Origin of the sequence: Bartonella sp. TS82HLJMH, from assembly GCF_042193495.1 — a bacterium.
Taxonomy (GTDB): Bacteria; Pseudomonadota; Alphaproteobacteria; order Rhizobiales; family Rhizobiaceae; genus Bartonella; species Bartonella grahamii.
In genome coordinates this window covers 1-42,489 of sequence record NZ_JBHILU010000004.1, presented here as the reverse complement: position 1 = coordinate 42,489, position 42,489 = coordinate 1, and the positions used below count along the sequence as shown (strand labels likewise).

Genomic DNA, 42,489 nt, shown 5'->3' with positions numbered 1-42,489 from the left:
CTGTTGTAATCAGCAAGCTAGCAATTGAAGCCGCATTCTGGAGAGCAGAACGCACAACTTTCACTGGATCAACAATTCCCAAAGCAATCAAATCACCAAATTCACCGGTTGCGGTATTGTAACCATAAGTGTCAGCATTATTTTCCAGCACTTTGCCCACAATAATAGCGGCTTCTTCACCAGCATTGGTTGCGATTTGACGTGCTGGCGCCTGGAGAGCACGGCGAACGATATGAATACCAGCTTCTTGGTCAGGATTACTTCCCTTAACAGTCAACGCATTTGCTGCACGCAACAATGCGGTACCACCACCAGCAACAATACCTTCTTCAACAGCAGCACGTGTTGCATTCAAAGCATCATCAACACGGTCTTTCTTTTCTTTCACTTCAACTTCTGTTGCACCACCCACGCGGATAACAGCTACACCACCAGCGAGTTTAGCAAGTCTTTCTTGCAATTTCTCACGGTCATAGTCAGAAGTTGTTTCTTCGATCTGAGCCTTGATTTGATTGACGCGAGCAGTAATTTCAGACTTTTGTCCAGCACCATCAATAATGGTGGTATTTTCTTTAGAAATATTCACTTTCTTCGCACGACCAAGCATATCCAAAGTGACATTTTCAAGTTTAATGCCCACATCTTCAGAAATAACCTGTCCGGATGTCAAGATTGCGATATCCTCTAACATTGCTTTACGGCGATCACCAAATCCAGGTGCTTTTACAGCAGCAATTTTCAAACCACCACGCAACTTGTTGACCACGAGCGTTGCCAAAGCTTCACCTTCGACATCTTCAGCGATAATGAGAAGTGGTTTTCCAGATTGCACAACAGCTTCAAGCACAGGAAGAAGAGATTGCAAATTAGACAATTTCTTTTCGTGAATGAGAATGTAAGGATCATCAAGATCAGCGACCATTTTCTCAGCATTTGTGACAAAATAAGGGGAAAGATATCCACGGTCAAATTGCATTCCCTCAACGACTTCTAATTCCGTTTCAGCGGTTTTAGCCTCTTCCACGGTAATGACGCCTTCATTGCCCACTTTTTCCATAGCATCAGCGATCATTTTACCGATTTCAGCAGCGCCATTAGCAGAAATGGTTCCTACTTGTGCAATTTCTGCTGATGTTTGGATTTTTTTTGCTTTTTTGAAGAGGTTTGCCACCACTTCATCCACAGCAGCATCAATCCCACGTTTAAGATCCATCGGGTTCATGCCCGCAGCAACAGCTTTAACACCTTCTTGCACAATAGCTTGTCCTAAAACAGTTGCTGTTGTTGTTCCATCACCAGCGATATCATTGGTTTTAGAAGCAACTTCGCGCAACATTTGTGCACCCATATTTTCGAACTTATCTTCAAGTTCAATTTCCTTTGCAACGGATACACCATCTTTTGTGATGCGAGGCGCACCGAATGATTTATCAATCACCACATTACGACCTTTAGGGCCGAGTGTCACCTTAACAGCATTAGCAAGGATGTCGACACCGCGCAACAGACGCTCACGCGCTTCACGGCCAAATTTGACTTCTTTAGCAGCCATTTAATTTCTCCTTGGAGTTTTTTCAAAATAGTACACAATGAAAAATTAAGCGCTTTAATTAGCCCATAATTCCCATAATGTCAGACTCTTTCATGATGAGGAGGTCTTCCCCATTGATCTTGACTTCAGTTCCAGACCATTTTCCAAACAGGATACGGTCTCCTGTTTTGACTTCTAAAGGCACACGCTTTCCGTTATCATCGAGAGCGCCATTGCCAACAGCAATCACTTCGCCTTCTTGAGGTTTTTCTTTTGCTGTATCAGGAATGATAATCCCACCAGCCGTTTTATTTTCAGATTCAACCCGACGGACAACGACACGGTCGTGAAGTGGGCGGAATTGTATATTAGCCATGTTTTAAATCCTTAAAACTGAACATAATTGCATTAATCTTAAAAGTTCTTGCTAGCACTCTCAAGCTATGAGTGCTAGTATGAGTTAGATATAAAATCGGCATCTCTTAATGTCAAGAATAGCCATAAAATAATTTTTCTAAATGAAGCTTCAAAGTCTTGCCTCTTATTGCACTTTCGCGTTATTTAGCTTTTTTAAGAACCCGTGAACAAAAAAGGATCTTATCATGGTTGAAACACGTCAGGAAACGGATAGCTTTGGAACGATTTCGGTACGTCAAGATCGTTATTGGGGCGCACAAACTGAACGTTCTCTGCATAATTTTAATATTGGTAGTGAAAAGCAGCCTCTTGCCATCATCTATGCCTTAGTCCTTATCAAAAAAGCTGCAGCTGTTGTAAATATGGATAAAGGAAAACTACCAGAAAATATTGGAAAAGCAATTATTGCCGCCGCCGATGAAGTGCTTGCCGGCGACTTTGATACGCATTTCCCGCTCTCCGTCTGGCAAACAGGTTCTGGCACACAAAGCAATATGAATGTCAATGAAGTCATTGCTAATCGTGCTAGTAAGATTTTGGGAGGAAAACTTGGAAGCAAAAAACCAGTTCATCCCAATGACCATGTCAATATGAGTCAATCATCGAACGATTCCTTTCCCACAGCGCTTCACATTGCCACCACGTTGCAAACACGCCAACACTTACTGCCAATCCTTGAAGCTCTTATTGCTACATTAAAACAAAAAGAGCAAGAATTTGCAGACATCATTAAAATCGGCCGCACCCATACCCAAGATGCAACGCCTTTAACCTTAGGGCAAGAATTTTCAGGCTATCGTGCCGCATTAGAAGCCAGTCTTCAGCGCATTGAAAATGCTCTAGCCGATGTCCACATGCTTGCTCAAGGTGGCACGGCTGTTGGTACAGGACTAAATGCGCCAAAAGGTTTTGACATTGCTTTTGCGCAAACAGTGAGCGCTTTTACAGGAATAACGTTTCAAACTGCCAGCAATAAATTTGAAGCACTTGCCCATCATGGAGCCCTTGCGCATTTCCACGGAAGCTTGAATGCTCTCGCTGCTGATCTGTTTAAAATTGCTAATGACATTCGGTTTTTAGGCTCAGGACCACGTTCAGGTTTAGGGGAACTCAGTCTTCCCGAAAATGAACCCGGATCTTCTATTATGCCCGGAAAAGTCAACCCCACGCAATGTGAAGCCTTAACCATGGTCGCATGCCAAGTTTTTGGCAACCATACCAGTGTAACATTTGCCGCAAGCCAAGGACATTTCGAACTCAACGTTTATAAACCTGTTATTGGTTATAATGTTTTACAATCAATTACACTTCTTGGTGATTGTATGCGTTCTTTTGATATGCATTGCATTCAAGGATTACGAGCCAATCGCGTTCACATTCACTCTCTCATGGAACGCTCTCTTATGTTAGTGACAGCTCTTGCACCAGAAATTGGCTATGAAAAAGCTGCTGAAATTGCCAAAGCAGCGCATAAAAATGATACAACTTTGCGCGCAGAAGCATTAAAAGCTGGCGTTTCTGGAGCTGATTATGACCGGCTGGTTGATCCCAAAAAGATGATTGCTCCCCAATAAACAACCCACTAAAAAAGATGCAAACGTCTTAAAACAAATCTTTCTGTCAAAAGATCGGGGTGTAAGCACCCCGATGATGACCGATAACGATAGCCCACGGCGTTCATTTTAGGATCTGGTCCACATTTCTACTCTTGTCTCAATGAGATAATGTGTTTATTTATAATGATAATCTAGTATTATCCATATTGAATGAGAATCCTGAATATCGTAAGATTTTCTCATTTTAAGCCTGTCCCATATTGAATCAATAAAAATTACTTACTTGCACATCACAAGCGGGATGAATGTGTGGCGATATGAATGTGTGAATAGAAATTGTATAAGATAAGAAAGGACTAAAAACGCCTCTAATGAACCGCCTCAACTGCCAAGGGGCTGTCACAACTGCCAAGGGGCTGTCACAACTGCCAAGGGGCTGTCACAACATCCACGAGCTGGCAAATATAATGATGCTGCCTGCCGGCTTGCTCCTTTATGAAGCGTAAAGATAGGGTAGCTCAATGACTTTATCGTTATACCATTCACGAGCCACCGTCGTGAAATGGGTTTGGGAGCATTAAGAGATGTCTCTTTTATAAAGCGTGAAGATAGAAGTGCTCAATGGAGAAACAGCTGTTGAAAAACTCAATGCACCGAAAGGTTTTGGCCTTTACTGAAACAATCAGCTCTCTGACGGAGATATCCTTGACAGCTCGCAAGAAATTTGAGGCATTTACCCATCATGGCACCCTCACCCATTTCCACAAAAATCTGGGTGCACGCGCTAATCTCTTTAAAATTGCCAACGACATTCAGTTTTTAGGCTCTCATCCACGTTCCGGCTTTAAGCGAACGAAAAGGAGAATTTATCGTTTTACGTAGTGCATGAGAAACCTCATGAAACTTTAAATTCTCGCACTTTGCTCCTTCTTATTCTTCGTATGCCATTCAATCAATCAAAACTATTCGCTTGGATTGTCATAAGCAAAAGTGGCATATAGATAAAAAAAGAAATAAAGAAATAAAGTCGCTCATCCTCTCAAGTGCTCAAAAGGCTATCGCAATACAAAGCTACGCAATATCAGAAACGAGCAAAGAATGTGATAGTACCAATATGTATTTTTTTAAATATCAATTGAATATTAAGCACAATGATATCAATCATTATAGACAATATATTTAACACTAAAAAACAAATAGTATTTTTTTATATACACAAAACAGTGTTTTTTAAACAAATCAAAATCTTATTTATTATACTATAGTTTTTTCTAAAACACAGAGAACACTGAAAGAGTATATTAAAAATCCTGAAAAATTAAGACAAACACGAAATAATAGCACGAAAACAAATTTGAAAACGCTTAAATATGGGTAATTATAGATTTTATGCGTATTTTGGTTTTCATAATGATATTAACTATAGATTTCTTTAACCAATTTATGTATAATACGCTTTGTGTCTGAAATAAATTGGGGACGTTTTTTATGAAAACAAAATGTTTAATTACACTATCTATTTTCACTTTCATTACCGCTTCAACAGCGCAAGCAGCAGATACGGTAATCTTTGAGCAATCAAAGCCGAAAGTTTCGTTGCAAAGTGATTCATCATCACATATCTCACCGGTTACTGTTTCTGCGCCTTTTTCTTGGTCTGGTTTTTATATTGGAGGACAAATTGGATATTTTTCCAGTAAAAATACTCTAAATTACGCACAAGAAGCCAAGGAGGGAAAGTGGGCTTGGGTTGATAGAAATTTATCACCGAAACCATCAGGATTGAGAGCAAGTTTGTATGCAGGTTCTAATATTGATCTGGGAGAAAACCTCGTTTTTGGTTTTGATACAGACATAGTCTGGTCTGGGAGGGAAAGCACCCAAACAGACAATGGAAAGAAAATTCTAGATGAATTAGACTCTATTAACATTGCCTTTAAAGAAGCTGGGATCCCCATCATAAAACCTGCAGCTCAGGATGAAACGATACCCAACTATGGTGACATTGTTGTCAGCAGTGTAACATTGAAAGAAAAATGGTCTGGTGCTGCGCGTGCGCGTATTGGTTTTGCCTCCCATCGTCTTATGCCTTATATTGCAGGGGGTGTAGCCTATACACAAATGCAATATATCATGTCACTTTTATCAAAATCGCAAGAAGATTCGACAGTTTTTGCTTCTGGCAATGTGTTAGATAAGACAGAAACAATGTTTGGTTACACTGTTGGTGGTGGTTTTGATCTTGCAATGACAGATCATATCATCATGCGTACAGAATATCGTTATTCAGATTTTTTGAAAAAGAAATTTGCAAACGATGACCTTAAAATCTCTTCTCAAACGCATGATTTTCGCTTTGGTATCGCTTATAAATTCTAAGTTCTGTAAGAAAAGTTGAACTATTAAAAGCCCTGTTAAAAACGGGGTTTTTTAACGCCCCTTTCCCCCTAAAAAGACGTAGATTCTAAAAACCAAGACTAAACTGTAAATAAATAATCATGAAACAATAAAGCCTCTCCCTCTTTTAAAGCAAGCTCCTATCCTCTCTCCCCCTTTCATGTAATACATTTGGAATATAAAAGCTTTACCATCATACCACTGGGCGCCATCGTAAAATACGCCATCGTAAAATAAATGAGAGCAGTTATTAAGAGATATTTCTTTAAAATAACTATGGATATTGTGCATCAATTGCAGTTTTATAGGATGATGTTGACTTGTCCTCCCCACTCTCGAAGAATCAAGATTCTAAAAACCTATTTCTAAAATCATGTCCGTTTGTAAGAACACAACGACTCTTGAGGGCTCTTGGGGCGGGCTCCTCCTCTTGGTGCCTCCCCATGAAATGCCCTTAAACCTAAAGCAAAATAAACACTCTTAAGAATATCCAACACACACTGAAAAAAATACTGTAACGTTTCAAAGAAGTTTAAAGACCCTATATGACCACACTTCAAATGACAGTGTTTACAGCTATTGTATACCAGAGTAGAGAGAGGATATTGCGGTTCTCTGTTTGTGTAATTTCTGTAACGGGGAGACAGCTTCATTTGGAGAGAATATGAAATTGTCAAGGTAAAAAACCAATTTCCAACCTTATCATTTCCTTTTACTTCGGTTTTTACGACTTTCAAAAGCCTCTAAAGCTCTATCTTTTAAAAAAAGGAGATTACGCATTGCCTCATGCTGGTGTTTCTCACGGATCTTTTTGGGATCACGCCCCTCATGTCATACGACAGCGCTCCAAACCAAACACACTCAAATCCCAAACACTCTCAAATCCCAAACACTCTCAAATCCAAGACACTTGGGTTACCAATTCACATGCGTGTTTTAAAGAAACATCTCTCAAAATCCTCAAGCCCATTTTGCAACAACGCCCACAAGAATATAAAATCTATAGAGCACCATCTTTACACTTCATAAAAGTGAAAACTGGCACACCGTCCACCATAGACTTTACCCTCAATGATGCCCTTGAAACCGTTCATAAGAGGCATTTTTATTCATTTTTTGTAAAATTTCATTCCACGCGAGCTCATCCAACTTGCAATGTACAAGAGACATGATTTTGGTTAATTTACTATAAATAAACTTAAAATAAACAGACTTAAAATGAGAGAGTCCTACGGTATTAAATGTTTTTCATTCAACATGCAAAACATTGAACGCTGTTTTACCAATCCCACATGTCTTATAAATCGACGTGATGCGCCATAACAGGATAAAGGAAAATATTAGAAATGGTGCGGGTGGTCGGACTCGAACCGACACTCCTCTCGGAACCAGATTTTGAGTCTGGCGCGTCTACCAGTTCCACCACACCCGCACATTGCTACAAAAGACAGGACTTAAAATACAGACTTGTCGATTATTCCTTTGCACTATATGAAGAAGCACAGATTCGTCAACAGCAGACTTCTCATTTTTTAAGAATTCATATCATTTTCTTATCTGTTTTATGAAATATTTTCTTTATTGGATTTCTCTACCGGATTTATAACAATCTCATTTGTAAAGTCTTTACCTCTTAAATTTATAGAAAGCTTCATGATATTAAACAAATTAAAGCTTTGGACGATTTCTTTAGCAAATCGGCGTACAGCACCACACTGGCTTGGTTTCATTGCCTTTATTGAAAGTTCTGTTTTTCCAATTCCCATAGATGTTTTATATATTCCGATGCTGCTTATCCATCAAAAGCGGGTTTATCGCTATGCTTTGATTGCGACTACCTGTTCTGTATTAGGAGGCATTGCCGGTTGGTTTATCGGACATTTTGCCTATGATACTCTTGCCAAACCCATTTTAGAAATTTATGGTAAGGTTGAAAGTTTTGAATCTCTGAAAAATAGTGCAACCCTGCAATTTCTAGTCATTTTACTGATAACATCAGGTTTTTTTCATCTTCCCCCCATCAAGATTGTCACAATTTTGGCCGGTGTAATGAGTGTACGTCTTGAACTTTTCATTCTTATTTGTATTTTTTCTAGAGGCGCTCGTTTTTATCTTCTCGCATGGCTGATTAAACATTTTGGGCAAAAAGCAATGAATTTTCTAGTACAGAATTTCAAATGGATTATTCTCATTGGTTGTGTTAGCCTCGTTTTAATTTATGGGATTTTCATAGTTTTTTTAAACAAAAAGCTTTTATAAGGAACAGACTTAATGGCATGCGTTTTGTCTTATCACCCACTTTTATACAAGCACCTTCATCTTGAACCCAGCAGAAAAGAACAAAGTTTATGGGCTTTTTTTCTCGCTTTTTGCTTGTCCGCTACAATAGGTCTTGCCCTTGGTTTTGAATATTTTGGAGGGTATCTTCCTTGCGATTTATGCCTCATAGAGCGTTTTCCCTATTATGGTGCCATACCATTTTTGCTCTTAGCAGGTTTTGGGGCATGGTTTTTTCGCATGTCTGCTTGGATACAACTTTTATTTTTGTGTGTTTTTGTCTTAATGTGTATAAGCCTTGTTTTAGCCATTTATCATGCAGGTGTTGAATATGGCTTTTGGACAGCTCCCCTCAGTTGTGGTTTAAGCGCAGTGAGAAAAACCTCAGACATTAACCAGCTTCTTAACCAATTAAACAACATTCATCCCCCTTCTTGTTCTGAAGCATCCGCACGCTTTCTTTTTCTTTCATTTGCCGGTTGGAATGTCGTTGCTAGCCTATTTTACATGCTTATCAGTTTTTATGTTGCCTCAAAAGGGCTCCTTTCAAGCAATAAAAAACTCTAACCATAAAATAGAAACGAGACCGCGTGCACTCGTTCTCTCCAATCGCGTCCCCCTATAACCAACAACCCACCTATCACCAATCATCCCCCAAAACCACCCACCGCCAAACCAACCCACCAACACCAACTAGTCACCAACATCCCTCCTCTAGCGTTGTACGCAAAAGACAAAAATAAGCAGATATATCCATTTTATGGTTTCACCTCTCTGTACTTATGAACAACATTTTGATAAAAACTCGTGATAGAAAAGCCGTAAAATAATTAAGTGAAAGGACCGATAAATATAAATGGTCTGCTATGGCTGAAGATAAGAACACAGCGCCTTCTACCCTATCACCTATTTCCTTAGATATAACCAAACTTGAAGAACCATGTGTTATGATGAAACATGATTATAATGCATGGCGCGAGCATATAAGAGAAAGAGATTTAAATGCTCCTTACAAAAAACCACCTCATATAAAACCACGAATCAAATCGGCACCACGCATCAGGCAAGTTTTTTGGTGCGATTTTCCTCATGATTCGATACTCCCTGAATTTTGGGAAAAAGCGGCCTGTTTTAGTGCTTTCTAAGAATGCAAAATTAGAAATGTGACAGTTTTACCTTTTTAACGAAATCACAACCCAATAATCCCGCTGCGTATCCAATACAATCTCCCATAGAGAATAAAAAAGCATGGATTATCTGCAATTATGTCACAACAGTTTCTGTAAGTCGTTTAAGTTGCTCACGTACTGTTCCAAGATTATCCAGCGAAGATTTTCATAAAGTTGTAGCTCTAATGCTCAAACATTTACCGCATTTACACTATTGATTTTTGAGAAAAAAAATAAGCGTATATGTATCACCATATACGGCATCAGTAATGGTGGCCGCTTCCCCGAAAGGAGAGATAGGAACGAAGGAGTGGGCAACCGCTCCTTTCGTCATTGTTGGTATTTTTTTAAAAACTTTTTAGCCATTTTTTACAACCTTCCCTAGAACATATCCAACATTCATTCTCCACCGTTGTTGTTTTGAAATATCTGCGATTTGGGGTAAGCGGAAGACACTATCCGTACTGTTGATCCGGTAAAGTTTCCCATGGAGATTACCGAGATGTTGTACATACTTATCATTTCATTGCACAAAAAATCGTGCTGCCGTTGCTTAAACTTTATATGATTTGCCGCAATGGGAATATCTTTCCAAGATTGAAAAAATTTTTTCATAATTTGGCATAACAAATAATCCCCTGTTCTTCACGCTATTGAAGTGTTCAATCGCTCAATTTACCAAAAGATATTCGACCTCTCACAACTTGTTTATTTACGTCCCTCAATACGGATGAAAAAGCCAGCATATTTGAAAAGAAAAAATAGTAAAGAGCATTTAATGATTCAAGCGCTTTAAGACTAAACAGAATACTCCATTCATCTTTGAACGCATCAATTTTTGTAAAGAGAGCTAACAATGCTTACGTAATCTGAATAATATTAGTTTACTTACCATATGATAACCGATTGGTAACTATAACGCTGAACACAGAACTTATATCACCACACCGCAAAATAGTGTTTTTACGAGATAACATAAAACGATTACTTCACACCGCAATATATCTTAAAAATTGCATCAAAATTTATACAGAACATATGTCATTTACACCACAAAAAACTACATTTTGTTTATTTAAAATATCTCCTTTAATAATATAGAATTGCGTTTACGACTTACCAAAACAGATGATACAATAAATATAATAAAAACAATAATATAATTTAAATTTATTTCTAAATTAACAAAAAAATTATAGTTTATAATTTAAGTTAAAAACCAAAATTGAAAAGTTGACAGAATCAATAAACTATGGAAATTACCCAAATATAATACAAAATGTGTAATTAAACACTTTGTATTAACAGCACATTAAAAACATAATGAAATTATGCATCGCGGGATGCCATGGTGCTTTTTTTGTTTTGTTTAGAAAGTGTAATGAAAAAACTTTTTTGATTAAATATTTTAAATTGGGATCATTATAATGAAAATATTTCAAAAAATCGCGTTATATATTGTTACAATAGCCTTTTTCTTTTCACAGATTCTGGAAGCTAATGCTTACTATTTGAATAGTCATTCTCAAGATTCTAGTTTTTCTTCTACAGTGTCAAAAGAAAATAAATTTTTTAAAGCTATTGATATGGTTATGGATCATATTTCAACACAAAGCACTGAACAAGATGTTAAAGAAGGTGTTATAAAGGTAGGAATGTCGATGGGATTTGCAGCAGCACTTTGGGGTCTTATTGCGTATTTTTCATGGTTATTTTCTAAAAAGCGGCCTCCCTATCGTACACCGGGTCAAAAAGCATTTGATGCTCTTGCGGACAGTGCGTGGATGCTCGTTTAAACAACGTTTCACTTAAATACAGTTTAAACAGTAAGCTTATTTAATACTTAAAAACATAAACTGTAATTCAGATTACAGTTTATGTTTTTTTATATTCAATTAATACTGTTAACTTTTCCCCACTCCACATGATAAATAAAATTTGATCAGCTATATTCACACAAATGCAATGCAATAAATTGAACACTGTTTGATATGATAATATCTCTCTCTCATTTATGTACTTCCACCCTTAAACCTGCCCCTGAAATTACAGTACTAAAGATAATTCGTTACACGCTAACAAATCCACCTAAATGCAAAAGCTGTAACAACTCTAAATGCACGTAAATATCATAAGAATACTGGCTTACACCTCCACAAGCGCGATGAGTGGCGCAACACTGGGAGCTAAGGTGTATGATGATGCTGGCTTGCTCTTTTATGAAGCGTAAAGATTAAGAAGACCCAATGGAATTTATATTATTTCATGGAAATTTTGTCGCTCTACCCTTTTATACTCTTCACGGGCCCCCCTCGCGAAATGGGCTTTTGTCCCTTGAAAAAGGTCTCTTTTAAAGAATTCAAATTCCAAGAACTGTTACAGTATTTTGAACGCATCAAATGAATGACGGTGCCAACTTATTCCTTTCCCCACATTCTCTAGCACAATACATTGAAACACTTCATTGAAACGCCCCTTTAGCAAAATAAAGCACATTGTCTCTTAATTTTTTCACGCAATCATTTCTTTCATGTGACCATTATTCTTGATAAATCTCCTTTGCTTTCTTGATTTCTCAGCACTCTTTTTTCTCAGTGCAACCTTTTTGTAATTTGTCAGTTTTTAACTTTTAGATTGACTTTCGATTTATTTTTCTTATGTTTTAGAATTATTCTAAAGTGCAGAGGAACAGAAAATGTTGAAATTGTTTTTTTCATTTGTACAACGTAAAGCTCTGTTCTTTCGTTCAGCACAAAAGATGATACTTCAAGCGCTCAAAGTAAAAGAGCAACATGCAGCGCTCTATTTAAAATATGCAAAAGCTCTAGAACCTTATTCCTCTAAGGAAGCTGCAATTTTTACCGCCATGAGCATCCACGAGCTTAAAAATTATAAGGAACTTTTGTGCCTTACTTGCCATAATCGTGCAAACACTATCGGTTCATTATGTGACCGAACATCTCTTGTAAAAAGCAAAAGCAGCCATCCTTCCCCAAAAACAACAGCAGCAAATAACACCGTAAAAAAACCTTCGAAAGCGCAAAGACAAACGCTTTTGACTTGGATTCAACCAGGTCTTGCAGGGTTAATGGATGGCTCTGTCTCTACCCTTGCCCCCATTTTTGCGGCAGCTTTTGCCACGGGAGACACGCATCAAACTTTTTTGATAGGGCTCTCAGCTTCAATTGGTGCGGGACTTTCAATGGGTTTCACAGAAGCAGCCCACGATGACGGCAAATTATCAGGGCGCGGTTCACCGTTAAAAAGAGGTCTTGCCAGCGGCATTATGACAACATTAGGAGGATTAGGTCATACTCTTCCCTATTTGATCAATTCTTTTTATGTAGCGACAGTTATTGCTTTTATCATTGTTTTTTTCGAACTAGGCGCAATCGTCTGGATCCAAAACAAATTCATGTCAACGCCCTTTTGGCGCGCCTCTTTACAGGTTATCATTGGTGGTGCTTTGGTTTTTGCCACGGGTATTCTTATCGGTAGTATCTAGAAATCTTATCTGTGAACATAATTTAGATCTCAAATAAGCGCATGTTCCTAGGTATAAGCCATCAATAATGATGCCATTAATGGTGTTAGATGGTGCTTTGGAATATTCTAGATCAGCAAGCTCTGGAGACAATCTGTATCAACAAACCTTTATCGACTTGGTTTTATGGATATCTTTTGTTAAAGTATCATTTCTTTCTAGACCTCATATTTTGGAAATACCTTGATCATGTCGCACACTGAAACCAACGCTCCTCTAAACAACCACCCTGTCTCTTCTCAATCTTCACATCCCGTGACTTTATTTGTTCAGCGTCTTGCACACGGACAAGGCTTAGAACTTCCTCATTACGCAACGGCTGGTTCTGCGGGTCTTGATCTACGTGCAGCAATTGGAGAAGAAGAAATGCTTGTTCTTGCCCCTGGGCAGCGAGCACTTATTCCAACAGGTCTCATTTTTCATTTATCACGTGGGTTTGAAGCACAAATACGTCCACGCTCTGGTTTAGCCTTAAAACACGGCATCACATGCCTCAACACTCCAGGAACAATTGATAGTGATTACCGTGGTGAAGTCAAAGTCCTTCTTATCAATTTAGGACAAGAAGATTTTTCCATCCAACGGGGAATGCGCATTGCCCAAACAGTCATCGCCCCCGTATCCCAAGTCAATGTTTGCGCCATTGAATCAGAGCAAAATACTCAAAACCATGTCGAAAGCCGTGGAACAGGAGGTTTTGGTTCAACGGGGCATACTTAAGAAGCTCTGAAAAAATCGCTCTTCTCAAAATATAATACTCGCTTATTCTAACGACTCTTTCACGGAAACTCCTTCGAGCTTTTCAAAGTGCAGGATGGGTGCGCATTTGTTTTCAAAGTTTTTTACTAAACACACCTCTAAACAATCATCTCTCAATTACGTTTCTTGCGCTATACAAAACTTCGTTATCACCGTACACCCCTCCCCCATAACAAAAACATTGGCATTAACCATTGGGAGCCCACACACCGCTTGTAATGTCTACAATCTATACATCATTTTGATTTATAATAATTAATTGTCTTGCAACTTAAATGAGAAAACTCAATACTGTAAGATTCTTTCATTGCAAATCTATTTATATTACATCAATCAAAAGCATTTCTCTCACATTCCAAACGTAGCTAGCATGTAGATAAAAACTGAAAAAATACCTATAATGAATACTTGTACTAAGTACTGTCATAACATTGGGGGAAAGTATAAATACTATAAGGGTGCTCGCTTGCTCTTTTATTAAGCATAACGATAATGAGGTTCAATAGATTTTTTATTATTTTACGGAAGCTTTACCGTTATACTATTTATGAACACCGTCGCAAAAAGGGCTTTAAGATGTATTAAGACACATAACAACCGCCCCTGCTGTTTTTCTTAATCGCACCTCTTGAGGCAAGATGAGTAGAGCTTAATCCTAAAAACCGATTCAATATATGAACCCCATGCGTATTTGGTTTAATAAATCGATGACAGTACCATAATCAATTTCACTCTACGACTTTGAGTAATATAGCTTTGCTTCCTGCAACAAAGGCTGTTTTTTATCACTGGTCAGAAGCAACTCCTGAAATATTAGCGTTTACCGCAGTGCCGGTTTTTATGACATCCACATGCCCCACAATGTTACCACCCACTCCATCGACAGTAGCATCCGCTACCCCTGTGGTTTTATTATTGATCACACCTCTTGAGGTAAGATTGGTAGAGCTTTGCAATCCTACAAGACCGATTTTATTATATCCAGCCATGCGTATTTGATTTAATAAATCGATGACAGTACCATAATCAATTTCACTATCAGCTTTGATTAAAATTTTTGTCTCTAAATTTTGCGTAGTTTCTCTCAACAAAGCTTCTCTCAAAGCTACCTGTTCTACAAGATGATCACCAATGTAAAGAGAACGATCTTTTTGCAAAGTAACATAAAGAGGTTCATCAGACTGAACCACTGAAGGTCCTTGAGTTATAGAAGGAAGCTGAACGGGAATGACAGATGTTGCCAAAGGTGCAGCAACCATAAAAACAATAAGCAACACCAATACAACATCAATAAAAGGGGTCACATTGATTTCGCTTTGCAACCCACTCTCGTCTGTATCCCAATCATTATTAAGGCTTGCTTTCATTTTTTATGACTTTTCTGTTGTCTTTGTTTATCAAGTTCACGGCTCAAGAGCCTTTCAAGAGCCGCAGCGATATCGCCTAAATCATTGCGATAACCATTCAAAGCACGCATAAGGCTATTATACATAACAACGGCGGGAATAGCTACAAAAAGCCCAATAGCCGTTGCGAATAAAGCTTCAGCAATCCCGGGAGCAACCACATCAAGTCGCGTTGTTTGAGACTGAGCAATCCCAATAAAAGAATTCATAATGCCCCAAACAGTTGCAAAAAGACCAACAAAGGGAGCAATTGCACCAATGGTTGCAAGAACAGCGCTTCCACATGCAACACGGCGTGTAGCAGCCAACAAGCAGCGTGACAAAAGCGAATGAACCCTTTCTTTTAAACCTTCATGAACATCGCGAGCCTTAGCATCGCGAACATCACGGGAAACATCTTCATATTGATTACTCTTCTCATAAAAGAGAATGTCTTCAAGCGTTTGTGCACTTTCCCTTGTACTGGTTCTTTCCTCAGAGCTTTTATTTATTCCTTCAGGAGCAGAAAAATGAACCTGTTGTGTAGAAAGATACACCTCTTTAAGGACTTCTTTGAGAAAAAACACACCAGCCCCTTTGCTTTCTTTCAAGCTAGCTGCCAAACGTGTAAGAGTCTGAGCATTAAGAACCAATTGAAGTTCATGACGCACTCTTCGTTTTGCCAAAGTGATCTCAATAATTTTCACAAAAGCAATTGTCCAAGATATAAGAGAAGCAAGTAATAAAATAATGATAACGGCTTTCACCACCCAATCAGCAGCCATAAACATAGAAAAAGGAGAAAAATCATGCGCTGTCAATACAGCAGACATATTATCTAAAGGTACTGTTTCAGATTCCATTTCTATCTCACATTCTTGTGGTCTTATCTTTTTTATGAGCTGGATCGTCATCCCGCATAGCATCACTGTTCCACAATGCTACTACCCTTTTAACGTCATTTTCGCATTCCTCTTAAGAAAGCAAACTTGATAAATCAAGTATAGTTTTATTCCACAAGCTCTCTCTTATTCTAAAGAAATCACTCAAGAAATTTTTCTCTAACAATTCAACAAGTTGATCTTAAACAATCAATTTATTGCATAAATTTGGCAAAATGATAGACTCGCAAGAAGTATTGCATATAATATTTTAATTTATAAGAATAATTTATCATCGTTTCTGTTGAATGAATCCCTCATATCGCAAAGCTTCTCTCATTTCAGCGGCTCTTTTAAACCCAACAAAATATTTACTTGCATAGGATAAACAGCAAAAATATCATAAAACTCTTGAAGAAAAGGATATGCACATCTCTAACAACCAGTGCACTGAAGTACCTCCTATCCCAAAATAAAATTATACCTTACATTTAAAAAAAATAATTATCGCAATATCTTAAACTTATCAAAAATATAAAGTATAATGGGAGTGCTCGTTTATCCGCCAAATATATAGAGAGTAAAGAACAGCAATATTATTTTCTTTTTCTTCTGCAAAAGCATAAAAATGACATTACTTCTGCCGCAAAGCACAACAACTATGTTTTTATCTGTCACAAACCTAAAAAACAAGCCTCAACACGCTTTCAAAAAACTATTATAAAAAACTGCGCCACAAGAAACTGAAGAATGGTGTTAAATTCCTGAAAAAGCATAAAACAATTTTCAACGGATGCGATCCTTTACGGGTATTGCCTATCGTATAGGAAAGATTTGTTTTATCAAAAACAATCTTAAATTCGACAAAATAAAAGGAACCAAAAAAAACTTTTGGCGTTACTCAAGCAGTGAAAATTTTCACTCCAATGCAAATGATCACTATGAACACACCAATACAAATATAATGAATCAAGAGAGGGAAAAAATATCATGGCCCAGAACAAAACAACACAACATAATAAAACAGTCGTAGAAAAAGACCTACAAGGACAATTAGAAAAGTTACGCACTGAAATTTCAGGGATTACCTCAACCCTGACAGATCTTGGTGCAAACAAATTTAACGCCGCCAAAGACAAAGCGGAAAAACTATATCACTCCGCGAAAGAAAGTGGTGAAGACATGATATCTCAAGCAAAAGACAAAATCAGTGATCTTGAACAAACCATAAATCAATGCGTTCGTAAAAATCCTGGCAAAAGTGTTTTGTTTGCCGCAGGGGTTGGTTTTATTCTTTCTCAACTACTGCGTCGTTAAGCAATGCATAAGTTTATCACTCCTCTTTTAAACCATCTTGTCGGTGGAGGGCTTAAAAGCACTGTCAAGCAAGTACGCCTTCAAGCAATTTGCTGTGGATTTATTGGCATTTCATTCTTCATGTCTTTGCTTTTTTTATGTATCACCGTTTTTATTGCGTTATGTTCTGTTATGAATCCTCTTGCCGCCGCTAGTATCATGTTTTTAATTTGTCTTTCTCTTGCAGGATTAGGTCTTATTATCAGTCGTGTTCTCAAGGCTTACCAACGCTATGACCAACAAAAAAAGACAGAAGAACAACGCCAAAAAATAATGACAGATGCGACCGTTTCCAGCCTTGCAGCTCTCAGTCAACATTTCCCTTTTGCCAAATTGAGAGTTCCCATTCTCGGACTTGTAACTTATTTTCTGTGGAAAAAAGATAAAAAGGACCGCTTTTCAGAGTAGAATATGTAAAGCTGTCGCTCTAATCCCCCCGATGTGCTTTCTTTTATAGCAAAAGAAAGCACATTTTTTCTCATAGTCTCTTTAGCTTCTTCAAGTGCCTGAAAAGAAATCTCCTTTATTTTCGCTAAAAATTCCATGGATCAGATTAAATCTCTTTCAGATTGCAATCCATGTTTCATGAACATAGCAACATGAGGCAAAGCTTGCGTTAAAAATTCTAGTTTGATTGGAAGAAATGCAGTGTATTTTGAAGAAAATGATGATTGGGTTTTGCTTTTCTCTATTTTTTCATAAGCCTTTTTTCATGACCGAAGGTCATGTTAGTATTTTGAGTTGTGTTCAGATTTTTCTGAATACTCATTTTTGTTACAATTACAATCATAGTTAGGGATTGTATTATGTAATTGCATAACATTTTTGTTATTTGTGCATAACATTTTTGTAAAAAATAAACGATCTAAGAGCCGATTAAAAAGCTTAATAGCTTTTTCCAATTTAAAGGTAGACGCTTTAAAAGGGGACCCAAGAACAGATTTAATTTTATTCATACGATTTAAAAACATTGAAGCAATAGATGTAAATTTTATCTCTTCGATACGAAGCTGCAATCGACGACAAACACCACAAAAGGTCCTAACAACCATATCATGATGTTTCTTTTCTTCTTTAATCGTTAAAATAGAGTGCTTAAGTTCATGGTAACGCGCGATTAAAATGCTAAGGTCAATACCACAAGCAATTGGTACATAATTAGCAGAATTAAAACTATAGCGTTTAAAGTTACCAGAATCCCGCATCACAATAAGACCTTTATCAAAAAGGCGTGAAAGTAATCTACTTACATGAACAGACGTACAACCAATTTCCAGACCAATTTGATGGTTGCTTTTAAAAACTATTGGAAGTTTACCTTTTTCAAAATGCGCAACGGGTACAGTATTCAAAAGTTTAGCTAATAAATGGGCTTCTGTTCCTTTGATAAGATCAGTTACTGGTAAGTCTTGTACAAGAAAAAGAAGTTGGCTTCTACTAATGTGTCCAATATCAGTATTATCAGCAATTTTTATATATTCCCAGTACTTTGAAGTTAATTTTCTGCCAGATATTTTGTTAACCATAATTGTTTTAACCTCATAACAGAGGCAAAAAAAATGTTAAAAATACCCTTTTTCCACAAAATTTCTCTTGCAGAATGCATCACGATAAATCAAACTGAGAATATTTTATGATTATTGGTATTAATTTACCGTACAGGTATTTAGAAACCCTTCTTTTGACGCAGTTGAGTTTTTATTTTTTTGCCATTATACTTCCCTCTATTTGAAACGACTCATAGCTCGAAAAAAGCGTGTCAAGATCAAAGCGATGCAAAAATATTCAACACGATAAAACGAGGGTTTGCAATCTTCTTTCTAGTTTTTTCGATTAACACCTATGATACCTATAAACTGCTATTTATACCCCTTATAAGTTTTCTCTTTAATCATGATTTTAAAGCTGCATGAAAAGGACAAGACAAGCCTTTTGGCTATTGGTCAAGGGCACGTGCGCCTCATGATGTACTTTTACAAAGTTCCCTTGCCTCTCCCCCAAAGGCTTGATAGTCCTCTGATAAACGCAGATCTGATGTCATGATTGGGGTGCGATTATTAATAGTTTGAGAGGCAGAAAGCCTTTCATTTAAAAAGCAAAACGAAATAACATATCGCCAAGGGAACGCGCTCTTACATAGCGCTGTAGTGAACAACTTATATGAGTAAGCAAGTTTTAAACACAACAATTTTTACTGAAGAGAGTTGTCCACCAAATCCTGTGTGGATTATGATTAACTTTTTTCTGATAAAGTTCGTAGTGGAATATTGTCTTGATTTTTAAATAGTGCTTGAGAGAACGCTTTATCAATAATGGTCAATGGGATTATAACTGCCATTGTCTCTTCGCCAATCTTCTGGTTGTTGAAATTTGCTCGACCATAAGCCATTTTGTGCTTTTTGAGCAGCAGATTGTAGAGTTTTATAGTCTGCTGGAGATGGGAAATTATGCTGATCTTTTGTCAACACCATCAACCCTTCTGCAAGCCCCAAACGTGCCAGATCAACCCCATCCACAAAACATTGTGCATAATGAACCTGTTGAATGACACGTGCTTGCCGACAAGTAACCTTTTTATCGATTGTTTTTGAAACAAGCCAAGCAGTAACAAAAGCACCGCATGGCCACTTAACGCCGTTGCGTGAGGCAAATTGCCTCATTTCACAGCTTTCCACACCATATAATCGAATATCACGAATGATCTTTTTTCTCCATCCATCATCCACAAGCGTAATCATTTTAAAGGTCACACCACTTGTTACCTGTATAGCACCTGAATAGACCGGCACATTTTCTTCATAAAATTGTGATGCGAATGGTTTTGGATACAACACAACATTTTGTTGGTTTGCATAATCTATCAATTGTGACTTCGGATTTTGAACAGGGTTTTCTATTGTCTTTTCTGGCACTTTAAAAAAATAATTTTGCATAATTTTTTCAGTATGTTGACTGAAATAAAAGTATCCCAAAATAATAATATAAATTAAGACAATATATTTAGACGCTGTTCTAAGATATTTTAAAAGTATCATTTTGAATATTAGTATATTTTTGTTTATTAATTAATAAAAGATTAAATATTGTTAATTTATCGATAGAAAAATTTATTTTTTTCATTTATATGATTCCTGATTAATATTTTGAATATTAATTTTATGATCAACTTAAACATAAAGCGGGGGAATTTTCATGAAAAACATGAATAATTCGTTCATTAATGAACATACCTTACCAAAAACTACTCTATCCAACACACAAAAGAAATGGTTAACAGCAGCATTGATGCTGTTTATTGCCTTCATCGCACTGAGTGAACCAGCATTTGCAGCAGGCGACTTTGGAAAAGTTGACGATGCGCTTAAAAAAATAATTGAAGCTTTAACAGGAAACATTGCAAAATCGATTGCGACGATTGCGGTTGCTGGTATTGGGCTTGCATGGATTGCTGGTTATGTTGAAATGCGTAAAGCTTTTTTTGTTTGTGTTGGCATCGGCATTGTTATGGGTGCATCGCAAATCGTATCAATGCTTTCCTAATTAAACTTTGTCTTTCAAAGCCATGAAAGAGCACGATAAGCTAACAGAAGATACGTTATTTCTTGCTTGCACGCGCCCTGCAATGATTGCAGGCGTGACGGTGGAAGCTATGGGATTAAATGGGATAGGAACGATGATATTGTTCATTATGGCAGGCAATATTTTTCTTCTAACCTTTGGTGTGATGCTGCATTTCATATTCAAGGAAATCCTAAAGCATGACCATAACAAATTTCGTATTCTTCTGACATGGCAAAAGACATCTATTTTTGCCAGAAATTCGAGTCTATGGGGTGGGGGAAGTATTTCTCCATTACGATTAATTCGTAATTATGAGGAATTATAATGAATAGAACAGAGCGCAAACGTGAAAAGCAGCCAGAGGCGATCATTCCTTACGTGCGCCATGTCAATAAACACATCATTGCGCTGGATTCACGCGCTCTCATGTCCGTTATTAAACTTGAAGGCATTAACTTTGAGACAGCGGATATTATTGATCTGAATGTGCTTCACGAACAGCTCAACAATCTGTTTAAAAACATAGCGGATGAACGGATAGCGCTTTATAGCCATATTATCAGAAAGCGTGAAACTGTTTATCCGGATGGGACTTTCAGATCGGCATTTGCCAAGCAATTAGATGATAAATATCGCGAGCGGATGGTTTCACAGGAGCTTTATCGCAATGATCTTTATCTTTCAATTTTGTGGAATCCACACGTTGATCAAACGGATAAATTAGTGGAGTTTTTCAAACGTTTAGGCAAAGCCAAGCAAGAAAAGACAGAAGTTGATGCAGAATCCATTCGCAAGCTTGAAGATATTACAACAGATCTTATTCAAAATTTAGAGCGCTATGGTGCAAAAAGACTGAGCCTTTATGAACATGAAGGTAATATTTATTCGCAGCAAAGTGAGTTTATCCACCAATTGGTGGGAGGTCGTCGTGAACGTATCCCTCTCACATGGGGGACGATAGCTTCAACTGTTTATTCAGACCGTCTCATTTTTGGGAAAGAGATCATAGAAATACGCACCGAGGCAGGACAGCGGTTTGCGGGCATGTTTGGTTGGAAAGAATATCCAGCAAAAACCAGGGTAGGCATGGCGGATGGTTTGCTCACGCTTCCCTTTGAGTTTATTTTCACCCAATCTTTTGTTTTCAAGAGCAAAAACATTGCCAAGCAGATTATGGGGCGCAAACAAAACCAAATGGTCAATGCAGGAGACCGTGCGGGCTCACAAATTATGGAGCTGGATGATGCGCTTGATGATCTTGAATCCAATCGTTTTGTTTTAGGGGAACATCATTTATCATTGGCAGTTTTTGCTGATACGCCGCAAGAATTAGCGGATAATCTTGCCAAAGCGCGTTCTCGTCTTACAGATGGTGGGGCTGTGATTGCGCGGGAAGATTTAGGGTTAGCGGCGGCTTGGTGGGCACAATTGCCTGGCAATTATGCTTATCGCACCCGCTCTGGTGCAATAACAAGCCGCAATTATGCAGCGCTTTCTCCTTTTCATTCTTTTCCGGTTGGAAAAATAGATGGCAATGTGTGGGGACCAGCGGTAGCCTTGATGAAAACCTCTGCTGGTTCACCGTTTTATTTTAACTTTCACTTTGGTGATTTAGGCAATACATTTGTTTGTGGTCCCTCTGGTTCTGGGAAAACGGTTATTGTCAATTTTCTTTTAGCACAACTTCAAAAGCATGATCCCAATATGGTCTTTTTTGACAAAGATCGGGGTGCAGAACTTTTTGTCAGAGCGGGTGGCGGCACTTATATGCCCTTGAAGAATGGTAGACCGACAGGCATAGCACCGCTAAAAGGCTTAGACTATAACAATCCAGCAGATAGAGTTTTTTTACGCCAATGGATTATAAAGCTTGTTTCGTCTGAAGATCAAAAGATCAGTGAATCAGAAAGACAAGATATCACGGCGGCTGTTGACCAGCTTGCCTTGTTACCAAAAGAACAACGGACGATCTCTGCCTTACAAATGTTTTTTGATACCACGCATAGAGAGGGGATATCGGGTCGTTTAGAAAGATGGTGTAAAGGCAATGCCTTAGGGTGGGTTTTTGACAATCCTGATGACGACATTGGCATTGATGCAAAATTTATTGGTTATGACATGACGGATTTTTTAGACAATGATGAAATTCGTCCACCTTTAATGATGTATCTTTTTCATAGGATTTTGTCTCTGATTGATGGACGTCGTATTATCATTGTCATTGATGAGTTTTGGAAAGCCTTAGAGGATGATTCCTTTAAAGCCTTTGCGCAAGACAGGCTGAAAACTATTCGTAAACAAAATGGTTTGATGTTGTTTGCGACACAATCTCCCAAAGATGCGATTAATTCGACCATTGCTCACACCATTATAGAGCAATGCCCCACACAGATTTATTTTCCCAATCAAAAGGGCAATCATGGGGATTATGTAGAAGGTTTTAAATTATCGGACAGAGAGTTTAACCTGATACAATCAGAATTAAGCCGTGAGTCACGGCGTTTTCTCATCAAACAAGGACAAAGTTCAGTTGTAGCAGAACTGAATTTACGGGGCTTTGATGATGAAATAGCCATTTTAAGTGGCACCACCAAGAATATTGAACTCCTAGAGACCATTATGGATGAAGTTGGACAATCTCCAGAAAAATGGCTTCCTATTTTTCAAGAAAGGTCAAAACAATGAAAAAACTTTTATTGGCAACAGCCGTCTGTGCAGCTTCATTTGGCTTTCAAACAAATGCCTTTGCTATCATGGTATATGATCCCGCGGCTGTTGGACAAATAATGAAACAAGTCCAGCAAGGCACACAACAACTTAACAAATTGCAAGAACAAATTCAACAAGGCAAACAACAGCTTGACCAATTAAAGAGCCAACTCGATCAAGCGAAACAATTATATAACTCCTTAAATGTCAAGCCTGACATTTCGGGATTGAAAGACATGTTTAACAAGCAAGGGAACAGTGGCGCCCTCCCTTTTGATTTTAACCACTTTCAACAATCGATGGGCGGCGGCGGCGGTGGTGGCGGTGGCGGTGGCGGCAGCAAAAACACGCAAAAATGGCAAGAAGAGCTTAAATACAAAGAGCCCGCGGGGGGCGCAGACTCAAAAGAGGCAGTAGATGCTTTTTACGCACAAGAAGTGAAAAAAGCCGAACAGCGCGTAGTAGGACAAGCAGCCAAAGGACAAGACGTCTACGAAGAAGCCAGTGAAACACAAAAAAACATTACCAAGCTCCTTGACGAACTTGGAAGTACTGAAGATGCGGGTAAAATTCAAGGCATTCAAGCACAATTAGCAGCGGTACAAGCAGACCTCCAAACAAAAATACTCCAAATGCAAGCCGCCATGATGATTCAACAAGCAGAAGAAAAAGCGGCAGAAAGACGTGAAATAGAAGAATTTAAAGCACGAACCAAAGCTTTAGCCCAAAAAATGCGTGGTCAATAAAGAGTAAAAAAGAGGGGCTTGAATATGAACAAGATCATCATAACAACATTGCTACTTTGCACAGGGCTGATCACGGCTGGTTGTGAAAAAACCTACAGCGTAGAAGAACTTAAAAAAAATAAAAAACTGATGGAAGAAGTATTAGTGAAATGTTTGACGTCAGGGGATTTGAATTCGAAAAATTGTAAAAATGCAGAGCAAGCTGAATTTGAAACCCGTAAAAATTGGAGAGGCTTTGGCTCGACAAATGACGATAAACAAGAATCTGAAAAGAAACAGGACAATAAATAATGAATAAAGTTCTCATAACAACATTGCTACTTTGCACAGGGCTCATCACAGCTGGATGTGAAAAAACTTACAGCGTCGCAGAATTTAAAAAAGATAAAAATTTGATGGAAGAATGGGGAGCAAGATGTGGATGGTCAGGAACTTCAAAAAATTGTGAAAACCTAAGAGTAGCAGCTTTAGAACTTGAAAAGGAACGCCGGAAAAAAGCTGAAGAACATAATCGCAAACTAGATGAAGAATTTAAAGCTAAACAAAAAGCTTGGATTGAAAAAATGAGAGCTGAGAATGAAAAATTCCGAGCTGAACAAAAAGCAAAAGAACAAGCCGAACGAGAAGCAGAAGAGCGCGCTAAACAACAACAGGACAGTCATTAATCATGAATAAAGTTCTCATAACAACATTGCTGCTTTGCACAGGGCTCATCACAGCTGGATGTGAAAAAACCTATAGCGTCGCTGAATTTAAAAAAGATGAAAAATTACGCTTAGAGTGGGATGCTAAATGTGGATTTGCAGGAACTTCAAAAAATTGTGAAAACCTAAGATTAGCACAACTTGAACTTGAAAAGGAATATGAAGCAAAAGCTGAAGAAAGAGCGCGTGAACGCGAAGAAGAAGATCGTAAAGCGATGGAAAGATTTCGAGCCAAAATGGAAGCTAGACATAAAAGAATGCAAGCTGAACTAGAAAAAACCGAAGCTGAAATGGAAAAAAGAAGAGCTGAAGAAAAAGCAAAAGAACAAGCCAAGAGAGAAGCAGAAGAGCGCGCTAAAGCTAAACAACAACAGGACACCCATTAATCATGAATAAAGTTCTCATAACAACATTGCTGCTTGGCACTGGAATTATCGCTGCTGGATGTGAAAAAACCTATAGCGTTGCAGAATTTAAAAAAGATGAAAAATTACGCCTAGAGTGGGATGCGAAATGTGGATTTGCAGGAACTTCAAAAAATTGTGAAAACATGCGGTTAGCATTTTTAGAACTTGAAAAAGAATATGAAGCCAAAGCTGAAGAAAGAAGCCGGAAAGCGGCAGAGCGCTTCAACAAAGCGATGGATGAACTTATGGACAAACAAAAAGCTGAACATGAAAAATGGAAAGCCGAAAAAGAAGCAAAAGAACGAGCTAAAGCCGAACAAGAAGCAAAAGAACGAGCTGAACAACAACAGGACAGTCATTAATCATGAATAAAGTTCTCATAACAACATTGCTACTTTGCACAGGGCTCATCACAGCTGGATGTGAAAAGACCTATAGCGTCGCAGAATTTAAAAAAGATGAAAAATTACGCCTAGAGTGGGATGCGAAATGTGGATTTGCAGGAACTTCAAAAAATTGTGAAAACATGCGGTTAGCATTTTTAGAACTTCAGAAAGAATATGAAGCAAAAGCAGCAGAAAGAAGTCGTAAAATTGACGAAGAAAATCGCAAATCAATGGAAAAATTGAAAGCTGAAATGAGAGCCAGAATTAAAAAAATGAGAGAAGAGAATCAAAAATTCCTTGCTGAACAAAGAGCAAAAGAGCGTGCTGAGGAAGAACGAAGAGCGAAAGAGCGCGCGGCAGAAGAACAAAATAACAATTAAATTATAAAAATATACAATGAAGAGTGGAGCATCTAAATGGCAATAATAACCAAAGGCATATTTTCTTATATCGACAATATGTTGATGGAGCCCATTACAAAAACAATGGATAACATCTATTGCGCTTTAGCTGCTCAACTTAAAGAACCTTACAGACTATACAATAGATTTATGGCAAGATTATGTCGCTGCCCTAGATTTATCATCACTGGTTATAAAAAACCGATAACACAAGCATAATTTAAAGATTGTGCTCAAACCTTGTAAAACTGAAAGAAAGAAGGGGAAATATTGATGAATAAAGTTCTCATAACAACATTGCTACTTGGCACTGGAATTATCGCTGCTGGCTGTGAAAAAACCTATAGCGTCGCAGAATTTAAAAAAGATAAAAATTTACGCTTCGAGTGGGATGCCAGATGTGGATTTGCAGGAACTTCAAAAAATTGTGAAAACATGCGGTTAGCATTTTTAGAACTTCAAAAAGAATATGAAGCAAAAGCAGCAGAAAGAGAGCGTCAAGCGGAAGAGAACAATCGCAAACTAGATGAAAAATTTGAAGCTGAAATGAGAGCCAGACTTCAAAAAATGGAAGCTAACACTAAAAAAAAATTAGAAGAACAAAGAGCAAAGCGACGTGCTGAGGAAGAACGAAGAGCAAAAGAGCGCGCGGCAGAAGAACAACAAAATAACCATTAAGACATAATGAAGAGCGGAGCATCTCAATGGCAGTAGAAAGCAAAGGCATATTCACTAAGATAGACAATATGTTGATGGAACCCCTTACAAAGACAATGAATGACGTCATTGTCAATCTTTCATCAAGCTTAGGTGCTCCGCTTAAACTGTCTTGTACAATCTACATTATATTTATGGGCTACAATATCATCTATGGGCGCTCTTCCATGCCCTTATGGGAATTTATAGTGACAACTTTCAAACTCGGCATCGTTGTTTCACTTGCCACAAACGCCGATGTTTATAATGAGTGGGTCAGTGGTATATTTTTCCATGATCTGCCTAATGCCATTTCAAATGTCACACAAGGAGCACATGTGGATCGAAATGTATGGGACAATATGATAAACAAAGCTGGAGCACAGGTTTTGGACGCAGCAAACCAGTACACAGGTCTGACTCAAATGGGGATGTTTATTGCGACATGGATTGCTGGTTTTATCTGCCTAGTTGCTGCTGCCTTTTTTTGTCTAGTCGGTTTTGTTGTTTCATTATTTGCTAAATTGGGTTTGTTTCTTGTCCTATCAATAGGACCACTCTTCATAAGCCTCTATATGTTTTCCTCAACCAGAAAATTCACAGAAGCATGGTTAGGGCAAGTTGCAAACTTCATCATTTTATATGTGTTAGTCGTGCTGCTTGGTGGTTTATATGTTAACATTTCAATGAAAGTTTTTTCAGGAGATATTAAAAATATCTTCACTACTTTAATTCAGTTCTTGGTTGTTGGTATTGGTGGTATTTACCTTTTCCTCAGACTCCCTGATATCGCATCAGCTTTAGCCTCTGGGGGGGCTTCTCTTACAGGATCAGGACCAGTCGCTAAAACAACGGCTCAACTAAGTGGACGAGCTGCTAATGCAGCAACAAGGGGAATTAAAAAACTAGCATCACTATTAAAAAAGGTCTAAATTTAAAATGCGGGAATTTAAAAAAATTGGGGTCATCTTACCATTTCTCTTTCTCAGTGGCTGTATGTCTTCACCAAACACACTGAAGTCACTCCCAAAGTGTGATGGATATTCTAAACGTCCACTCAACAGATCAATGTGGAATTGGGAAGGGAAAAAACCCACGCCCACGCCCATTATCATCAGTAACAACACCCCTTCACCCCTAAAAGAAGGGAAGCTGGAAATGCTTCTGGCACAAAAATTAACGGATGAAGAAATCAAATCTTACAAAAATTGCGGGCAAAAAGCATGAAAGAAAAAGACATAGAACAATACATTGCTGAAGCACGCTCGTTCGATCAAGATCGCATACTCGCCTCACGCCGCACCACCCGCGTCTCGCTTGCCATTGCCGGCATCGCGGTTGCGGTTGCAATAATGTCTTCTCTCGCGGTCATCACCCTCACCCCCCTTAAAACCGTGGAACCTTTTGTCATCCGTGTGGACAATTCAACCGGCATTGTTGAAGTTGTGGAAGCCTTAAAAGAAGGTCCCACCAATGTCGACGAAGCAATCACACGCTACTTTGCTGCAAAATATGTCCGCTCCCGTGAAGGCTTCACCACAGAAGAAACACAACACAACTTCCAAACCGTCTCTCTCCTCTCTTCTTCTGAAGAACAGCAAAGATTTGCCAGCTGGTATGGAGCAAGAAATCCCCAAAGTCCTCAAATTCTCTATAAACACGCTGCTGTTACAATAACAATAAAATCAATCTCCTTTATCAATGACGATGTTGCCCAAGTGCGTTACTACAGAACCATTCATGACAACGACAACAACAAAGAATTCATCACCCACTGGGTTGCAACACTTACCTTTGAATATATCAATGCCCCTATCTCTGTCCAAAACCGTTTGATAAATCCTCTAGGGTTTATTGTTAGTGAATATAGAACCGATCCGGAAGTGGTCAACTGATCATGACAAAAAAAATTCTTTTTCTCATTCTTAACATCGCTATTACCCTTTCTCCTATAGCCTTGAGCCATGCCAGTATTTTTCCCACCCGTGCGCCAAGCGATAGCCGCATTCGCTTTATCAACTATGATGCCTATAATGTCACAAAAATTATTGGCTCCATACGCTCATCGGTACAAATAGAATTTTCTCCCAATGAAGAAATTGCCCATGTGGCAATTGGCAACAGCGTTGCATGGGAAGTCGCCCCCGCTGGCAATATTCTTTTCCTTAAAGCCCGAGAAGTCCAACCCATTACCAATCTCCAAGTCGTCACCACAAAGCTTGATGGCTCAAAGCGCTCCTATCAATTTGAACTCATGATCAAAGATGGGGAAATTTCATCTGGACAAGAAACATATTTCCTTGTGAAATTTCGCTACCCACAAGAAGAAGCAGAACAAAGAAGACTCGCAGCCCTTATGCGACAAGAAAAAAAACAAGCCCAGCGTATTGATAGTGTCTTCAACGCTTATGAAACCTACGGACCACGCAATTGGGCTTACACCGCTCAAGGATCAAGCACGCTCGAACCCTCCTCCGTTTATGACAATGGCAAAACAACAACATTTACATTTCCCGACAACCAAGAAATCCCTGCCATTTACATCGTCAACAATGACGGTACAGAATCGCTGATTCCCAAAACCACAAGAGGCAACATGGTTATTGTCCATGCCATTAGCGCACGCTTCACCCTAAGACAGGGAAAAAACGTCCTATGCGTCTTTAACGAAGCCTATCAACCAAAAGGCACAAATCCAAATACCGGAACAACCTCACCATCTGTTGAACGTAAAATTGCATCAGATCTTTAAATAAGCGGGAATTGAAGGGGACAACATATGAGTGATAAACCAATCATCGAAGATCGAGGATCTATTGGGGATGGCAAAAACAATAGCGCCAAAACCGCCGGCAAAAAAATAGTTGTCGCAATCGCCTGTATAGGAATCTGCGGCTATGTGCTCTGGAACATCTTATCCACCCCCACAGAACAAAAAGACACCGCAAAAGCTCATAAAAAACAAGCACAAAGCTTTCACAATTCCCTCGCCCCTTTAGAGCTCGCGCCCTCTGACCCGCGTGCAAACATAGCACCAATAACCTTACCACCCCCACAACCACTCGCACAAGAACCCAAAAAAGATGACCCACTACTTGATGCCGCAAGACGCGCCCCTGTTTTAGCTTTTGCCAAAGGTTCTAAATCTCAATTAAAAGACATCGTCAACACGACTCTCAACCCCCTTGAAAAATTCCATGCCCTTGAAAATCTCGCAAATGCGCAAAATTCTCCTGCCCTTCAAAACACACAAAATTTTACAACCCTTTTAAAACCGACCACAACAGAAGAAACAAAAGCAAAACTCATCGGCAATAGAAACTTTATCATCGCCATGGGAACCTCTATCCCCTGTATCTTAGAAACGGCATTAAACAGCGACCAACCAGGCTTTGCAAGCTGCATCATCAACCGTGACATCCTCTCTGACAATGGACGCGTTGTTTTGCTGGATAAAGGCACCCAAGTCATTGGAGAATACCGCGGTGGAATAAAACAAGGTCAATCTCGCCTCTTTGTGCTCTGGACAAGAGCCAAAACCCCAACCGGTGTCATCATTCCCCTTGCCTCACCAGCAACCGACAGTTTAGGCAGAGCCGGTTTTGATGGCAACATCAACACCCATTGGTGGGAACGCTTTGGCTCTTCCCTTTTACTCACCGTTATTGATGGTGCCACAACCGCCCTAACAAATAAAATAGCAGGCAATTCCAATAAAGGAGGTTCAAACAACTCTGGAAGCGGCGGTTTTGAAGGCGCAAACAACACTGGAAAAGAAGCCGCCAATATTGCTCTTGAAAATCAAATCAACATCCCTCCTACCCTAGAAAAATTTCAAGGCGAACTCGTCAACATCTTTGTAGCAAGAGATCTCGATTTTTCATCTGTCTATAAACTAACCGTAACGAGCAAAAGGAACCGCTCTACTCCCAGCTATTCCTTTTTTCATTCTCAAGTTCAATAAAAGCCAATAAAGTCACATTATGCCATCAGCAAAAAATGCAGAACGAGCCTCCATCGTTTTAACAAAATTAAAGATCTTAGATGACTTCCTCAATGATGAAAATTTATTTGAAATTGTTATCAATCGCCCTGGCGAAGTAATCGTTGAGGGTCCCAATGGTTGGCAAACCCACATCTTAAAAGAACTAACCTACAGCGAACTAGAAGGGATTGCAAAAGTTGTTGCTGCCTACACAACACAAAAAATCAGTGTAGAAAACCCCGTTCTCTCCGCAACACTGCCAAACAACGAACGCATACAAATTGTTATGCCTCCAGCAGTTGCAGCCAATACCATTAGCATGACCATTCGTAAACCTTCATCACGCACTTTTTCTCTTGAAAGTTTACATGAAAACAATCTGTTTTCTGTCGCCCAAAACACCAGTTTCACACCCACGCAACAAATGACTGAACGGTTATCTGAACTCTCTGATACAGAAAAAGAGCTAACAGATCTCTTTATCGCTAAAGATTTTTGCACCTTTTTAGAAAGAGCCGTGATTACACAACAAAATATCTTAATATCGGGAAAAACCGGTTCAGGGAAAACAACCCTCTCCAAAGCTTTAATTGCAAAAATCCCTGACTATGAACGAATTCTCACCATTGAAGACACCCCAGAACTTGTCGTTCCCCATTCAAACAAAGTCCAACTTTTTTATTCAAAAGATAACCAAGGCTTAGCAAAAGCAGGCGCAAAAGAACTGCTTGAATCTGGCTTACGCATGCGCCCCGACAGAATCCTTCTACAAGAGCTGCGTGATGGTACAGCCTTTTACTATATCCGTAACGTCAACTCTGGTCACCCCGGCTCCATTACCACCGTCCACGCCTCAACAGCACTTGCAGCCTTCGAACAAATGACCCTTCTTGTCAAAGAAAGTGACGGTGGTGGTAATTTAGCCCGCGATGATATCCGCGGCTTATTAATCTCGATGATAGATGTCATCATCCAATGCAAACGCCTTGAAGGCAAATTTCGTGTAACAGAAATCTATTACGATCCTTTCAAACGCCGTGATGCTTTTTAAAAAAACGCTACCCCTCACACCCTTTTTTATAAGCAAAAACGATACCAATAGAGCTTTCTTAAAAAAACGATTAATAGCTTTCAATTTCATTTTCAATAATCGAAAACAACAAGCAAAAAGAAGTAAAAATATTATCCCTATTCCCAATCACGAATGCGCCCCACAGAAAAACCACAATGTGCCGAAAATGATATCTATAACCCAATATTTTCTGATTTTTTTGACATCAACATTTGCAGGAATATAGATACCAAATTTGGTGACATCCACTTCAGCTTCAGACAAAAGCTTCACGAGCACCTTGTAATACAAGAGATCCTGCTTTATTTGCCTTATCCATTATTTTTCCTTTCAATATTCATCAAGAAGCACAGTTAATTTTTTCTTCAACGCATTTCTCTCTGAGTGTGCCAAATTGCCTCAAGACGATTGACTGTAAACATCTTCAATCAACACCGAAATATTTTGACCACCCAAAAAGGGTATAACCCTATATCTCCCTCTTTTACCCTTATGCTTTAAAACCTAACTTTCCTTGGCTTCCCTCTCTTACCTTCCACAAGATCACCAGCATCTGGATTAACAGCAATAAAGGAAACAATATCAAATAATTCTTCAGGCGATATGCTTTCTTTTTTTGCAGAAATTCAATATGCGGGATCGTATAACATCTTTTGTCACATCCATATTAAACCTCCTTTGATTACCTCTCTTTTGTCATATGGCTTAATCGAGCCTATGAAAATAAGATTTTATTCCTTATCTTATCGTGTCACATCTTTTGATTTTGTACGCTCATACGCATTATTTAGCTCTTGTATACGTCTCTGTTGCAAAAACTTAATCGCCATTTGAAACTCTTTCACAAGCTTTTTATCTTGAGGCTGATTTTTGGAGATTGCTTTTGACAAGTCAAAGTCTTGTTTATGAATGGCATCCTGTCCAAAACGTTTATCTAAAGCACTTTTCAGCTTTAAAAATTCTTCACCAACCTGCTCTGGTATTTTTGAATAACTATCACGACCAGCTTCAACATTTTTCATAAAAGTCACTGCTTCTTGTGAAAGTGACGGAACCTCTACTTTTAACTGTTCACGCTCCCGTGTAACACTATCCATATGTGTCTCATAAGAATTCTTATAAAAGGATTGAAGCTTTTTAATAGAAGAAAGTGCAAAAGGAACGTGATAAAGCGCTTCTTTTCGTTCTTTTCCTGTAGCCTTCAATTTATCGATAAAACGATCTGATCCACGCAGTTCGCCCGCTCTATCAGGTGCCCTATCCAAAATATCAGAGAGTTTATCGCCTTTACCTGCTAAAATCGTTTGCTCAATCCTAAGCGCAGCCTCTTGTGGATCTTTATAAATAGATGCTAAATGACTGTTTAACTCCTTAAACATATTAACATAAGATTTTTTATTTCTAAGGGCGCTTAGCGCCTTCTGTTCTAAATTAGAGTTATCCGTATAAGCCGCAAGGTATGGCGCTCGTTCTGTTGCTTTTAACGTAGCATTAACATCCCTTTGCGATTACTCTACTTCAAGTTCTTCTTTTTGAAGTTTCGAAAAACTTGTCTTTTCTCTATCCCAAGGGGGTTCAATCTTCTCTTTTTGTTGTTCCAAGCACTCTTTATTAAGATCAACGCCAAAAGCAATCTTTTTCCCAACACTTTGAGAAACATCATCCCTTTTATTTTCTGTAAATTTGGTAAGGTTCTTATAGATGAGTGCAGACAGATATTCTGAATTACCAAAATGTGCTTTAATTGACGCACGTGTCATTTCTTGTCGCTCAATACCCTTCCAGTTGATATGATAACCAGCTTCACGAGCAAGTTGCACCATAAATTCACGCTGAGTACGCCCATTCCCCTCTCGAAACGGATGCAACGCATTCAACTCGCCCATGTAATATCCAGCCCTTTGCTGAATTCATCCGCATCAAGACCACGTAGATACTGTTCTTTTGCAAGCTGCTGTGTAATCTTCGGTGCATAACTTTCAATCTGATGATGATAAGCAAATAAACAACCACCTTTGGTAATATCTATTGAACGGATCTTTCCTGCCCATTCATAGACGTCACCAAATAGCTTCTTGTGAATGTCTTTCATATGATTGAGATCAAATTTACCCCTAATAGGAGTACTATCAAGTTCATAAGACCTTAATAAGCAAAAGCAGACTCCAGACTCCTTAGCGTGGCTTTGTCTTTAATACCAAGCCGATTATACATCACACCAGTTTCAGCATCAGTATAAGGATCAACGCCCCCTTTATACTTCTCCACGGTTTACCCGTTCCAACAAATCTTTGATGACATCACTTGTTTCGAGCTCTCCAATAACAACACGCTCCATTTGCGCAACAACCAGCGGATCTGGCTCTAATCCCTCTAAACGTTGGCTTGCCAATGCATTTTCAGCAGCAAAGCGACGTCGCTTAATTTCCTCTTCACTCAACATATAAAACCCTCCTTTGCTTATATTTATTATAGCCAAACAGACTACAGAAACAAGATTTTATCCTTATCTTACCGTGTTCACATCTTTTGACTTTGCACGCTCATACGCATGATTTAGCTCTTGTATACGTCTCTGTTGCAAAAACTTAATTGCCATTTGAAACTCTTTTATGCAATCTTGATCATGAGACTGTTGTTAAGGATTTTTTTTGATAGATCATAATTTGTTTGCATAGCAAGCCGAGCACGTGCTGTGCTTACATCAGACATTTCAAGCCTAATAGCAAGATTAGCACTCATAGCGGCTTTTCCATTTAAAACTCTAGAAGTGCCACTCGAGAATACCAAGCCGCTCTGCTGCTTCATTAACGGATACACCAAGCTCTTTGATCACATCTTCACACAATAATTCATCGAGATGTAAAGGACTCTTCATCATTGTTTGGATCTCCTTTTTAATGATAATCTAGATAATCGACCATTTCGACATCTGTGCTATCGAAGCGAAATATTACACGACAATTTCCATTTACAGTAATTGACCAATGAATCTTTGAGAACGCCCTTTAGTAAAGGTAATCAAAAAGACGGAAAGTTTAAATCATTTGGCGATATAGCAACTTCAAGAGCACCCAGAATACGCTTTAATTTTTGAGCATGGGCAGTTCTAACCCCTTCAGTCGTACCAGTATTATATAGAAGGCTTTAATCCTTTTATGTTTAAATCCTAAAATCATAACTAAATATAGCGTGTAACACTACAAGATACAAAAAATTTTCATAATTTTTATATCACAGGGCTTTTTTTACTTTATAAACATTAAAACTGTCGTGAAAAAAATTGATCATTCTCATTGCTTTCTAATTATTCTACTCATTATTGGAAAAGTATACGTTCATAATTAGGGGGAGCTAAACGTAATAGGAGCGCATCATATCCCCAATTGGCAGCTGCGCTTAGAAACATCAAGATGATATAACCAACGACCATTGCTGTTTGATGTTCATAGGGCGCTGCACCCCCTTGTATATCCAGTAAAAAGAATGAATAACACTAATAAACTCCCCCCGCTATAAACTCTGTTAAAATAATAACCAGTTTACGAATAAGCAAAAGAAAAAGGAAAATCAAAAAAAGCATATTTTAAATATCTTACGAACTATAGAACACTCTACGCATTATAGTTATTAGAACTCGATTTTTCTCTTTTTTATTTAATTGATTAGTAGATAGAATATCCATTACCGTTATTACATCACTAACATAGTTAATAATCATACCTTTTGTAATTGCCAAAATCTCGCATTACAATAAGAGCTTTATCAAAAGATGATCTGATAATTTTCTCAAAAAACTCAAGATTACTCAAGTGCAGTACCCATGCGTACATCATGATGGATAATAACATCCATCAACTCTGTCACGACTGTGTCCAATACTTCTCGTGCATCGCCTTCAGCCATAAGGCGGATAACCGGCTCAGTTCCAGAAGCGCGGATCACCAGCCGTGCCTCTTTTCCCAATTGTTGCGTTGCTTTATCGATTGCCTCTTTGACTGGATTTTTTTTCAGTACATTTTTATTTTTAATCGTTACATTTTTTAAAATTTGCGGTACAGGTTCAAACTGTTTACACAATTGGCTCATAGGACTTTGAGTTTCCTTCATACAGGCTAAAATCTGCAATGCAGCCACCAAACCATCACCCGTTGTACCAAAATCACTAAGCACAATATGGCCAGAAGCCTCACCACCAACATTATATCCCTTTTGACGCATGGCATCGACAACATAACGATCTCCAACATTTGTCCTTACAAGATGCAACCCTTTACTGTGCAAGAAACGCTCCAGTCCAAGATTTGACATAATCGTTGTGACAACACCATTGCGCCGCAATCGTCCCATTTTATGCCAATTTTCAGCAATTACAGCAATCAACTGATCTCCATCAACCGTTTGTGCTTTTTCATCAACAATGAGAACACGATCTCCATCTCCATCAAGAGCAATCCCCACATCAGCACGCACTTCATGCACTTTTCGTTTTAAAGAGCTTAAATCAGTTGATCCACATTTTTGATTAATATTGGTACCATTAGGCTCATCATGAATAGCAAAAACCTCAGCTCCCAATTCCCATAAAGCACGGGGAGCAGCTTTATAAGCAGCCCCATTGGCACAATCCACAACAATACGCAAAGCATCTAAGCGAACATCACGCGGCAAGGTTCGTTTAGCATATTCAATATAACGATAAATATCCCCCTCAACCCGTTTTGCATAACCAATTTCAGCAGAACTTGCTAAAGACTTTGAAAGATCTGTATCGATCAATTGTTCAATTTTCGCTTCCATATCATCTGAAAGTTTAAAACCATCAGGACCAAAAAGTTTAATTCCATTATCATAGAACGGATTATGAGAAGCAGAAATCATCACCCCAAGATCCGCTCGCAAAGAGCGGCAAAGCATTGCAACAGCAGGTGTTGGCACCGGCCCCAATAAAAAAGCTTCCATCCCCGCAGCAGTCAACCCTGAAACCAGAGCATTTTCCAACATATAGCCAGATAATCGTGTATCCTTGCCAATCACCACACGACGTGATTGATGTTGTGAGCGGAATAAAACCCCTACAGCCATCCCTACCTTCATGGCAAAATCGGGTGTCATAGGAAATGAATTGGCTTTTCCCCGAATTCCATCTGTACCAAAATATTTTTGCACCATGCCTCTTTCCTTTAATGTATAATTCTTCCCTTGGCTTTTCTCTAAAACCCTAACAAGCCCCCTTGGTACAATAGTTTCCCTCCCCATATAAAATCAGATCATTGATCTAAACTTTCATGCATTTAGACAATCAAGAATCCTATTCATCATCTACACATCTAAACCCCAACCCATTATGTTCACACCCTCGCACATACAAGCAATATTATCTCCTCAAAATGCTTTACAGATCTCCTGAACACAACCAAAGGATAATCTGACACATTTTCTAAATCCGTAAAGGAAAATACCACCTCGCCTTGTAGCCTGCTAAAACTGTCATCATACAACAGCTTTGCTTAATTTTTTGCTTCCATATTTTTGCAAATATTACATTAAAGGCGCAAGCTTTGCTTGCGCCTTTCTCAAAGAATTTAGAAATTTTCTTAAAACATCGTTACTCAAGCGTTATTAAACAGTTCTTATTTTTCTTTATCATCTCCCGCAGTACTGGGCTTCTTTTCAGCATTACTTTTAGAGCGGTTGACTGATTTTGTGGTACCTTTTGTGCTTTGCGCTTTTTTCTCAGTCTTATCCGACTGCCCTTCTTTAGACGACGCCTCCTTAGGCTCAACATTACCGGATTTTGCTGTTTTTTTCCCAACAGCTTCCTCTGCTTTGTCTTCCTCTAGTTTATCGATCTCTGCTTTATGAGGCGCTGTTTTAGGTTTTTTTTCATCTTCCACTGTTGTCTCTGTCTTCATTTTTCCAGTTTTTGGAACAGAAGACCCCCGTGGCGCAGCATTCTCATCTTTCTGTGTGCGTGAAGGAGGCTTTCCTGCAATAACTTCGTTAATTTCAGCTCCCGTTAAAGTCTCATATTCCAACAAACCTTGTGCCAAAGAAAACCATTCTTTTCTTTTTGTTTTCAAAATGTTAGTCGCATTTTTATAGGCATCATCAATAAGCTTACGCACTTCCATATCAATCATGCGCGCTGTTTCTTCAGAGACATTTTGTGTTCGCGCAACAGAATGACCCAAGAAGACTTCATCTTGGTTATCGCCATAAGCTACATTTCCAAGCAGATCAGAAAATCCCCACCGTGTGATCATTGCGCGTGCTAATTTAGTTGCTTGCTCAATGTCAGAAGAAGCACCGGATGTGATATTTTCCTTTCCAAACTTTAATTCTTCAGCCACACGTCCACCCATCATAATGGCCAAACGAGAAATCATCCACCGATAACTCATGGAATAGCGATCGCCTTCAGGCAATTGCATCACCATTCCTAATGCTCTTCCCCTTGGAACGATTGTTGCTTTGTGGACAGGATCAGCAACCGGCACATTAAGAGCCACAATAGCATGTCCTGCTTCGTGATAAGCAGTGAGTTCTTTTTCCTCTTGTGTCATAGCGGTTGAACGACGTTCAGCCCCCATCATGACCTTATCTTTGGCATCTTCGAATTCTTGCATCGTAACAACTCTTTTATTACGGCTCGCAGCCATAAGAGCAGCTTCATTTACCAGATTCATCAGGTCCGCACCGGAAAATCCTGGTGTTCCCCTTGCCAAAATTTTTAAGTCAACGTTAGGTGCTAAAGGCACGTTACGCACATGTACTTTCAAGATTTGTTCACGCCCAGAAACATCAGGATTTGGCACAACAACTTGTCGGTCGAAACGCCCTGGTCTTAACAAAGCGGGATCCAGCACATCGGGACGGTTTGTTGCGGCAATAAGAATAATACTTTCATTGGGCTCAAACCCATCCATTTCGACAAGCAACTGATTTAAGGTCTGTTCACGTTCATCGTTTCCACCACCAAGTCCAGCCCCCCGATGACGTCCAACAGCATCGATTTCATCGATAAAGATAATACAAGGTGCATTTTTTTTAGCCTGTTCGAACATATCGCGCACACGGCTCGCCCCGACACCAACAAACATTTCAACAAAATCAGACCCTGAAATGGTAAAGAACGGCACATTGGCTTCACCTGCTACAGAACGTGCTAGCAAAGTTTTACCGGTTCCTGGAGGACCAACAAGCAAAACACCGCGTGGAATACGCCCCCCTAAGCGTTGAAATTTTTGTGGTTCACGTAAAAATTCAACAATTTCTTGAAGATCTTGCTTTGCTTCTTCAACGCCAGCAACATCTTTAAAGGTAACACGCCCTTGCGCTTCATTAAGCAATCTCGCTTTTGATTTCCCAAATCCCATTGCACCACGTGACCCATTTTGCATTTGCCGCATAAAAAAGACCCACGCCCCTACGATAATAATAACAGGCAATAAGGAAAAGAGGAGATTGAGGAAAATGCTATTTCCAGAGCTTTCAGGAATAGCTTTAACATTAACGTTTTTGCTTTCCAATTTTTGTATCAAACCTGGATCGCGAGGAGCATAGGTTGAAATAGCTCTATGTTCAATGGTTTGTCCTGTTAATTTTTGACCTTGAATGGTCACAGATTTCAACTCATTATTTTCAACTTTTTGCAAAAATTCAGAATAGGAGACTTCTCCACCACCAGAACGCTGACTATCTCCATTAAAGAGAGAAAACGACACAATTAAAATTAAGGCAATAACCCCCCAAATGAGGAGAGAGCGGTAATTGGAATTCATATTCAGCCCACTTAATCAAATATAGATTTCAAACAGTTCCCCTTAACATATAACCTTGTCAGCCCCTTGCCAAGGGATGAGAAGCTGTTTATTTTCTTTTAGCGTAATTTTCCTTTATCTTTTCACCTCAATATTAAAAAAAGATTCCACAACACTTACCAAAGCAGCATCTTCTCGTGAGGAAAGCCAATCGAAAGGTGCCATAATCCGCTTGGTTATAACATGTTTATGAACAACTGCTTGAGAAATCAACTCTGGAATATCATACCCTTTGTGATTTGAGATCATCAGCAGCGATTGTAAAGAGGGAAAATGAGGCTTTTCAAGTTCAAAATCGCTATTTTTCAATAAAAATTTCAGCTGTTCTAAATTTGCGGCTCCAATCTTTATAGCCTCAGATCCATGATTTGTGATCTGATAGCGCCCATCCCATATAAAAGTTTTATCTGGCTCAACGATAGCCTCTTTCATATTTCTCCCTTCACGCCACAAAGAAATGCCGTGTTTATTATATTCAATAACAGAGCCCGCATAAGTAAAACGCTTCTTTTCTGGAGAATCGAAACAGAGTTTTTGAACAAGCATGCTTAATTTTTGATTGGGAAGCAAATAAAATCCCCCTCCCATCAACACCGCAAAGAGCCCCACCACAAAAGGAAAACTGGAATGTTTTTGTAAGAATAGCGCAGGCTTTACTATGAAACAACGCCCATGTTGAACAGTAATATCCAGCGCTAAGATCAAATCAGCAATATTTTTCGCTTGTTGACGACGCTGCAATGCTGCTTCATTTATTTTTTGAGCAATATAAGCCAATTTTTCAGGATGAAGAGATTGACGCACGCGCACACGTTCAAAATTGCGATCTTCATTGGTTGGATCATCAATCCATGTTTGTCCTTGCAAGCGTAAATAATTCCGTAATGTTTGGCGTTTTACACCAAGGAGCGGCCGAATCAAACGCACTTTTCTATGCAATAACGCCTCACGCGGAATACAGGATAAACCACGCTCATATAGGGGACCATAGTTTTTTTCGGCAATATTTTTTCTCGTTTCTCTGGCATGACCCTCATCATATATACCCTCGGCTTCACCGCGCAAAACACCGGTAAAACCACTGGAATAAACCTCATCACGCATGGCACCAGCTTCACCGTACACCGCACCTCTATTCTTTTTGAGACGTTGATACCGCATTTGATAGGTTTCAACCTGATCATTGAGTGTATGGCCCGTCATAATAACTGATGCGCCATGTTTTTGTGCTTCTTTAACCAAGAGATCATAGCGTGCAACACGAGCACTGGAAGCAATATGCGTCTTTGGTTTTTCACCTTCCCACCGCACAGCGATATGTTTAATGCGATGGACTCGACAAATTTTCGCAACAGTTTCTACCTCACGCATTGATTCTTTACGCAATTGATGATCAACCGTGACAACAATCATTTCTGGAGGAACTGAGAGAGTTTCCAAATGCTCTTTGACCAAAAACATCAAAGCCAAAGAATCACTTCCCCCTGAGACGGCAAGAATCAACTTCTGACACTGAATAAAATCCGATGTTTTAAAGAGATTTCTTGCCAGTCTAACGCACACCGAAAACGACCTCACTATTTATTTTGCAGGTTTACAAAAAATAGACCCTAATGTTTTTTGATGTTTTGATTTTTTCACAAGATGAGCACAATCGTCTTTATTTGGCTCAAGAGCGATCATACTTCTTGCTAATTTCAGCAAAATCTCGGAAGTATAGAGCTTCTTTTTATCTGCATACCATGCGGTAAGATACACTTGTGCTGCTTCATGATAGCGTTTTTGTCCCAACAAAGATTCAGCCAACCAAAATAAAGCATCATCACTCAAAGAATCTTTTTTGTAACGATTTTGAAAAGCGCAAAAGCTTTTTTCAGCATCAACATAGTTGGCAGAACGAATAAAATCATATCCTTCCTTATACAAAGCTTTAGAAGAAGAAAGATTGTCACTCTGATGTGCTTCAATTGGAGCACTTACTTCATGCGCTTTGTCAAAATGCTGACTGTTTTCATGATCATGACTCTCTACCTTAGCTTCCACAGCAGCAACCTTTGTCTGATCACCTGTACTATGCTCCTGCTCCATCTCCATCTCTTCTTTTACAGTCTGATATTTTTCATCCACAGCGGACTTTTCAAAAGAACAAGAATAAACAGACGAGGCTTTTTTATCAAAAAGCCCATGAAACTGCTTGTTAACATTTTTTAGATTGTTATGCTCAAGCACCATTCGTATCTTATGCAAAAGCTTATCTAAATCATAATCTTTAAATAAAGCCTGTTGGTTCTCTAAAATAATCCCTTGGTGCTCCACAACACTAGCGGCTTTTTCCACCGCGCTAGACGCTGCTTTATCAGCTGCTTCAGGTGCTTTCTTCACTGCATCAATAGCCTTATTAACAGTGTCAGCGGCTTTTTCCACCGCGCTAGACGCTGCTTTATCAGCTGCTTCAGGTGCTTTCTTCACTGCATCAACAGCCTGATCAACAGTGTCAGTGGCTTTTTCCTCCACGCTAGAAGCTGCTTTATCAGCTGCTTCAGGTGCTTTCTTCACTGCATCGACAGCCTTATTAACAGTGTCAGCGGCTTTTTCCACCGCGCTAGACGCTGCTTTATCAGCTGCTTCAGGTGCTTTCTTCACTGCATCAACAGCCTGATCAACAGTGTCAGTGGCTTTTTCCTCCACGCTAGAAGCTGCTTTATCAGCTGCTTCAGGTGCTTTCTT

The 42,489-nt window shown here is 38.9% G+C and carries 41 protein-coding genes, 1 tRNA gene and 4 pseudogenes; 27 read left to right on the top strand and 19 right to left on the bottom strand.

From position 1 onward, the window contains the following. On the bottom strand, window positions 1-1,552 hold a 1,552-nt coding region (groL, locus tag ACFIKO_RS02895), incomplete at its 3' end, for a chaperonin GroEL (RefSeq protein WP_375673225.1). Window positions 1,553-1,610: 58 nt separating this feature from the next. Beyond that, the gene (gene groES / locus ACFIKO_RS02890) at window positions 1,611-1,907 is read right to left on the bottom strand and encodes a co-chaperone GroES (RefSeq protein ID WP_005774667.1); all 297 of its coding nucleotides are present in this window, start codon (window positions 1,905-1,907) and stop codon (window positions 1,611-1,613) included. 226 nt (window positions 1,908-2,133) lie between these two features. Here groES and fumC (ACFIKO_RS02885) point away from each other — a divergent pair, with 226 nt between their 5' ends. The 3 genes and pseudogenes from fumC (ACFIKO_RS02885) (at window position 2,134) to ACFIKO_RS02875 (ending at window position 5,883) form a co-directional block, all read left to right on the top strand. Beyond that, window positions 2,134-3,522, top strand: coding sequence for a class II fumarate hydratase (gene fumC / locus ACFIKO_RS02885; RefSeq protein ID WP_375619938.1), 1,389 nt, complete (start codon window positions 2,134-2,136; stop codon window positions 3,520-3,522). A gap of 605 nt (window positions 3,523-4,127) precedes the next feature. Continuing rightward, a pseudogene (gene fumC / locus ACFIKO_RS02880) lies at window positions 4,128-4,347 on the top strand (class II fumarate hydratase); the annotation flags it as partial. Window positions 4,348-4,992: 645 nt separating this feature from the next. Then, on the top strand, window positions 4,993-5,883 hold the full coding sequence (locus ACFIKO_RS02875; RefSeq protein ID WP_375673224.1) for an outer membrane protein: 891 nt from the start codon (window positions 4,993-4,995) through the stop codon (window positions 5,881-5,883). A 1,365-nt stretch (window positions 5,884-7,248) separates the two neighbouring features. On the opposite strand, the gene ACFIKO_RS02870 is transcribed toward ACFIKO_RS02875, so the two are convergent. Then, a tRNA-Leu gene (locus tag ACFIKO_RS02870) sits at window positions 7,249-7,333 on the bottom strand. Window positions 7,334-7,554: 221 nt separating this feature from the next. Between ACFIKO_RS02870 and ACFIKO_RS02865 the strand changes: the two genes are divergently transcribed. Beyond that, on the top strand, window positions 7,555-8,160 hold the full coding sequence (locus tag ACFIKO_RS02865) for a YqaA family protein (RefSeq protein WP_375619940.1): 606 nt from the start codon (window positions 7,555-7,557) through the stop codon (window positions 8,158-8,160). A gap of 12 nt (window positions 8,161-8,172) precedes the next feature. Then, a complete protein-coding gene (locus ACFIKO_RS02860; protein WP_375619941.1) occupies window positions 8,173-8,745 on the top strand; it encodes a disulfide bond formation protein B in 573 nt (190 codons plus the stop codon). On the opposite strand, the gene ACFIKO_RS02855 is transcribed toward ACFIKO_RS02860, so the two are convergent. Next, window positions 8,725-8,871 carry a hypothetical protein gene (locus tag ACFIKO_RS02855; protein ID WP_375673223.1) on the bottom strand — a complete coding sequence of 49 codons (147 nt, stop codon included), beginning with the start codon at window positions 8,869-8,871 and terminating at the stop codon, window positions 8,725-8,727. The two genes, ACFIKO_RS02860 and ACFIKO_RS02855, sit on opposite strands and share 21 nt — an antisense overlap. Window positions 8,872-9,044: 173 nt before the next feature. Between ACFIKO_RS02855 and ACFIKO_RS02850 the strand changes: the two are divergent. From ACFIKO_RS02850 to dut, 4 genes and pseudogenes are all read left to right on the top strand, one after another. Beyond that, window positions 9,045-9,565, top strand: a pseudogene (locus ACFIKO_RS02850) (type II toxin-antitoxin system PemK/MazF family toxin). 1,209 nt (window positions 9,566-10,774) lie between these two features. Then, a complete protein-coding gene (locus ACFIKO_RS02845; RefSeq protein ID WP_375619942.1) occupies window positions 10,775-11,143 on the top strand; it encodes a hypothetical protein in 369 nt (122 codons plus the stop codon). A gap of 899 nt (window positions 11,144-12,042) precedes the next feature. Beyond that, window positions 12,043-12,852, top strand: coding sequence for a VIT1/CCC1 transporter family protein (locus ACFIKO_RS02840; protein WP_375619943.1), 810 nt, complete (start codon window positions 12,043-12,045; stop codon window positions 12,850-12,852). A gap of 228 nt (window positions 12,853-13,080) precedes the next feature. Continuing rightward, entirely contained in the window at window positions 13,081-13,611 is a 531-nt protein-coding gene (gene dut / locus ACFIKO_RS02835) for a dUTP diphosphatase (protein WP_375673222.1), read from the top strand. Between the two features lie 824 nt (window positions 13,612-14,435). Here dut and ACFIKO_RS02830 read toward each other — a convergent pair. Both ACFIKO_RS02830 and ACFIKO_RS02825 read right to left on the bottom strand, forming a co-directional pair. Then, a complete protein-coding gene (locus ACFIKO_RS02830; RefSeq protein WP_375619944.1) occupies window positions 14,436-15,017 on the bottom strand; it encodes a biopolymer transporter ExbD in 582 nt (193 codons plus the stop codon). After that, a complete protein-coding gene (locus tag ACFIKO_RS02825) occupies window positions 15,014-15,898 on the bottom strand; it encodes a MotA/TolQ/ExbB proton channel family protein (RefSeq protein ID WP_375673221.1) in 885 nt (294 codons plus the stop codon). Before ACFIKO_RS02825 ends, ACFIKO_RS02830 begins: the two co-directional genes overlap by 4 nt. Before the next feature lie 1,008 nt (window positions 15,899-16,906). On the opposite strand from ACFIKO_RS02825, the gene ACFIKO_RS02820 reads away from it, so the two are divergent. Continuing rightward, window positions 16,907-17,233, top strand: coding sequence for a YqjD family protein (locus ACFIKO_RS02820; protein WP_375619946.1), 327 nt, complete (start codon window positions 16,907-16,909; stop codon window positions 17,231-17,233). Window positions 17,234-17,236: 3 nt separating this feature from the next. Next, window positions 17,237-17,680 (top strand): hypothetical protein, encoded by a 444-nt coding sequence (locus ACFIKO_RS02815; protein ID WP_375673220.1) that lies wholly within the window; start codon window positions 17,237-17,239, stop codon window positions 17,678-17,680. A 320-nt stretch (window positions 17,681-18,000) separates the two neighbouring features. Here the strand turns inward: ACFIKO_RS02815 and ACFIKO_RS02810 are convergent, their stop codons facing one another. Together ACFIKO_RS02810 and ACFIKO_RS02805 are read right to left on the bottom strand one after the other, a co-directional pair. After that, on the bottom strand, window positions 18,001-18,798 hold the full coding sequence (locus tag ACFIKO_RS02810) for a helix-turn-helix domain-containing protein (RefSeq protein WP_375673219.1): 798 nt from the start codon (window positions 18,796-18,798) through the stop codon (window positions 18,001-18,003). A gap of 780 nt (window positions 18,799-19,578) precedes the next feature. After that, window positions 19,579-20,307 (bottom strand): nuclease, encoded by a 729-nt coding sequence (locus ACFIKO_RS02805; protein WP_375619949.1) that lies wholly within the window; start codon window positions 20,305-20,307, stop codon window positions 19,579-19,581. 157 nt (window positions 20,308-20,464) lie between these two features. Here ACFIKO_RS02805 and ACFIKO_RS02800 point away from each other — a divergent pair, with 157 nt between their 5' ends. From ACFIKO_RS02800 to virB11, 16 genes are all read left to right on the top strand, one after another. Continuing rightward, on the top strand, window positions 20,465-20,812 hold the full coding sequence (locus ACFIKO_RS02800; protein ID WP_375673218.1) for a TrbC/VirB2 family protein: 348 nt from the start codon (window positions 20,465-20,467) through the stop codon (window positions 20,810-20,812). Between the two features lie 22 nt (window positions 20,813-20,834). Further along, entirely contained in the window at window positions 20,835-21,158 is a 324-nt protein-coding gene (locus ACFIKO_RS02795) for a type IV secretion system protein VirB3 (RefSeq protein WP_375617900.1), read from the top strand. After that, the gene (locus ACFIKO_RS02790) at window positions 21,158-23,518 is read left to right on the top strand and encodes a VirB4 family type IV secretion/conjugal transfer ATPase (protein WP_375673217.1); all 2,361 of its coding nucleotides are present in this window, start codon (window positions 21,158-21,160) and stop codon (window positions 23,516-23,518) included. The genes ACFIKO_RS02795 and ACFIKO_RS02790 overlap by 1 nt, the downstream gene beginning before the upstream one ends. Beyond that, window positions 23,515-24,288, top strand: coding sequence for a type IV secretion system protein (locus ACFIKO_RS02785; protein WP_375673216.1), 774 nt, complete (start codon window positions 23,515-23,517; stop codon window positions 24,286-24,288). The genes ACFIKO_RS02790 and ACFIKO_RS02785 overlap by 4 nt, the downstream gene beginning before the upstream one ends. A gap of 24 nt (window positions 24,289-24,312) precedes the next feature. Further along, window positions 24,313-24,579 (top strand): EexN family lipoprotein, encoded by a 267-nt coding sequence (locus ACFIKO_RS02780; protein WP_375630564.1) that lies wholly within the window; start codon window positions 24,313-24,315, stop codon window positions 24,577-24,579. Next, window positions 24,579-24,953, top strand: a complete 375-nt coding sequence (locus tag ACFIKO_RS02775) for an EexN family lipoprotein (protein ID WP_375673215.1) — start codon at window positions 24,579-24,581, stop codon at window positions 24,951-24,953. Before ACFIKO_RS02780 ends, ACFIKO_RS02775 begins: the two co-directional genes overlap by 1 nt. Before the next feature lie 2 nt (window positions 24,954-24,955). Continuing rightward, entirely contained in the window at window positions 24,956-25,378 is a 423-nt protein-coding gene (locus tag ACFIKO_RS02770) for an EexN family lipoprotein (protein ID WP_375673214.1), read from the top strand. Between the two features lie 2 nt (window positions 25,379-25,380). After that, a complete protein-coding gene (locus ACFIKO_RS02765) occupies window positions 25,381-25,761 on the top strand; it encodes an EexN family lipoprotein (protein ID WP_375673213.1) in 381 nt (126 codons plus the stop codon). A gap of 2 nt (window positions 25,762-25,763) precedes the next feature. Further along, window positions 25,764-26,165 carry an EexN family lipoprotein gene (locus tag ACFIKO_RS02760; protein ID WP_375673212.1) on the top strand — a complete coding sequence of 134 codons (402 nt, stop codon included), beginning with the start codon at window positions 25,764-25,766 and terminating at the stop codon, window positions 26,163-26,165. Between the two features lie 294 nt (window positions 26,166-26,459). After that, window positions 26,460-26,864: an EexN family lipoprotein gene (locus ACFIKO_RS02755; RefSeq protein WP_375673211.1), complete on the top strand. Its 405-nt coding sequence runs from the start codon at window positions 26,460-26,462 to the stop codon at window positions 26,862-26,864. 26 nt (window positions 26,865-26,890) lie between these two features. Beyond that, window positions 26,891-27,814 carry a type IV secretion system protein gene (locus tag ACFIKO_RS02750; RefSeq protein ID WP_375673210.1) on the top strand — a complete coding sequence of 308 codons (924 nt, stop codon included), beginning with the start codon at window positions 26,891-26,893 and terminating at the stop codon, window positions 27,812-27,814. Between the two features lie 7 nt (window positions 27,815-27,821). Beyond that, window positions 27,822-28,109: a type IV secretion protein VblB7 gene (locus tag ACFIKO_RS02745; RefSeq protein ID WP_375661705.1), complete on the top strand. Its 288-nt coding sequence runs from the start codon at window positions 27,822-27,824 to the stop codon at window positions 28,107-28,109. Next, complete coding sequence (locus ACFIKO_RS02740) at window positions 28,106-28,777, top strand: virB8 family protein (protein WP_375673209.1); 672 nt, start codon at window positions 28,106-28,108, stop codon at window positions 28,775-28,777. The genes ACFIKO_RS02745 and ACFIKO_RS02740 overlap by 4 nt, the downstream gene beginning before the upstream one ends. Before the next feature lie 2 nt (window positions 28,778-28,779). Continuing rightward, window positions 28,780-29,634, top strand: a complete 855-nt coding sequence (gene virB9, locus ACFIKO_RS02735; protein ID WP_375619963.1) for a P-type conjugative transfer protein VirB9 — start codon at window positions 28,780-28,782, stop codon at window positions 29,632-29,634. Window positions 29,635-29,661: 27 nt separating this feature from the next. Next, window positions 29,662-30,846: a type IV secretion system protein VirB10 gene (gene virB10 / locus ACFIKO_RS02730; RefSeq protein ID WP_375673208.1), complete on the top strand. Its 1,185-nt coding sequence runs from the start codon at window positions 29,662-29,664 to the stop codon at window positions 30,844-30,846. Window positions 30,847-30,865: 19 nt separating this feature from the next. Beyond that, complete coding sequence (gene virB11, locus ACFIKO_RS02725; protein ID WP_375673207.1) at window positions 30,866-31,918, top strand: P-type DNA transfer ATPase VirB11; 1,053 nt, start codon at window positions 30,866-30,868, stop codon at window positions 31,916-31,918. A gap of 764 nt (window positions 31,919-32,682) precedes the next feature. On the opposite strand, the gene ACFIKO_RS02720 is transcribed toward virB11, so the two are convergent. The 11 genes and pseudogenes from ACFIKO_RS02720 to ACFIKO_RS02670 all read right to left on the bottom strand — a co-directional run. Next, entirely contained in the window at window positions 32,683-33,318 is a 636-nt protein-coding gene (locus ACFIKO_RS02720) for a hypothetical protein (RefSeq protein WP_375673206.1), read from the bottom strand. Window positions 33,319-33,447: 129 nt separating this feature from the next. Then, complete coding sequence (locus ACFIKO_RS02715) at window positions 33,448-33,825, bottom strand: Fic family protein (protein ID WP_375673205.1); 378 nt, start codon at window positions 33,823-33,825, stop codon at window positions 33,448-33,450. Then, window positions 33,813-34,031 (bottom strand): hypothetical protein, encoded by a 219-nt coding sequence (locus ACFIKO_RS02710; RefSeq protein ID WP_375619967.1) that lies wholly within the window; start codon window positions 34,029-34,031, stop codon window positions 33,813-33,815. Before ACFIKO_RS02710 ends, ACFIKO_RS02715 begins: the two co-directional genes overlap by 13 nt. Before the next feature lie 53 nt (window positions 34,032-34,084). Further along, a complete protein-coding gene (locus ACFIKO_RS02705) occupies window positions 34,085-34,207 on the bottom strand; it encodes a hypothetical protein (protein ID WP_375619968.1) in 123 nt (40 codons plus the stop codon). Continuing rightward, window positions 34,194-34,382 carry an antitoxin VbhA family protein gene (locus ACFIKO_RS02700; RefSeq protein WP_375673204.1) on the bottom strand — a complete coding sequence of 63 codons (189 nt, stop codon included), beginning with the start codon at window positions 34,380-34,382 and terminating at the stop codon, window positions 34,194-34,196. Before ACFIKO_RS02700 ends, ACFIKO_RS02705 begins: the two co-directional genes overlap by 14 nt. A gap of 167 nt (window positions 34,383-34,549) precedes the next feature. Beyond that, window positions 34,550-34,820 (bottom strand): annotated as a pseudogene (locus ACFIKO_RS02695) (HigA family addiction module antitoxin). A 16-nt stretch (window positions 34,821-34,836) separates the two neighbouring features. After that, a complete protein-coding gene (locus ACFIKO_RS02690; protein WP_375619999.1) occupies window positions 34,837-34,932 on the bottom strand; it encodes a type II toxin-antitoxin system RelE/ParE family toxin in 96 nt (31 codons plus the stop codon). An 811-nt stretch (window positions 34,933-35,743) separates the two neighbouring features. Beyond that, a complete protein-coding gene (gene glmM, locus ACFIKO_RS02685) occupies window positions 35,744-37,111 on the bottom strand; it encodes a phosphoglucosamine mutase (RefSeq protein ID WP_375673203.1) in 1,368 nt (455 codons plus the stop codon). Between the two features lie 461 nt (window positions 37,112-37,572). Further along, window positions 37,573-39,723 (bottom strand): ATP-dependent zinc metalloprotease FtsH, encoded by a 2,151-nt coding sequence (ftsH, locus tag ACFIKO_RS02680; protein ID WP_375619971.1) that lies wholly within the window; start codon window positions 39,721-39,723, stop codon window positions 37,573-37,575. Window positions 39,724-39,837: 114 nt separating this feature from the next. Continuing rightward, on the bottom strand, window positions 39,838-41,325 hold the full coding sequence (gene tilS, locus ACFIKO_RS02675; RefSeq protein ID WP_375673202.1) for a tRNA lysidine(34) synthetase TilS: 1,488 nt from the start codon (window positions 41,323-41,325) through the stop codon (window positions 39,838-39,840). An 18-nt stretch (window positions 41,326-41,343) separates the two neighbouring features. After that, a pseudogene (locus tag ACFIKO_RS02670) lies at window positions 41,344-42,489 on the bottom strand (tol-pal system protein); the annotation flags it as partial.

Coding starts and splice junctions, on each gene's coding strand:
- groES (WP_005774667.1), bottom strand. CDS start 1,907: ATGGCTAATATACAATTCCGCCCACTTCACGACCGTGTCGTTGTCCGT.
- ACFIKO_RS02715 (WP_375673205.1), bottom strand. CDS start 33,825: ATGGGCGAGTTGAATGCGTTGCATCCGTTTCGAGAGGGGAATGGGCGT.
- virB10 (WP_375673208.1), top strand. CDS start 29,662: ATGAGTGATAAACCAATCATCGAAGATCGAGGATCTATTGGGGATGGC.
- ACFIKO_RS02860 (WP_375619941.1), top strand. CDS start 8,173: ATGGCATGCGTTTTGTCTTATCACCCACTTTTATACAAGCACCTTCAT.
- dut (WP_375673222.1), top strand. CDS start 13,081: ATGTCGCACACTGAAACCAACGCTCCTCTAAACAACCACCCTGTCTCT.
- ACFIKO_RS02765 (WP_375673213.1), top strand. CDS start 25,381: ATGAATAAAGTTCTCATAACAACATTGCTGCTTGGCACTGGAATTATC.
- ACFIKO_RS02785 (WP_375673216.1), top strand. CDS start 23,515: ATGAAAAAACTTTTATTGGCAACAGCCGTCTGTGCAGCTTCATTTGGC.
- ACFIKO_RS02810 (WP_375673219.1), bottom strand. CDS start 18,798: ATGGTTAACAAAATATCTGGCAGAAAATTAACTTCAAAGTACTGGGAA.
- ACFIKO_RS02845 (WP_375619942.1), top strand. CDS start 10,775: ATGAAAATATTTCAAAAAATCGCGTTATATATTGTTACAATAGCCTTT.
- ACFIKO_RS02830 (WP_375619944.1), bottom strand. CDS start 15,017: ATGAAAGCAAGCCTTAATAATGATTGGGATACAGACGAGAGTGGGTTG.
- glmM (WP_375673203.1), bottom strand. CDS start 37,111: ATGGTGCAAAAATATTTTGGTACAGATGGAATTCGGGGAAAAGCCAAT.
- ACFIKO_RS02825 (WP_375673221.1), bottom strand. CDS start 15,898: ATGGAATCTGAAACAGTACCTTTAGATAATATGTCTGCTGTATTGACA.
- ACFIKO_RS02820 (WP_375619946.1), top strand. CDS start 16,907: ATGGCCCAGAACAAAACAACACAACATAATAAAACAGTCGTAGAAAAA.
- ACFIKO_RS02865 (WP_375619940.1), top strand. CDS start 7,555: ATGATATTAAACAAATTAAAGCTTTGGACGATTTCTTTAGCAAATCGG.
- ACFIKO_RS02755 (WP_375673211.1), top strand. CDS start 26,460: ATGAATAAAGTTCTCATAACAACATTGCTACTTGGCACTGGAATTATC.
- virB9 (WP_375619963.1), top strand. CDS start 28,780: ATGACAAAAAAAATTCTTTTTCTCATTCTTAACATCGCTATTACCCTT.
- ACFIKO_RS02775 (WP_375673215.1), top strand. CDS start 24,579: ATGAATAAAGTTCTCATAACAACATTGCTACTTTGCACAGGGCTCATC.
- ACFIKO_RS02875 (WP_375673224.1), top strand. CDS start 4,993: ATGAAAACAAAATGTTTAATTACACTATCTATTTTCACTTTCATTACC.
- ACFIKO_RS02790 (WP_375673217.1), top strand. CDS start 21,158: ATGAATAGAACAGAGCGCAAACGTGAAAAGCAGCCAGAGGCGATCATT.
- ACFIKO_RS02800 (WP_375673218.1), top strand. CDS start 20,465: ATGAAAAACATGAATAATTCGTTCATTAATGAACATACCTTACCAAAA.
- ACFIKO_RS02805 (WP_375619949.1), bottom strand. CDS start 20,307: ATGATACTTTTAAAATATCTTAGAACAGCGTCTAAATATATTGTCTTA.
- ACFIKO_RS02700 (WP_375673204.1), bottom strand. CDS start 34,382: ATGTTGAGTGAAGAGGAAATTAAGCGACGTCGCTTTGCTGCTGAAAAT.
- ftsH (WP_375619971.1), bottom strand. CDS start 39,723: ATGAATTCCAATTACCGCTCTCTCCTCATTTGGGGGGTTATTGCCTTA.
- ACFIKO_RS02745 (WP_375661705.1), top strand. CDS start 27,822: ATGCGGGAATTTAAAAAAATTGGGGTCATCTTACCATTTCTCTTTCTC.
- ACFIKO_RS02710 (WP_375619967.1), bottom strand. CDS start 34,031: ATGAAAGACATTCACAAGAAGCTATTTGGTGACGTCTATGAATGGGCA.
- ACFIKO_RS02770 (WP_375673214.1), top strand. CDS start 24,956: ATGAATAAAGTTCTCATAACAACATTGCTGCTTTGCACAGGGCTCATC.
- ACFIKO_RS02840 (WP_375619943.1), top strand. CDS start 12,043: ATGTTGAAATTGTTTTTTTCATTTGTACAACGTAAAGCTCTGTTCTTT.
- virB11 (WP_375673207.1), top strand. CDS start 30,866: ATGCCATCAGCAAAAAATGCAGAACGAGCCTCCATCGTTTTAACAAAA.
- ACFIKO_RS02780 (WP_375630564.1), top strand. CDS start 24,313: ATGAACAAGATCATCATAACAACATTGCTACTTTGCACAGGGCTGATC.
- ACFIKO_RS02760 (WP_375673212.1), top strand. CDS start 25,764: ATGAATAAAGTTCTCATAACAACATTGCTACTTTGCACAGGGCTCATC.
- ACFIKO_RS02750 (WP_375673210.1), top strand. CDS start 26,891: ATGGCAGTAGAAAGCAAAGGCATATTCACTAAGATAGACAATATGTTG.
- ACFIKO_RS02740 (WP_375673209.1), top strand. CDS start 28,106: ATGAAAGAAAAAGACATAGAACAATACATTGCTGAAGCACGCTCGTTC.
- fumC (WP_375619938.1), top strand. CDS start 2,134: ATGGTTGAAACACGTCAGGAAACGGATAGCTTTGGAACGATTTCGGTA.
- ACFIKO_RS02720 (WP_375673206.1), bottom strand. CDS start 33,318: ATGTTTAAGGAGTTAAACAGTCATTTAGCATCTATTTATAAAGATCCA.
- ACFIKO_RS02795 (WP_375617900.1), top strand. CDS start 20,835: ATGAAAGAGCACGATAAGCTAACAGAAGATACGTTATTTCTTGCTTGC.
- ACFIKO_RS02815 (WP_375673220.1), top strand. CDS start 17,237: ATGCATAAGTTTATCACTCCTCTTTTAAACCATCTTGTCGGTGGAGGG.